Here is a 56833-nt window from a genome sequence, read left to right as displayed (position 1 = left end):
GATCACCGCTCAGTCCCACGCGGACGTGGCCCGTCACGGGATCCTCTTCCTCGCGGTGCATCGCGATCACCAGGCGGTAGGGCAGGCGCGAGCGGCAGACGACCTCGGCGGTCTCGTCGCCGAGGCGGCGCACGGAGCGCACGTCGGGCCACCACCGCGGGTACGCCTCGAGGTCCACGACGGCGTCGAAGACCCGGCGGGCCGGGGCGGCCGGGAGCCACCAGGTGCTGGAGAACCGGTACTCCGCGCCCGCCACCGCCTACACCCGCGCCGAGACCAGGTCCCGGCCGTCGAGGGTGACGATGCCGACCGAGGCGACGTCGGCCGGCGCGACGAGCGCCGAACCGTCGAGGCCGAAGCCCTGCGTGCTCCATTTCTCCGACACGAGCCAGCTGCCGGCGTCCCACTTCGCGCCGGTCTTGTCCGTGACCACGAGCTTGCACTTCTCACCCGCGGGGATGCCCTTCACGGCCACGTGGACCTTGACCCAGCCGGCCGCCGGGATCACCGACGCGGCGAGGCTCGCGCCCGTCGCCCCATTGGTGGCGGCCACGTCGCGGGTGCCGGGCACGGCCACCTGCTGAGCGGGTTCGGGCGCCGTCTGACGGCCGATGAAGACCCCGCCGCCGAGCGCCACCGCGGCGACGACCGCCGCGGCCGCGATCGCGAGGCCCCGGCGCGAGCCGGTGCGGCTCGGTGCCGCGGTGGATTCGGCGGGGCGGGCCTGCTCCTCCTCGGCCCGGATCCGGCGCAGCGTGCGCTGCAGCAACAGGTCGCCGCCCTCGGGCGGGCCGTCGAGGAACGCCTCGGGCGGCACCTCGTCGAGCGCCTCGCGCAGGGCGCCGAAGTCCTTGAGCTCGAAGCGGCACTGCGCGCACGTGGTCAGGTGGCGTTCGAACTCGACCGCCTCTGCCGGGTCCAGCGCGCCGAGGACGTAGGCGCCGAGCTGCGCGTGCTCCTGCTCGACCGCGCTCATCTCACTGCCTCCGTTCCGCCGCTCACCATCGCCGCGCGCAGGGCGCGCAGCGCGTAGTAGGACCGGGATTTCACGGTGCCGGGAGCGACCCCCAGCATCTCGGCTGCCTCCGCCACCGATCTCCCTCGATAGTAGATCTCCACGAGCACGTCGCGATGCTCTTGCGACAACGCTTCGAGGGCTCCCAGCACCGTCATCGAGTCGACCACCCCCTGGGCGTGGTCGCGTGCCACCGGCGCCGCGAGCGTCTCCGGGCCCTCGGCGACCTCCGGCGGCCGCGAAGCACGGGCCCGCGCCCGGTCCGTGACGAGGTTGCGCACCACGGTGAGCAGCCAGCCGCGCACGGAGCCCCGGCGGTCGCCGGTCAGGTCGTCGGCGTGCTTCCAGGCACGCACGAGCGTCTCCTGGACCACGTCCTCGGCGGCCGCGCGGTCGCCCGTGAGCCTGGTCGCGTAAGCCAGCAGGCTCCGGCCGTGTTCCGCGTGGAGCTGCTCCACGAGCCGCTCGGCGGCGGCCCGTTTCGGCCGCCCGCGTCCGATCGCCACCCTCGACCTCCCGACGGTGTTCTGGGTAGGCGAGGACAGTACTGCAAACCGCAGCGTGAACGCCGGTCGTCGCCGCACGCCCAGCACCGCCGCCGTGTCCACCGGGAGATCGCCCCCTTTCGAGTGCTCGCGTGTGCTCGACGCCGGGGTCAGAGCCCCCGACACCCCTCACACGGATGCCGGCGCGATGCGGTTCACCGCGAATTCAGAAAGTTCGCCGGAGGAATTCGTCACCGGCGGCCCGGTGGATGGGTCGTGCCGGTGATCGGGACGCGGCTTGTCGATCACCGGCGCGGGTTCCTAAGCTGACGCGGCACCGCCGCCGCCTGGACGTCCCGGAGGCTTCGCCGTGCTCGTGAAGACCCGCCTCGCGCTCGGGGCGCTGGCTGTCCTCTTCACCGCCGGCTGTTCCGCGGCCCCGGCCGCCGCGCCGGCGCCACCCGCCCACGGCCTCACGGCGACGCTCACGACCCCGACGGACATCGACCTGCGCTGGCCCGCGGGCGACCCCGCCGCGGCCGGGCACCTGCTCGAATACGCGAACTCCGCGGGCGGCCCGTGGACGGCATTGCAGTACTTCCCGCGCTCGCGGACTACGTACCGGCACCCGGACCTGATCCCGGAGACGCCGTTCTTCTACCGCGTACGAGACTTCTTCGGTCCCGTGTCGGCGGTCGTGCAGCCCGGCTCCGTTGTGCCGCCCGGACGCGCTACTCCCCCGGCCGCGGCCGTGCCGGCGCGGACGCCGGGGGACGCCGCCGCTCCGGGCGACGTGACCGTGGTCCCGGCCGAGGACTCGTCCGTGCACTTCACCTGGGCGGACCGCTCGATCGACGAGGCCGGGTTCCTGGTGGAGATCCGCAAGCCGGGGGTGGCGGGCTTCGTCCCGGTCGAGATCACCGGCCCGAACACCACGACCTGCGCACTGTCACTCCTGCCCGACGAGCAGGGCTCCACCTTCCGCGTGCGCGCGCTCTACTACGGACCGCTCTCACCGGTGGTCAACCGCACGACCGGCAAGGACTGACTCCCGCCGGTGCGGTGACCCCGGTTTCGGGTCACCGCACCAGGACGGGGTCAGGCCGGGTTGAGGACCTGGCCGAGGAACTCGCCCGTGTAGCTCTCCGGCACCGCCGCGATGTGCTCGGGTGTGCCTTCCGCGACGACCATGCCACCGCCGGAACCACCCTCCGGGCCCATGTCGATGACCCAGTCGGACGTCTTGATCACGTCGAGGTTGTGCTCGATCACGATCACCGTGTTGCCCTTGTCGACCAGCCCGTTGATCACGCCGATCAGCTTGCTGATGTCCTCGAAGTGCAGGCCCGTGGTCGGCTCGTCGAGGATGTAGACCGTCTTGCCCGTGGAGCGCTTCTGCAACTCGCTCGCGAGCTTCACGCGCTGCGCCTCACCACCCGAGAGGGTCGGCGCGGGCTGGCCGAGGCGCACGTAGCCGAGGCCGACGTCGACGAGCGTCTGCAGGTGCCGGTGGATCGCCTTGATCGGCTCGAAGAACTCGGCCGCCTCCTCGATCGGCATGTCCAGCACGTCGGACACCGTCTTGCCCTTGTAGTGCACCTCGAGCGTCTCGCGGTTGTAGCGGGCGCCCTTGCAGACCTCGCAGGGCACGTAGACGTCGGGCAGGAAGTTCATCTCGATCTTGATCGTGCCGTCACCGGCGCACGCCTCGCAGCGGCCGCCCTTGACGTTGAACGAGAACCGGCCCTGCTGGTAGCCGCGCACCTTGGCCTCGGCGGTGGCCGCGAACAGCTTGCGCACGTGGTCCCACACACCGGTGTAGGTCGCCGGGTTGGACCGCGGGGTGCGGCCGATCGGCGACTGGTCCACGCGCACCAGCTTGTCGACCGTGTTCAGCCCGTTGACCCGCGTGTGGCGGCCCGGCACCTGGCGCGCACCGTTGAGCTTGTTGGCGAGCACCTGGGCGAGGATGTCGTTGACGAGCGTCGACTTGCCCGAGCCGGACACCCCCGTGACGGACACGAGGCAGCCGAGCGGGAACGACACGTCGATGCCGCGCAGGTTGTGCTCGCGCGCGCCCACGACCGTGAGCTGCCGCTTCTTGTCGACCGGGCGCCGGATCGCCGGCACCTCGATCGAGCGACGGCCCGACAGGTAGGCGCCGGTGAGCGACTCCTTGCTCTTCAGCATCTTCTTGTACGGTCCACTGTGGACGATGTGCCCGCCGTGCTCGCCCGCACCCGGGCCGATGTCGACGACCCAGTCGCTCGCCCGGATCGTGTCCTCGTCGTGCTCCACCACGATCAGCGTGTTGCCGAGGTCACGCAGGCGAGTGAGAGTCTCGATCAGGCGGTGGTTGTCGCGCTGGTGCAGGCCGATCGACGGCTCGTCGAGCACGTAGAGCACACCCACCAGGCCCGAGCCGATCTGCGTAGCCAGCCGGATGCGCTGCGCCTCGCCGCCCGACAGGGTGCCCGACGCGCGGTCGAGCGAAAGGTAGGTGAGGCCGACGTCGAGCAGGAAGCGCAGGCGCGCCTGGATCTCCTTGAGCACCGCGCCGGCGATCATCGACTCGCGCTGCCCGAGCACCAGCTCGTCGAGGAACTTCGACGCCTCGTCGATCGACAGGGCGCAGACCTCGGCGATCGAACGCTCACCCTGCGTCGCGTGCTCCAGGGTGACCGCGAGGATCTCGGGCTTGAGCCGCGTGCCCTGGCAGGTGGGGCACGGCACCTCGCGCATGTAGCCCTCGTACCGCTCGCGCATGTACTCGGACTCGGTCTGCTCCTGGCGCCGCTCGAGGAACGGGATCACGCCCTCGAAGTTGGCGTAGTACGAGCGCTGCCGGCCGTAGCGGTTGCGGTAGCGCACGTGGACCTGCTCGTCGACGCCGTGCAGCACCGCCTTCTGGACCTTCGCCGGCAGCTGGCGCCACGGCGTGTCCATGCGGAACCCGATGGCCTCCGACAGCGACTCGAGCAGCCGGATGAAGTAGTCGGCGCTCTGCCCGCCCGCCCACGGCGCGATGGCGCCCTCGCCCAGCGACAGCTCGTCGTCCGGGACCACCAGCTCCGGGTCGACCTCCTTGCGGATGCCGATGCCGGTGCACACGGGGCACGCGCCGTAGGGCGAGTTGAACGAGAACGACCGCGGCTCGAGGTCCTCGATCGCGAGCGGGTGCCCATTGGGGCACGCCAGGTTCTCGGAGAACCCGCGCACGCGCTGCGGGTCGTTCTCCGGCAGGTCGACGAACTCCAGCTCGACCAGCCCGTCGGCCAGCCGCAGCGCCGTCTCGACCGAGTCGGTGAGCCGCTGGCGCGAGCTCGTCTTCACGCTCAGGCGGTCGATGACCACGCCGATCTGGTGCTTCTCCTGCTTCTTCAGCTTCGGCGGGTCGGTGAGCGGGTGCACCTTCCCGTCGACGACCACGCGCGCGTAGCCCTGCTGCTGCAGGTTCTGGAACAGGTCGAGGTACTCGCCCTTGCGCCCGCGCACGACCGGCGCGAGCACCTGGAAGCGCGTGCCCTCGTCCATGTCGAGCACCTGGTCCACGATCTGCTGCGGCGTCTGCTTGCTGATCAGCTCACCGCACTTGGGGCAGTGCGCCTTGCCCGCGCGGGCGTAGAGCAGCCGCAGGTAGTCGTAGACCTCGGTGATCGTGCCCACCGTGGAGCGCGGGTTGCGCGAGGTGGACTTCTGGTCGATCGACACCGCGGGCGAGAGGCCCTCGATGAAGTCGACGTCGGGCTTGTCCATCTGCCCGAGGAACTGCCGCGCGTAGGCCGAGAGCGACTCGACGTAACGGCGCTGCCCCTCGGCGAAGATGGTGTCGAAAGCGAGACTCGACTTGCCCGACCCGGACAGGCCCGTGAACACGATCAGGCTGTCGCGGGGCAGATCGAGGTCGACACCGCGGAGGTTGTGCTCGCGGGCCCCGCGAACAACGAGGCGATCAGCCACGCCCACGTCCCTTCAATTCAAATCTCGGCTCGGATGCCGGCCCGGTGGAAGTCCTGCACGGGCGGCCGCGTCCATGCTAGGACGCACCACCGACAGAAACGGGCTCCGACTCTTCGACCTGGACTTTTGCGGGTTCCTGGGCGGGTTTGCCCGCCCGCCGGGCGGTCAGGCGCCGGTGCAGCGGCCGTTCCACCCACGCGGTGAGCGCCCAGCCGGCCAGCACGGCGCCGGCCGCCACCGCGGGGAGCCGCAGCCGGCCGGGGACACCGATGTCCAGCAGAGCGCGCGCCAGGACGTAACCCATTTCCTGGTGCACCAGGTAGAGACCATACGAGATCCCGGCGAGCCAGGTGAGCGCCGGGGCGACCCGCGCGAGGCCCGGGAACCACCAGTCGGAGCCGCGTGCCGCGAGGCAGATCACCAGCAGCAGCACGGCGAAGCCGATCGTGGAGGGCCAGCGCGCGGGGTCCTGGGGCATCGCCCGGTGAAACGGGAAGACGTGCAGGTCCCGTACCACGATACAGGCCGCGACGAGCAGGCTTCGGGGCCGGGACTTCGGCCGGTTCCGGCACCGCGACCACGGCGCGGACAGGTACCTGCGCGGGCCCGGCCCGCGGAAGACGTTGAGGACCCGGATCGGCGTGCGGCGCGGGTCGAAAACCCCGCACCGGACCACCGCCGGTACGACCATCAACACCCACACGAGCCACATCATCACTCGTTCGGTGCGCCGGCTCCACGGGAGCAACTACGCCCGGACGGCACGCCGACGAGGAAATCGGTCACGCGAGTCGGCATCGGCAGGCCGCTGAAACTGACGGTTCGGAGTCTGCGTGTATGGGTGGGACAGACCCCACTCCCCCGGCTACCGTGGGTTCGTGAACATCGCCGACACTTACACCGGGCACGTCGAACCGGGCGGCGACGCCGCCCGCCGGACGCTCGACGCGCTGACCATCACCAAGCTCTCCGTGGGGCCGATGGACAACAACGCGTACCTGCTCGTCTGCCGCACCGAGAACGAGGCGCTGCTGATCGACGCCGCCAACGACCCCGAGCGCATCTCCGACCTCATCGGCCACGGCCCCGACCGGCCGGCGCTGCGCACCGTCGTGACCACCCACCAGCACCAGGACCACTGGCAGGCCCTGGGCGCCGTCGCGGGCGCGAACGGCTCGAACACCGCCGCGCACCCGCTGGACGCCTCGCCGCTGCCCGTGCCACCGGACTTCCTGGTCGAGCACGGGGACACGCTGAAGGTGGGTCAGGTCACCCTCGAGGTGATCCACCTGCGCGGCCACACGCCGGGCTCCATCGCCCTGCTGTACCGCGACCCGGCCGGGCACCCGCATCTGTTCACGGGTGACTCGCTGTTCCCTGGTGGGGTGGGGAAGACTTCGTCGCCGGAGGACTTCACGTCGCTGGTGGACGACGTCTCGGCGCGGATCTTCGACGAACTGCCGGATGACACGTGGTTCTATCCGGGGCATGGGGATGATTCGACGTTGGGGGCGGAGCGGCCGAAGCTCGCGGAGTGGCGTTCACGCGGTTGGTGAATCGAGGATCGACCTACCCGGACTGGGCTGCCTGGTTTTCAGGCAGCCCGGTTTGTTTCTCCGCAACAGACGAGCCTCGCCGAGATGCCGTTGTGACTCGTCGTAACGGGTGGGCAGCCCCGCACGACTACCGGGCACACCACGGCGAGGGGCCCTCGATGACCAAGCGCACCACGTTCTTCACCGCCGCGGCCGTCGGCGCGTTCGGGCTGTTGACGGCCTGTGGGGCCGGCGGCAACCTCGGCGTCGCGGTGCAGCGGGCCGCCGAAACTCCGGCCGCGCCGGCCACTTCCGCGCCGTCCTACCAGCCGCAGGGATCCTGTCCTCCGCTTCAGCAAGGGCAGTCCTGTGTGAACGGCGAACTCGTCGACACGCCGCCTCCCTCGATCGATCCCGCGAAGTTCACGATGTCGCTCAAGGTGCTGAGCAAGCACTGCTTCGGGTCGGCGGGGTGCAACGTCGAGGTGATCCCCGACGAATCCCTCAAGTACGACGGTCCGCAGAGCGACTTGGCGTACTACTCCGGCGGCTGCAGCCTCACCTACGAGATCGACGGGGACGAGTCCGGTGAAGTCGTCGAGACGGCGGAGTCGTCCGGGGCCGGGTCGTGGCAGGTGCATCCCACGTCGCTGTCCACGGCGTCGTCCAAGACGAAGATCTCGGCGAAGGTCACCGACGTCAGCTGTAACTCCTGAACTCGGGAGTCTCCGGTTCGGCGTGCAGCGGGACCGAAGGCGCACCGCCGAGGGCCCACGACCAGGGCAGCCACAGGGCCAGGATCAGGCTCGTCCGGTCGAACTTTTTCTGAAGCTCCCACTCCGCGGGCAGGAACCGGCCGAGTGACGGGAGCAGTTCGAGCGCGCCGAGCGTGCGGGCGGCGGCGTCGGCCGCGGTCACGTTCGCGCGGACGGTCACCATGGCCACCTGTCGCTACACCGGCCGGACCATCAGCCAGGCGCTGGACAGCCCGGCTTCTTCCGCGGCTTCCCTGATCAACGGCCAGGCCCTTCGTAGCGCCACCTCCTCGTCACGGGCCTGATAGGCCCAGCGTTCGAACCGGTTGACGTGGTGAGTGCTCGCGAGCGCGGTGAAGTCGTGTGCTCCGATCACGTGCCAGACATGGCGCGCCACGCCGTGGAAGAACGGGCGGTCCCAGAACTTCACGCCCGGCTCGAACTCCAGATCCTCGGCGGTGAACCACTCGTAGCCCAGAGCGTTCGACCACGTGTCGAACAAGTAGCGGCCACCGACCTGAGGGGCTCCGGCGACGGGGTCGAACCGCCACGGCAGGTACTTGTGCCGCATCCCGGGCCGGGCGTCCATCGCGGGCCGGTCGGCCTCCACCAGGTCCGCGATCTGCCGCACGCGAAGATCACCGGGGAGCGCGAAATCGGAAGTGAAGGCGGCTTCCGCTGCGATCGGCCCCGGCCCGTACCCGCAAATGTCCATCGACGCTCCCCTCGTCCGGCTTCGGTTCCGAACGTAGGAAGCGGGCGGGACCAAGGTCAACTTCGGCGGCCGCGCGCGGCCACGGTAGCCGAACGGGTCTTCCCGGCGAACCGAACGGCCACTTTTCGCTTACAGGACCGCGATGTCGCTGATCCTCCAGTGGCCGTTGTCCTCCGTGGCGGTGAGGCGGACCTGCGCGCCGCCGCTGGAGGTGTCGGGGATGCCGGCGCGGGAGGTCGTCTGGTCGGCGAAGACGAGGACGTGGGCGGTCGTGCCGGTGATGTCCTTGATGCCGATGGTGCGGACGCGGCTGGTGAGGGTGAGGTGGTTGGGGACGGCTTGTTGCTGGACGGCCGAGAGCAGCTGGCGGTATTGGGTGACGGCGTTGCCGGTGAGGTATTCGTCGGCGGCGCGTTGGGTTTTGGCGACGTCCTGGTAGTCGAGCGAGAAGACGGCTTCGAAGGCGGCGCTGAGCTGGCCGGTGACGGCGGAGGTGGTGGCGCTGTCGGAGAAAGCGGTGTTGGCGGCCAGGCCGGAGGTCGTGGACTGGTGGGCCTGGAAGCCGAACCAGCCGGCGGCGGCCAGAAGGACGACGGTCAGCGCCGACAAGCCGACGGTCAGCCGACCGCGGCGACGTTTGCCCGGCCCCGCAGTTGCTTCGGCGGGTTCGGCCGAAGCAACCGGCGCGGGAATCCCCGGCGAGCGGCTCGACGTCGGAGTCCCGCGAGACGGCGGGCGTGGCCGCGCCATCAGACTTTGCCTCGACTCCGGAGTCCGGCTCGGCCTCACCACGAACCTGGGTGCCCGGCCCGGCGAGTCCGGGCTCGGCCGTGCGGTCCGCTGAGGCATCAGCCGGCTCGATCACGTCGACGGCCGAAGCCGCGGAAGGCTGCGCGGCGCGGGGTTTCCCGGCGACCGCGGTGCGGCGCGGGCGAGGGGACGGCGGCCGGTGGCGGGTGAGGGCCATGACGGAAATCCGTTCGCAAGGAGTCTCAGAGGCTGACGGTGACCGGCTGGACGGCCGAGAGCTTCCAGCCGTCCGCGGTCCGCGTGACGGTCGCCTGGAAGCGGTTGCGCTTGACGGCCGCGGGGGTGGCGCCCTGGCTCGCGGTGACTTCCACGACGGCCATGAGCTGCGCGGTGCCGGCCTGCGGGTCGAGCTGGGACAGCGCGGCGTCGAGGACGCGGGCGGTGGTGGTGCTCTTGGCGGTCTGCAGGGCCGTGACGCCCTGGGCGTGGCCCGCGCGGATCTGGTCGAGCAGGGGGCCGGTGGTGACCGTCTCCCACTTGCGCAGGTCGGCGTCCGCGGTGGTGTAGTTCGCGGTCGTCAGGGTGGCGACGGCGGTTTCGCCCGCGGACTCGGCCGCCTCACGGTCGGCGGCGATCGAGACCGGGTCGCTGTGGGCCGCCGAGGCCCACCACCAGCCGGTGCCGGCCGCGGCCAAGGCGGCGATCACCGCGGCCGTCGCGGCCGGCCGTTGGGCGGAGAAGCGCATGGGAATCCTCATTTCACGCGAGGCAAGCTGGGCGAGCCGGCCGAGGCCGCGGCCCGGGCATGGCCACAGGGCCGAGCAGGAATGGAGTGCCGAGCAGGAATGGAGTGCCGAGCGGGAATGGACCGGAGGCGGAAGTCGAGGCAGGGCGCATGGGAATCCTCATTTCGCACCGGAAAGGCCGAGCAAACCGGCCAACGACGTAGGACCGGAAAGCGCCGGAACGCCCAGCAGGCCCGGCAAAGGCAGGCCACCCACCGGAGCGCCGCCGGAAGACGCAACCGCGGGAGGCGGCACCGCCGGCGGCTTCCCGCCGTAAGGAGCGTTCTGCGAACCCCGCACCGAAGTCGGGCTCCCCGGCGGTAGAGCGCAGTACGCCGTGGTGTTCGCCGGTGTCTGGGAGACCTGGTCGGCCGGCCTTCGAACTGTGTTCTCGTAGCCGCGGGTGCAGACGTACGGGTCGAAGAAGTTGAGCACCAGGCCCAAGTGCGCGGTGCCGTCGCCGGGGACGACGGTGTTGGCGAGGGTCATCAGTTGCGGGTACGAGACGAGGATGTCCTCGATGCCGTCGCGGCGGGGGGCGATGACGTCGGCCGTGGTCAGCAGGTTCGCGAGCAGCACGCTGAGCTGCGGGCCGGTCTCGGTGACGGCGTTGATCTGCTGCGCCGCCTGCGGGGCGGCCGTGATGAGGTGCCGGAGGTCGCCGTCGGAGGACTTCAGCTGGGCGGCCAGCACGCGCAGGTTCGCGGAGAAGTCCTTGATCTGCGCGGACTGCGCGTTCTGGGTGTCGAGCACGACGCGCGCGCTCGACAGCAGCTGCGAAGTTTCGTGGACGTGGTCGAGCGCGGCCGAGGTGAAGGTGTCCGTCGAGTCCAGCAGCTGCCGCAGGTCGGGTGCGGCCGAGCCGGACAGCGTGTTGTCGAGCTCGTCGACGACCGTGCGCAGCTGATCGGTCGGCACACTGCCGGCAAGCGCCTCGTGGTCGCCGTTCGCGCCGCACCAGACGTCGTCGAGCTTCGGGCCGAAGTCGGCGAGCTGTTTCGTCAGGCACGGGTACTCGGGGGCGCGTAGCGCTCCAGCAGGTCCAGCGTCGGGCGCGAATCGCTCGTGACGCGGATCAGGTTGTCCTTGTTGGCGGCGGGGAAGTCGCGCAGGTTCAGCCCCGTGGTGGTGAGGTCGGAGTACAGCGAGCGCAACGAGTCCTGTTGCTGCGCAATCGTTTTCGTCGTCGTGGTGAGGTCGCTCAACGCCTGCAGCAGGTCTGGCGCGGCGTGGGCGTAGGTGTCCGCGACGCCTGGCAGTGCGGCGAGGTCGGCCGTCAGGTCGGGCACCGACGGGTTGATCCGCCGCACGTAGTCGCCGAGCCGAGTGAGCGTCTGTCCGAGCTGCTCGCCACGGCCGTCGAGCGCGTCGGACACCGCGTTGAGCGTGGTCGAGAGCTTCTGCGGCTGCACGGCCTGCAGTACCGGCATCAGCTTGTCGAGGATCCGAGCCGCAGCACGTCCAGGCCGAGGGCGAACATCCGCTCGGTGTGGCCGAACGCGCGCGAGCCGGGAAACGTCCACGCGGTGCTCACGAGACCTCCTCGACGCGGTGGCGGCCGTGGTCCACGCGATCCAGGCGGTCCACGCCGTAGCGGCGGCGTTCCTCCGGCGTGAGCGACGCGAGGATCCCGTCCTGCGCCGCTTCCGGCAGTGTCGGCAGGAGCCGCAGCACGCGGTCCCTGCGCAGCGCCTCGCCCGGCCGCGTCGGCAGCCCGGGCGCGAGCTGCATCTGCGGCGGGATCCCGGCGACTTCTTCGACGCCACCGTCGCGGTGCCCGGCGGCGAACTTCGCGCGTTCCGCGGCCATGGTCGCCGAGTCCTTCTCCTCGCTCATGCCGATCGGGCCGTCCATGCGGCCGTTGAGGAACTGGCGCACCACCGGCTCCTCACTGCTCAGCAGCACCTCGCGCGGGCCGAACAGCACCAGCTCGCGGCGGAAGAGCATGCCGAGGTTGTCGGGCACGGTCCGGGCGAGGTTGATGTTGTGCGTGACGATGAGGAACGTCGCGTCGCTCTGGGCGTTGACGTCGAGGAACAGCTGCGAGATGTAGGTGGTGCGCACCGGGTCCAGGCCGGAGTCGGGCTCGTCGACGAGCAGGATCTCGGGGTCGAGCACGAGCGCCCGGGCCAGGCCGGCGCGTTTGCGCATGCCGCCGGAGATCTCACCGGGCAGCTTGCGGTCGGCGCCGGCCACGCCCGTGAGCTCCAGCTTCTCGCGCACGATCCGCCGGATCTCCGTCTCCGACTTGCGGGTGTGCTCGCGCAGCGGGAACGCGATGTTGTCGAACAAGGTCATGGAGCCGAACAGCGCGCCGTCCTGGAACAGCACCCGAACAGCTTGCGCACCTCGTAGAGCCGGTGCTCCGAGCACGTGACCACGTCGACGCCGTCGACCACGCAGCGGCCGCGGTCGGGCTTGAGCAGCCCGATCAGCGACTTGAGGAACAACGACTTCCCGGTTCCAGAGGGACCCAGCAGGACGGACACCTCACCCGGGGGCAGGGTGAGGGTCACGTCCCGCCGGATCGTCTGGCGCCCGAACGACTTCGTCAGGCCCTCGACGACGACTTCCGCACCCACCGTTGTGCTCGCCCTTCCCGGCTCAGCCGACGATCAGGTCCTCGCGCCCGTCGGCGCGCAGATTTTCCACGTACACGGGAAAGAGTTTCTTCGACAGCGGGGCGAGCTTGATCAGCTTCGACACGGGACCGTCCACTTTGACCTTGCCGCGGGCCATGGCGAACGTGAGGTTCACTTTGCCCTGCCAGTAGCCGTTGGCGACCTCGCTGTCCATCGTCATGGTCGCGTCGGCCGGGGCGTCGAACGCGTCGCCGGTCACGCGGCGGTTCTGCGTGTCGATCAGCAGCGCGGACTCGGGGTTGGTGCACACCATCTTCAGCACCAGTCCGGTGCCGGCGAGCTTGGCGGCGAGGTCGGCGTCGGCGAACGCGGTTTCGAAGATGCCGCCGATGTACTGGTAGATCTCTTCGGGCTTGCTGAACGCGGGCATGCTGGCCTCCGGTCTGTTCGGGAACGTGGTCTCAGAAGAAGCAGGGCATGGCGCGCACGGCGTGCACGAAGTTGCCGGCCAGGTAGTCGGGCTCGCCGGCGGTAATGGCCGGCAGGGTGCGCAGCAGCTCGCCGAACAGGGCGCGCAGCTGGGCCTTGGCGACCTGGTTGCCGAGGCAGAAGTGCGCGCCGCCCCCGCCGAAGCTCACGTGTGGGTTGGGGCTGCGGCTCAGATCGAAGTGGCCCGGCTCGTCGAACACCTCGGGGTCGAAGTTGCCGGACGCGTAGAACATCACCACCTTCTCGCCGGTGCTGATCTGCTGCCCGCCCAGCTCGAAGTCCGCGACAGCCGTGCGGCGGAAGGTCATCACCGGGGAGGCCCAGCGGACGAACTCGTCGAGCGCGCTGCCGATGCGGCCGTCGAAGTCGGCCATCAGCCACTCGCGCTGCTCCGGGAAGTCGGTGAGCGCGCGCAGCGTGTGACTGGTGGTCTGGCGCGTGGTGTCGTTGCCCGCCACCGACAGCAGCACGAAGAACGCCGCGATCTCCTCGTCGGTGAGGCGCTCACCGTCCACTTCGGCCTGCACGAGGTTGGTCATCAGGTCCTCGGCCGGGTGGGCGCGGCGGTGCTCGGCCATCTCGAACGCCACGCCGTGCAGCGTCATCTGGGCCTCGAAGATCATGTCGATCGGGTCGCGCCCGGCGAGGTAGACCGGGTCGGCCCAGGACACCGACGCGTCGGCGGCGTGGGCCACGCTCTCGCGGTGGGCCTGGGGGATGCCGACCATGTCCGACAACGTGCGGATCGGCAGCTGCCCGGAGCACTGGCGCACGAAGTCGGCGCCGCTGCCCGCCTCGGCCAGCTCGCGCACGATGTCGCGGGCGTTGGCCTTGATCTGCTCGTCGATGCGGCGCACCTGCTTCGGGGTGAACGCGGCACTGACGAGCTTGCGGATCTTCGTGTGCCGCGGCGGGTCCATCGCCAGGAACGACTGCGACGCCTCGAGCATCTCCTCGGGGATGTTCTCGAACATCACGCCCTGGCCGGACACGAACACGTCGTTGCGGCGGCTCACCTCGACGATGTCGGCGTGGCGGACCACGGCCCAGTAGCCGGGGTCCTCGGGGTCCTCCATCAGCGCGTCCTCGACCGGCCGGTGCCAGGACACCGGACGCTCCTGGCGCAGCGCGGCGAAACTGCGCTCGCGGTCGGCGGCGCGGGTCGACCAGAAGGCCCGCGACGAAAGGTCGATCTCGTCGTACTCGCGCTGCTGCGGGGTCACGATGGCGGTCATGCGGAAATCTCCTGTCCCAAGTAGACGGACTTGAGCTGCTGGTAGGCGGCGAGGCCCTCGGGCCCGAGCTCGCGACCGACGCCGCTGGCCTTCACGCCGCCGAACGGGGCGCCCAGGTCGAGGTCGTAGAAGTTCACGCCGACGCTGCCGGTCTCCACGCGGCGCGCCACATCCAGGCCCTTCTCCACGTCGGAGGTCCAGATGGTGCCGCCGAGTCCGTAGTCGGAGTCGTTGGCGATCGAGACCGCCTCGTCGACATCGCCGTACGGGATCACCGTGAGCACCGGGCCGAAGATCTCCTCCCGCGCGATCCGGCTGCCGTTGTCGACGCCGCCGAACACGGTGGGCTGCACGTACCAGCCGCGGTCGCGGCCGGGACGCCCGCCGCCGGCCGCCAGCGTCGCGCCGGACTCGCGACCCACCGCCACGTACTCCTCGACCTTGCGTCGCTGCTTGTCGCTGACCAGCGGGCCGATGTGCGTGCCCGGGTCGAGCGGGTCGCCGACGGTCAGCGCGGACGCCAGCCCGGACAGCGCGGCGACGACCTCGTCGTGGCGCGAGCGCGGGGCGAGGATGCGCGTGGAGAGGTAGCAGGTCTGGCCGTTGTTCAGCAGGCTCGCGGTGGCCAGGCCCTGCACGGTGGCCGCCAGGTCGGCGTCGTCGAGCACGATCGCCGCCGACTTCCCGCCCAGTTCCAGCGTGACGGGACGCAGCAGGCGGCCGCACGCCTCGCCGATCTTCCGGCCGACGGGCGTGGACCCGGTGAACGCGACCTTCCGCACGCCCGGGTGCGTCACGAGGTACTCGCCGATGTCCGCGCCGCCGGAGATCACGTTCAGCACGCCCGCGGGCAAGCCCGCGCGTTCGGCGGTGGCCGCCAGCTCCAGCGCGTCCAAAGTGGTCTCGGGCGACGGCTTGAGCACCACGGCGCAGCCCGCGGCCAGGGCCGGCGCGAGCTTGAACATCGTGAGCACCTGCGGGAAGTTCCACGGCACCACGAGCGCGACCACGCCGACCGGCTCCTTGCGCACCACGGTGACGCCCTGGCCGTCCAGGCGCGGCCGGCGCTCCTCGGCGGGCGCGGCCCCGAGCGCGGCGTAGTACTGCAGGATCCCGACCGGGCCGGCCCCCTCGGCCGCGGTGGCGACGGTGATCGGCATGCCGTTCTGGATCGTGGTGAGCTCGGCGCGCTGGGCCACGTTCTTGCCCAGCTCCTCGGCGAACGCCATCAGCAGCCCGGACCGCGCCTCCGGCGTGAGCCCGCCCCACTCCGCGGACCGCAGCGCGCGACCGGCGGCGGCGACGGCGGCGTCCACTTCGGACTCCCCGGCGAGCGGCACCGTGCCGATGCGTTCCTCGGTGTCCGGCGAGACCACGGCGAGCGTCGCACCGCCCACCGGGCGCACCCACGCGCCGTCGATGTACAGGGCTTCGTGTTCGTGCATCAGCGCACTCCTTCGGACACGGGTTCCCGCCGCCGGGCGGCGAAGTCGAGCGCGCCGGACCAGTCGGTGCGGCGTGCGATGAGGGCCCGGAACTTCATGATCTCCCGTTGTTTGTTCACCGCGAGCACGCCGGCGAGGCGCTCGCCTGAGCGGTACAGCGCGACGAACCGGCCCTCGTCCGGATCGCCGAGCACCACCTGGATCTCGTCGGCGTCGGGCACGCCGGCGAACTGGATGCGGGTGTCGTACCAGTCGGACCAGAAGTAGGGCACGGTCTCGTACGGCTTGGCCGCCCCCGGCACCGCCGCACCGACGCCCGCCGCGGCCCCCTGCTCCGCGGCGCTGCTCCAGTGCTCCAGGCGCATGGCCCGGCCGAACACCGGGTTGGCCCACCGGGCGACATCCCCGCCGCGTACACGCCGGGCAGCCCGGTGGCCAGCGTCTCGTCGCACACCACGCCGTCCTCCAGCGTCAGGCCGCTGCCCGCCAGCCAGTCCGTGGCCGGGACCGCGCCGGCGCCGACCACGACCAGGTCCGCGTCCAGCGTGGTGCCGTCGGCCAGCCGCACGCGTTCGACGCGGCCGTGGCCTTCGACACCGGTCACGGCGACTCCGCAGCGCAGGTCCGTGCCGTTCGCGCGGTGCAGCGCCGAGCACGGCTCCCCCATGGCGCCGATCGCCCGCATCAACGGCGTCGGCGCGGCCTCCACCACGGTCACCGGCAGGCCGCGTTTGCGCGCCGCCGAGGCGATTTCCGAGCCGATGAACCCGGCGCCGATCACCACCGTGCGCGCGCCGGTGTCAAGGGCCGCGCGCACGGCGAGCGCGTCGTCGAGGGTGCGCAGCGTGTGCACACCGGCCAGGTGGCTGGTGCCGGGCAGGGTCCGGGCGGTCGCGCCGGTGGCGATCACGAGGCCGTCGTACGGGATCTCCTTCCCGCCCGCGTGCACCACGCGCTCGGCCGGGTCCAGCGCGTGCGCCCGGGTGCCGAGCACGAGCTCGACGCCGAGCTCGTCACGCAGCACCTGCTCCTCGCGGAACACCGGCGCGGCGACCGGCCCGTCGAGGAACGCCTTCGACAGCGGCGGCCGGTCGTAGGGCAGGTGCTCCTCCGCGCCGACGAGCGTCACGGTCCCGGTGAACCCGGCCTTGCGCGCGCCCTCCACGGCCCGCAACCCGGCCAAGGAAGCACCGACGACGACGAGACGGGTCACTGCTCAAGCCTCAGGGCCTCGGTCGGGCAGCCCGTCACCGCTTGCTCCACTTCGGACTCCAGCCCGTCGGGCACGGTCTCGGACGACAGGACCAGGTCACCGTTGTCGTCCACCTCGAACACCTCGGGCGCGAACGACTCGCAGATGCCCAGCCCGGTGCAGCGGGCGCGGTCCACGACGATCTTCACGTGCTCACTCCTTCCGCGCGGAGGGAACCAGGACGGGCTTCACGACCTCGCCCTTCAGGCTTGCCTGCTCGGCTTCGTTGATCTCCTCGAACGGGAACGTCTCCACCAGCCGGTCGAACGGGAACCGGCCCTGGCGCCACAGCTCGATCAGCCGCGGGATCATCACCTGCGGCACGGCGTCGCCTTCGAGGATTCCCATCACGTTGCGGCCCACGGCGAGCGCCGTCGGGTCGAGCACCAGGTCGCCCTGCTGCACGCCGACGAGCCCGCAGGTTCCGGTAGGGCGCAGCACCGCGATCGCCGTGGTGATCACCGAGGGCACGCCGGTGGTGTCCAAGGTGTACTGAGCGCCGCCCGTGGCCGCCAGCAGCTGCTCGACCAGGTCGGCCGCGGCGCCGTCGACGGTGTGCGTGGCACCGAGCTCCTTCGCCAGCTCCAGCCGGCGCGGGTTGAGGTCCACGGCGACGATCCGCGCAGCACCGGCCACCCGCGCCGCCATCACCGCGGACAGGCCCACGCCGCCCGCGCCGAACACGACGAAACTCGTGCCGGGCTCCACGCCGAGCGCGCTGAACACCGACGCCGCGCCGGTCTGGATGCCGCAGCCGAGCGGGCCGAGCAGCTCCAGCGGCAGCTCCGGATCGACCTTTACTGCGTTGCGCGCCGCGACGACCGAGTGCGAGGCGAACGACGACTGCCCGAACCACCGGGCCGCCACGGCTTCACCGGCGGCGTCGAGCACCGGCTGCTCGCCGTCCGGGTCGTGGCCGGTGAGGTTGCGCGGGAAGAACGTCTCGCAGTACGACGGGTGCCCGGCGACGCAGTTGGCGCAGTGGCCGCAGAAGTCGAACGACAGCACCACGTGGTCACCCGGCGCCAGGCTCGTGACGTCGGCGCCCACGGCCTCGACGACACCCGAACCCTCGTGTCCGGTGATGATCGGCGGCGCGGCCAGGAACCCGGGCGCGCGCGGCAGCAGGTCCGTGTGGCACAGCCCGGCGCCGGCGATGCGCACCAGCACCTGGCCCGCGCCCGGCGCGGGCAGCTCGACGTCCTCGATCCGGTAGGGCCCGTCGGCGGCGCGCAGCACCGCGGCCTTGATCTGCATGATCTTCTCGCTCCTGGTGGGTCCGAAGTGGTCGGTCAGCGGGTGAGCTCGCCCTTGACGAGCTTCCCGGTGGGAGTGCGGGGCAGCCGGTCCACGAAGGTGAACGCCCGGGGGACCTTGTAGTGCGCGATGCGCTCGCGCAGGTATTCGCGCAGCTCGTCGCCGAGGCCGGGCCCCGCCTCGCCCGCGGGTTCGACGAACGCCTGCACCGCCTCGCCCATCTCCGGGTCGGGCACGCCGACCACGGCGACGTCGAGCACTTTCGGGTGCAGCGTCAGCGCGTTCTCGATCTCCTGCGGGTAGATGTTCACCCCGCCGGAGATGATCATGAAGGCCTTGCGGTCGGTGAGGAACAGGAAACCGTCCTCGTCGACGTACCCGACGTCGCCGGTGGTGGTCCACGTCGGGTGCGCCGGGTGCTGCGCCTTGGCGGTCTTGCCCGGGTCGTTGTGGTAGGCGAACGGCAGCGCGTCGCGTTCGAAGTAGACGGTGCCGATGCCGCCCGCCGGCAGCTCTTCGCCGTCCTCGCCGCAGATGCGGATCACGCCGACGCCGGCGGGCCCGACCGAGCCGGGCTTGCGCAGCCACTGCTCGCTGTCGATGAACGTGATGCCGCTGCCCTCGGTGGACGAGTAGTACTCGTGCAGGACCGGGCCCCACCAGTCGATCATGGCCCGCTTGACGTCGACCGGGCACGGCGCCGCGGCGTGGACGGCCACGCGCTGGCTCGACAGGTCGTACCTCGCGCGCGTGGCCTCGGGGAGCTTGAGCATGCGGACGAACATCGTCGGTACCCACTGGCTGTGCGTCACGTGGTGGGTCTCGATCGCAGAAAGCGCTTGCTCCGCGTCGAACTTCTCCATCAGCACCACCGTGCCGCCCAGCGCCTGCACCACACCGCCGAAGCGCAGCGGCGCCGCGTGGTAGACCGGCGCGGGCGAGAGGTAGACCGTGTCGGGGCCGAACCCGTACAGGGTCCCGAAAACCGCGGTGTAGACGTCGCCCGGCTCGTCGACCCGGCGCTCGGGCAGCGGCGGCTTGATCCCCTTCGGCCGGCCGGTGGTGCCGGAAGAGTAGAGCATGTCCATACCGCGCGGCTGCTCCGGCAGCGGCTCGGCCGACGTGCCCGCCAGCGCGTCCTCATAGGACTCGTGGCCGGGCACGCTTCCCCGGTACGCCAGGCGGATGCGCACCTTCGGCGTGTCCCCGACCACGGCCTCGGCCACGGCGGCGAGCCCGGCGGACACGATCAGCGCCTCCGCACCGCAGTCGTCGACGATGTAGGCGACCTCGGCCGGCGAAAGGTGCCGGTTCACGGCCGTGATGTAGAGACCCGAGCGCAGCGCGGCCCAGTAGACCTCGAACACTTTCGGGTCATTTCCCGAAAGGAGCGCGATGTGGTCGCCGCGGCGCAGCCCCGCGTCGTGCAGGTAGCGCGCCAGCCGCGCCGAACGCTCCTCCAGCTGCCCGTACGTGAGCACCTCGCCGCCCGCCACGACGACGGCGGGCTTGTCGGGGAACTGCTCGGCGTGAACACCGGGGTACATGGGCGCTCCTGGCAGGGGAACCGGACGGGGAGCCGACCGGTGCGCCGCGGGCGCCCGAACGGTCGGCTGTGACCTCGGGAGAGCTATCTAGCGTTCGTTAAGTTGAGCGTATGGTCCAGCTCACATGTTGTCAAGACAGTATGTCTAGATTCTCTGTCCAGTCAATTCGAGCGCCGAGCCGGTAGGGTGACTGCGAGGACAAGGAGGCTGGATGCCGTCGGTGACCCGCAAGCCCCAGACTGCTCGCAAGCAGCAGCGCCGGGAGACGCTCAGCCGCCAGTTGCTGGAGGCGACCGAGCGCCTCATGGGCGAGGGACTCACGTTCACCGAGCTGAGCGTCGACCGCCTGGCGTCCGAAGGCGGCATCTCGCGCGCCACCTTCTACGTCTACTTCGAGGACAAGGGCCAGCTGCTGCGGCTGTTCGCGCAGCACGTGTTCGCCGACCTCACCGAAGCCGCGCAACGCTGGTGGAACAGCGCCGACGCGCGCGACCCGGAGGACCTGCGGGCGTCGGTCACGGAGATCATCGCTCGCTACCGCAACCACCGTTCGGTGCTCTACGCGGTGATCGAGATGGCGGCCTACGACTCCGAGGTCGACGAGCTCTACCGCGGCATCATGGAGGGCCTCGTCGACGCCATCGCGGCGATCATCGAACGGGGTCAGGCCGCGGGCACGATCACCCCGATGCCGGTGCGCGCCACGGCTTCCGCGCTCACGTGGATGGTCGAGCGCACGTGCCACCAGACGCTGCGCTTCACCCCGGAGTCCGAGGACGACGCGCTGGCCGACTCCATGACCGAGGTCATCTGGCGCACCCTGTACCTGGAGCCGGCGCCGCGTCCGTGACGCGCCTCAGCGCTTGCGCTTCACCGGCCGCGCGCCGACCGTGCGCAGCACGAGGTCCACGTACCGCTCGGCGAGCGCTTCGGGCTTCAGCGGGCCACCGGGCTGGTACCAGCGCGCGATCGACTGGCACATGCCCAGCACGGCCCGCACGGTCTCCTCGGGGTGGGCCACGGTGAACACCCCCTCGCGCGCGCCGTCCTCGATGATCCCGGTCAGGACGGTCTCGATCTCCTTGCGGCGCGCGGCGTAGCGCTTGCGCGAGTCCGGGGAGAGGTGCCGCAGCTCGAGGTCCAGCGCCGCCAGCCGCGTGCGGTGCGTCATGTGCAGCACCACGGCCTCGACGACGTTGACCAGCTGCTCACGCGGGCCGGCCGCGTCGGCCGCCGCCGCGTTGACGCGGCTGACGGCTTCGCCGGTGCCCAGGTCGAGCAACGCGGCGAAGGCGCCTTCCTTGCTGTCGTGGTGGTAGTACAGCGAGGGCACGGTCTGCCCGACCCGGCGGACGATGTCGCGCACCGAGGTGCCGTGGAAACCGTGCTCGTAGAACGCGTCGAGCGCGGCGGCGAGCAGGGGCGTCAGCTCCAGCTCGTCGTAGTGCCGCCAGTCGGACCCCGGCTCGAGCTCGATCGAGACCGAGGCAGAGGCCGCCGGAGTAGAGGCCACCGCCTCCCGCGCACGCACCATGTTCCACCCATCGAGTCCGGAAGCTTCCCCGCCGAGTCTAGGCTCAGCGCGGGGCCATGCGGATGGCGCCGTCGAGCCGGATGGTCTCGCCGTTGAGCATCGGGTTCTCCACGATGTGACAGGCCAACGCCGCGTACTCCGCCGGATCACCCAGCCGGGACGGGTGCGGCACCTGCGCACCGAGCGAATCGATGGCCTCGTCGGGCAATGTGGCGAACAGCGGCGTGCGGAACAGCCCCGGCGCGATGGTCATCACGCGGATCTTGAGGCTCGCCAGGTCGCGGGCGATCGGCAGGGTCATGCCGACGATGCCGCCCTTCGACGCCGAGTACGCGGCCTGCCCGACCTGACCGTCGAACGCCGCGACGGACGCGGTGTTCACGATGACACCGCGTTCCTCGTCCACCGGCTCGGTCTGCGCCACCCGTTCGGCGGCCAGCCGGAGCACGTTGAACGTGCCGATCAGGTTGACCGACACCACCTTCGTGAACGCGTCCAGCGGGAACGCGCCCTTCTTCCCGACGGTCTTCACCGCGTTGCCGATGCCCGCGCAGTTCACGACCACCCGCAGGTCGCCCAGCGACGCGGCGGCGTCGACGGCGGCCCGCACGTCGGCCTCGCTCGTCACGTCGGCCGGGGCGAACACGCCGGCCAGCTCCGCGGCGACCGCGGCACCGTCCGAAGTGGGCAGATCGACCACGACGACCTTCGCGCCGCGCTTGTGCAGCTCCTTCGCGGTGGCCAGGCCCAGCCCCGACGCCCCGCCGGTCACGAGCGCGACCGTGTTCGCGATGTCCATCCGTGTCCTCCTCAGGCCAGCACGCCGGCCAGGCGGCCGGCGATGATCTCGTGTGCCTCGGCGACGATGCGGGAGACCAGCTCCGCCACCGTCGGCACGTCGTGGACGAGTCCCTGCACCACACCCGCGGACCAGATGCCGAGGTCGACGTCGCCGGTCTCGTACACCTTGCGGCCGCGGCTGCCCGCCACCAGGTCGCGCACGTCGTCGAAGCCACCTCCACCGGCGAGGATGCCGACCACCTCGCGGCTCGCGGCGTTGGACGCCACCCGGGCGGTGTTGCGCAGCGACCGGAAGATCAGCTCCGTGTCCCGCTCGCTCGCCTCGACGAGGCGCTGCTTCACGTTGTCGTGCACCGGCGCCTCGGCCGTGGCGAGGAAGCGGGTGCCCATGTTGACGCCGTCGGCGCCGAGCGCGAGGGCGGCGACGAGGCCACGACCGTCGGCGAACCCGCCGGAGGCGATCATCGGGATCGTCACCTGCTCGGCCGCGGCCGGGATCAGCACCAGGCCCGGGACGTCGTCCTCGCCGGGGTGCCCGGCGCACTCGAAGCCGTCGATGGAAACCCCGTCCACGCCGAGGGCCTGCGCCTTCACCGCGTGGCGGACGCTGGTGCACTTGTGCAGCACCTTCACCCCGGCCGCGCGGAACGCGGGCAGGTGCTCGGCGGGGTTGAACCCGGCCGTCTCGACGACCGGCACGCCGGAGCCGGTGATCACGTCACGGTATTCGGCGTACGGCGGCGGGTTGATCGACGGCAGGATCGTGAGGTTCACCCCGAAGGGTTTGTCCGTGAGCTCCCGGCAGCGGACGATCTCCTTCGCCAGGTCCTCCGGCGTCGGCTGCGTGAGCGCGGTGAGGAACCCGAGCGCACCCGCGTTCGCGACCGCGGCCACGAGCTCCGCGCGGCCCACCCACTGCATGCCGCCTTGGACGATGGGGTGCGCCACCCCGAAAACCTCGCAGAAGCGCGTGCGCAGCATCGGGACTCCCTCGTTCGGTTCGGCACTGGCGTTCCGGCTCCGAAGGTAACTTAGCGATCGTTAGATATACAGTGACCCTGGTCTCTTGACAGCGACGGGCGTGTTTAACGATCGTTAGATAACTTCCGACGACGCAGGGGGCACCGTGCAACGCCAGCTCTTCACCGCCGACCACGAGGCCTACCGCGAACTGGTCCGGGAGTTCACCGCGCGCGAGGTCGTGCCGAACCTCGAGCGCTGGGACGCCGACCGGCTGATCGACCGCGAGGTCTGGCGCGCCGCCGGCAAGCAGGGCGTGATCGGGCTGGCCGTGCCGGAGGAGCACGGCGGCGCCGGGCAGCCGGACTACCGCTACCGCGTGGTCGTGGCCGAGGAGCTGGCGCGGGTCGGGGCGGCGTCGCTGCACTCGAGTTTCGGGCTGCAGGACGACATCATCATCCCGTACGTGCAGGACCTGGGCACCGACGAGCAGCGCCGGAAGTGGCTGCCGGGCATGGCCTCGGGCGAGCTGATCGGTGCCATCGCGATGACCGAGCCGGGCGCGGGCAGCGATCTTCAGGGCGTGTGCACCACGGCCGTGCGCGACGGTGGCGAATGGGTCCTCAATGGACAGAAGACGTTCATCACCAGCGGCATCAACGCCGACTTCGTGATCGTGGTGGCCCGCACCGACCCGGCGGCGGGTTCGCGCGGGTTCAGCCTGATCGTGGTCGAGGACGGCACCCCGGGTTTCACACGCGGGCGCAAGCTCGACAAGGTCGGCCTGCAGGCGCAGGACACCGCGGAGCTGTTCTTCTCCGACGTGCGCGTGCCGGTGGCGAACCTGCTCGGCACCGAGGGCCGCGGGTTCGCTCACCTGATGGAACGGCTGCCGCGCGAGCGCATGTCGATCGCCGTCGGCAGCCTCGCGAGCGTCGACGCGGTGTTCGCCGAAACACGCGAATACTGCTTCAGCCGCAAGGCGTTCGGCAGGCCGATCGGCGATTTCCAGAACACCCGCTTCGTGCTCGCGGAGATCGCCACCGAACGCGACGTGACGGCCGCGTACCTCGACGCGTGCGTGCACGAGCTCAACGCCGGCACGCTCACCGCGGTCGACGCGGCGAAGGCCAAGTGGTGGGCCAGCGAGCTGCAGAAGCGCGTGGTCGACCGCTGTGTGCAGCTGCACGGCGGCTACGGCTACATGCTGGAGTACCCCGTCGCCCGGGCCTTTGTGGACTCCCGCATCCAGACGATCTACGGCGGTACCACCGAGATCATGAAGGAGATCATCGGCCGGGATCTCGCCACGGGCAACTGACCACCCCACCGACACAGAAGGCTGGCGACACATGGGTTTGCGCACGGCGAAGGAGTACCGGGGCGGGCTGCGCGACGGCCGTCGCGTGTTCTACCGAGGGCAGCGGGTGGACAGCGTGGGAGACCACCCGGAGCTGACACTCGCGGTGGACCACTCCGCGCACTGCTTCGACATCGCGCAGTCGCACCCCGAGCTGGCCGTCGCCGACGGGTACTCGGCGTTCTACCGCGTGCCGCGTTCGGCCGAACAGCTGCGGGCACGCGGTGAGCTGATCGAAACCGTCTCCCGGCTGGGCGGCGGGATCATCGTGCTCAAGGAGGTGGGCAGCGACGCGATGTTCGCGCTGCTGCGCACGCTCGGAGGTGAGGAGCTGGAGCGCGCGAAGGCGTTCCACGAGCGCGTGTGCCGCGACGACCTGGCGCTGGCCGTGGCGCAGACGGACGTGAAGGGCGATCGTTCGCTCGCGCCGCACCAGCAGGCCGACCCGGACCTGTACCTGCGGATCGTCGACGAGGACGCCGACTCGATCACCGTGCGCGGCGCGAAGTGCCACACGTCGTACTCGGCCAACGCCGACGAGCTGATCGTGCTGCCGACGCGCGCGATGGGTCCCGACGACGCGGACTACGCCGTGTCGTTCGCCATCCCCATCGACACACCCGGCCTGAACATCTACGTCTCGCCCTACCTCGCCGGTGAACGCAACGAGTTCGAGTTCCCGTTGTCGTCGAAGCACAAGATGCTCGAAAGCCTCACGGTGTTCGACGACGTGCGGGTGCCGAAGGATCGGGTGTTCCTGAACCGGCGCCCGGAGCTGGCGGGACCGCTGGCGATCGCGTTCGTGGACTACCACCGGTTCACCGCGATCAACTACAAGCTGCCGCTGCTCGACCTGCTGGTGGGTTCGGCGTCGCTGATCGCCGAGTACAACGGCATCGCACGCGCCGGGCACGTGAAGGACAAGATCACGCAGCTCATCGCGTACGCCGAGACCGTGCGCGGGCTCGCGGAGCTGGCCGCGCTGCGGTCGCGGCCCGGGCAGGACGGCATCCAGCAGCCCGACCCCGTCGCGGTGAACACGGCCAAGTACACCTTCGCGCACGGCTTTCACGACGCGGCGGCGAAGCTCATGGACCTCGCCGGCGGTCTGCTCGCCACCGGCCCCGGTGGTGAGGACTGGGGAACCCGGAGATCCGCGCGGTGCTGGAGAAGTACTACGCGGCCGCGGTGCCGGCCGAGCCACGGCTGCGGCTGCTCAACCTCATCGCCGACCTCACCGCTCGCGACTACGGTGGCTACCAGGCCGTGCTCGCCACGCACGCGGAAGGTTCGCTGGAGGCGGAGAAGCTGCAGATCGCCCGCACCTACGATCCGACGCGCGCCCGAGCGTACGTCAGCCACCACGCCGGACTCGCCTGAAAGGGGCCTTCCTTGACCGCGCCAGTTGATGTGCCAGTGAAGATCGAGCAGGACGGTGCCGCGCTGCGCATCGAGTTCGACCGGCCCGACCGGCTCAACGCCGTGACCACCGCGATGCTCGTGCGCGCGGGCGACGCCGTGGAAGAGGCGCTGGCGGACGCGAGCGTGCGGGTGGTCGTGCTGACGGGTGCCGGGCGCGCCTTCTGCGCCGGCGCCGACCTCGCCGGCAGCGACATCGAGGCCGACCCGGACACCGGCACGATCGACGCCGCCAACCGGCTCACCCGTCTGTTCCGCGACATCCCGAAGCCGGTGGTGGCCGCGGTGAACGGCCCGGCCGTGGGCGTGGGCTGCTCGTTCGCGCTGGCCGCGGACCTGTGCGTGGCGCGGGAGTCGGCGTACTTCCTGCTGGCGTTCGCCAACGTCGGCCTGATGCCCGACGGCGGTTCCACCGCCCTGGTGCCCGCCGCCATCGGCCGCGCACGGGCGGCGCGGATGGCGATGCTGGCCGAGCGGATTCCGGCTCCGCAGGCCCTGGAGTGGGGCATGATCTCCCACGTCGTCGCGGACGGCGACTTCGACGCGGAGGTCGCGCGCCTCACCAAGCAGCTCGCCGAGGGCCCCACGGCTTCGTTCGCGCAGACGAAGCGGGCGTTGGCCGCTTCGTCGCTGGCCCAGCTCGACGGCGCGTTCGAGCTGGAGCGGGCCGGACAGTCTTCGTTGTTCGCCACCAAGGACTTCGCCGAAGGCCTGGCCGCCTTCCGCGCCAAGCGCCGTCCCGAGTTCCGCGGCGAGTGAGGTCTACTGCCGCTCGTAGGGCAGCTTCTCCCCCGCCTCCACGGCGAACGGGAGCCGGTTGCCCTCGGGCGGCAGCGGGCAGGTCGCGAAGTCGGTGAACGCGCAGGGCAGGTTGCGGGCCCTCGTGAAGTCCAGCGTGACGCGGCCCTGCTCGTCCGGCTTGTCCACGGCGAGCGACCGGTTGGCGGCGTAGGTGGTGACGCCGCTGGTCGCGTCGGTGAAGAGGATCGTGAAGCCGCCTTCGCGCCCGTTGAAGGCGGTGAGGGTGTACTCGGCGCCTTCGTGGGTGAACCGGACCTTGCCGGGCGCGGTGTACACGTGCGACAGCCCTTCGACCACCGCCCCCACCGTGACCGGCCGCGGCTCTTCGAACGCCTCGAACCGCCCTGCGATGGCCCATTTCTCATCCGGTTCATACGCCGGCACACCCCGGAACCCGTTGAGCACCGGTGCCTCGGGATCGTGCACGCGGATGAGGTACCCCGACCGCCTGGCGATCTCCACCTCGACGGCCCCGGCTGTCACCCGCGTCCCGGCGCCGCTGTTCACCAGCTCGATCCGCTTGACGCCGGTGATCTTCTCGCCCTCGTGCTCGAGGTCGGCACCTTCGGGGTCGACGTACGCGGCTTCCGCGTCCTGCCACCACTTCCCGGGCAGGTTCTCGTAGCCGCGCGGCTCGTCCTCCAGCCAGTCGAGGGACACGAGTGCCAGCCAGCCGTAGGGGTCGGCCAGCTCCTTCTCGCGCTGCAGCTTCCAGTCCAACCAGGCATGGGTGAAGTCCCTGGTGCTCGCCGTCATGCTTGCCCCTTCCGTCGACCCGTGCCGGTGATAACGCCGCGCCGCGGGCGTTGTTCCGCGTCCCATCATGCGGGCGCCGATATCTTCGGGCGAGTGGCGACGACGACAGAAGCACAGGGCATGGCGAACGACACGGGAAGCGGGGCCCCGTTGGGGACGCGCTACGCGGTCCCCGGCGGAGCGATGCTGCTGCACCGATCCGGCACCGGTGGGCCGCCCGTGGTGTTCCTGGCCGGTGGCGGCATGTTCGGCCTGTACTACTGGAACGTCCACAACCTCGTCGCGGAGTTCACGACGAGCGTGCTCTACGACCGGCTCGGCACCGGCTGGAGCGACTCGGCAGTTCTCCCCCGCAGCGGCACGCAGGTCACCGACGACCTGCGCGAGCTGTTGCGCAGCGCGGCCGTCCCCGGCCCGTACGTGCTCGTCGGGCATTCACTCGGCGGCCTGTACGCGCGGCTCTACGCAAAGCGGTTCCCCGGCGAGGTCGCGGGCCTGGTCCTGCTCGACCCGACACACGAGAACATCGTCGGCTACCTGCCGGCGGAGAAGGCGCGGCTGCTGCGGAACTCCAGTACCGAGGACCTGTTCTCACCCGAGCAGCTGGACACGATGCGGACCGCCTACCGGGCCACGTTCGGCCGGGCACTCGCCGGCTGGCCCGCCGAGATCCGCGAACCACTGCTGGACCAGGGGTTCAGCCGTGCGCGGTATCGGCAGTCGCTGCGGGAACCGATGAACCTGCCGCGGCTGTTCGGCGAGGTCCGCGCCGCGGGGCCCGACCCCGACGTGTCGCTGATCTTCTTGTCCGCCATGGGGGTCGACCGGTTCGCCGAGGAGCTGGTACCGCCCGAGGCGCGTGCCTCGCTGGTCGAGTCCAACCAGGCCAAGCACCGGCTGTACACCGACCTGGCCACCGCGCTCCCCCGGGCCGAAGTCCGCCGCCTGGACGATGCCGGGCACTCGGGCCTCGCCTGGCTCCGGCCGGACGCCGTGGTCCAGGCGATCCGTGACGTGTCGCCGCGCTGACCCGCTCCCGGCACGTCTCGGGTCGGAAACGTCGGCCCTGTCGATCTCGCGGCAGCGTTACGATCCGCCCTGCCGGGTGAGGGGAAGCCATGGGGGAAACCGCTTCGGAGACAGCCGCCAGGACCAGGGCGCCGTTCGCGGCGGGCGGGGTCGGGATCGTGGTGCTGGTGCAGACCGCGGTGCTCACGGTGCTGTCGGGCGGGTATGGCTTCCACCGCGACGAGTTCTACTACGTCGCCGCCGGGAACAGGCTGGCGTGGGGGTACGTGGACCAGCCGCCGTTGACGCCGGCGTTGGCGAGGCTCGCGACGAGTCTCTTCGGGGACACCGCGCCCGGGCTGCGGGTGGTCGCGACACTGGCCGGGGTGGCGACCGCGCTCGTCCTGGCCTTGCTCGCGCGGGAGTTCGGGGCCGGGTACGCGGGCCAGGTGATCACCGCCGTGGTCACGGCGCTGTCGGGGTACGTCCTCGTCGTCTCGCACATGCTGTCGACCACGACGATCGACATGCTCGTCTGGTCGGTGCTGGGGCTGTTCACCGCCAGGCTGCTCAAGACCGGTGACGGCCGCTGGTGGCTCGCCATCGGCGCGGCGACCGGCGTCGGGCTGCTCAACAAGTGGCTCGTGCCCCTGCTGCTCCTCGCGCTGGCCGTCGCCGTGTGCATCACGGGGCCCCGCAAGGTGTTCCGGACGTGGTGGCTGGCGGCCGGCGCCGCCATCGCCCTCGCGGCGGTCGCGCCCGTGCTCGTCTGGGAAGCCCGGAACGGCTGGCCCATGGTCACCTTCGCCGGCGGCATCAGCGAGAACGACGGCGCCGAGAACCGCCTGATGTTCGTCCCGCTGCAGATCGCCTACCTGTCCCCCGCGCTGGTGCCCGTGTGGATCGCCGGGATCGTGCGGCTGTGGAAGACGCCGCGGCTGCGCTCGTTCTCCCTCGCGTACCCGATCCTCTGCGTCGTCCTGCTCGCGCTCGGCGGCAAGCCGTACTACTCGCTGCCGCTGCTGATGCTGCTCACCGCGGCCGGCGTGCAGCCCGCGCTGGAGTGGTTCGCGCGCCACCGGGCGAGGCGGTGGTGGCTGGTCGCCGCCGGGCTCGGGGCGGCGGTCTCCCTCGCCATCGGGCTGCCGATCGTGCCGGCGCAAGCACTCGGCCCGGTGCTCGCGCTCAACAAGGAACAGGGCGAGCAGATCGGCTGGCCGGGGTTCGTCACGACCGTCTCCGACGCGTGGCGGCAGGTTCCCGAGAAGGCCAACGCCGTGGTCTTCACCAGCAACTACGGCGAAGCGAGCGCGATCGAGCACTACGGCGCGGCCCACGACTTGCCCGCGCCCTATTCCGGCCACATGTCGTATGCCGACTGGGGCCCGCCGCCCGACCGGATGGACGGGACGGTGGTGCTCGTCGGCGCGTTCGACCGCCCGGCCCGCGCGTTCACCGGCTGCCGCGAGGTCGCCGTGCAGGACACCGGGATCGACAACGACGAGAGGGCACCCCCGTCGCCCTGTGCACCGGGACCACGGCCGCTTGGTCGGCACTCTGGCCGAGCCTCCGCCACTTCTCCTGACGCGCTCGGTAGGGTCGCTGCGTGAGCGAAGAGGCCGTGGAGATCTACACCGACGGAGCATGCAGCGGCAACCCCGGCCCTGGCGGCTGGGGCGCCTTCCTGCGCTACGGCCGCCACGAGCGTGAGCTCTACGGCGGCGCGGACACGGTGACCACCAACAACCGCATGGAGCTCATGGCGCCGATCCAGGCGCTGGAGAGTCTCACGCGGCCGTCGGTCGTGCGGATCTACACCGACAGCACCTACGTCCGCAACGGCGTGACGCAGTGGATGCCGCGGTGGAAGAAGAACGGCTGGCAGACCGCGGCGAAGCAGCCCGTGAAGAACGCCGACCTGTGGCAGCGCCTCGACTCCGCGGGCGAGCGCCACGAGGTCGAGTGGCTGTGGGTCAAGGGCCACGCCGGCCTGCCCGAGAACGAGCGCGCCGACCGGCTGGCCGTGAAGGGCGCACAGGAATCCGCCCAGGCCGGGGTCAAGCGTGCCGGCAGCTGACCCACGCTGTCCCTGCGGCCTGCCCCAGCTCTACGCCGAGTGCTGCGGCCGCTTCCACGACAGCCGCCAGACCGCGCCCACCGCCGAGCTGCTGATGCGCTCGCGCTACAGCGCGTTCGCCGTCGCCGATCCCGCGTACCTGCTGGCGACCTGGCACCCGGACACCCGCCCGAAGCGGCTGCGCCTCGACGACGGCCAGGAGTGGACCGGCCTCGACATCCTCGGCGGTACCGGCGGCGGGCTGCTGCAGAACGAGGGCACCGTCGAGTTCCGCGCGCACTACCGCTTCCGCGGCCACGACGACACGTTGCACGAGAACAGCCGCTTCGTCCGCGAAGCGGGCCAGTGGTTCTACGTCAGTGCCGGCTGAACCTGCGCTCTGACCCGGTTTCAGAGGGCATCCCACAGCCGGCGTTGCCCGGCGTCCGGATCGGACACGGTCGTGCTCACGTCGTCGAACAGCCGCGTGATCCGCGCGCCGGGCTCGTACGGTGCCCAGCCCGGGTCGCCCGTCGCGACGAAGCGGACCCACACGTCGAACATCTGGGTCGCCATCGCCTGCAACCGAGCCGGATCCGGTTTCGCCAGCGCGAACAGGAAGCGCCAGTTCTTGTTGCCGATGTCGTCGAACATCAGCGGCAGGTCGAGCCCGTGCACGGCGCCGAGCCCCTTGCCGCGCGGCGCGATCCGCCAGTCGAGCCGGTACATCCACGCGGTGCCGTCCGCGGCGTGCTGCGCCTCGGCCAGCCGGATGGCGGGCCGCCACCAGTCGCCGGCCGTCCGCACGCGGTTACGCAGCTGGTCCTCGGGCCAGCCGGGCAGCAGCTCGCGGTAGGCGGCGACGCCCTTGGCGATCGTCTCGTCGTCGAGCATCGTCGAGCCGGTGCCCAGCAGCTTCGCGCGGCCGGTCTGCAGCCAGGAGAACAGGTCCTGCTCGTCGGCCGTCGTGCCGGTGAGCACCCGCACGTGTCGGGCGGCGCCGTCGGCCACGGCTTCACCCGGATACCGGGGCAGCAGGTCGCCGTCCACGATCACGCGGTAGGTCACGAGTTTTCCCGACGCGGCCGCGACCCGTTGCTGTGCCTCGAGGATCCGTGTCACCGGCAACGTGGCGAGTTCACCCGCGGACACGCCGAGGTCGGCCAGCAGCGCCGCCGCCACGGCCTCACCCTCGGCCGGCGTGTGCACGACCGAGCCGACGCCCGTGCCGCTCTGCACGATCGCCTGGTGGAAGAGCCCCCGCGTCCGCGGCACGGCCAGCAGCGTGCCGACCGTGCGCCCGCCGTTCGACTGCCCGGCGAGCGTCACCCGCTCCGGATCGCCGCCGAACGCCGCCACGTTGTCGCGCACCCACTCCAGCGCGAGCACCTGGTCGTGCAGCGAAAGATTCCCCTCGGACACGCCGGGCAGCCGCAGCATGCCCAGCACCCCGAGGCGATAGCCGACGGTCACCACGACCACGCCGCGGCGCGCGTAGGCCGACGCGTCGAACTGGTGCGGTGAGCCCAAGACCCCGCCACCGCCGTGGATCCACACCAGCACCGGGTACGGCCCGGGCGAGGCCGGCGCGTAGACGTTGACGTGGAGGCAGTCCTCCTCGCCGGTGAACCCGCGCCCGGTCACCTCCGGCTGTGGGGCCCGCGCGGCGAACCGCGTCGCGTCGCGGACGCCGGTCCAGCTGCCGACCGGTCGCGGCGGCCGGAACCGCAGCGGACCCACGGGCGGCTCGGCGTAGGGCACGCCCAGGAAATACCCGACCCCGTCGCGCACTTCGCCACGCACCGCACCGGCTCGCGTCTCCACCGTCGTCACGCGGGCCAGCCTAGTGACCACGCCAGCGGCGAGTTCCGTGTCCCGCGAGCGCCCGAGGCCGGGCGCGAGTCATGATTACCCCGTGCACATCGCGGCGGAATTGGTGGCGCTGGTCGTGACGGTTCTCGTCGTCACGGTCATCGCGCGGCGCCTGGACTGGTCGGCGCCCCTGTGTCTGGTCGCGGTGGGGGTCGCGGCGTCGTTCGTCCCCAGCGTGCCCGACTACCAGCTCGACCCCGAGGTCGTGCTGATCGGGCTGCTGCCTCCACTGCTGTACTCGGCGTCGATCCAGACGTCGCTGGTCGCGTTCAACAAGCTGCGCGGGCCGATCCTGACCCTGTCGATCGGCCTGGTCGTATTCACCGCGTTCGGGGTCGGGGTGGTCGCCTGGGCCGTGGTGCCGGGCCTGCCGCTGGCCGCGGGCATCGCGCTCGGCGCCGTGGTCGCGCCGCCCGACGCGGTGGCGGCGAGCGTGGTCGCGCGCCGGGTCGGCATGCCGCGCAAGCTCGTGCGGCTACTGGAGGGCGAGAGCCTCTTCAACGACGCGGCCGCGCTGGTCACGCTGCGCACCGCGATCGCGGCCATCGCCGGGTCGATCAGCCTGTGGCAAGTCGGGCTCGACTTCCTGCTCGCCGCGGTCGGCGGGGTCGTGGTCGGCCTGCTGATCGGCGTGATCGCGACGCAGCTGCGCAAACGGCTGGAAGAACCGGTCACGGACACGGCGCTGTCGTTCGCCGTGCCGTTCGTCGCCTACCTCGTGGCCGAGGTCGTGCACGGCTCGGGTGTGCTCGCCGTGGTGGTCTGCGGCCTCATGCTGGGCCACGAGTCACCCCGCATCCTGTCCGGCTCCACGCGGCTGGCGTCGCGGCTCAACTGGCAGACGGTGCAGTTCCTCCTGGAGAACATGGTCTTCCTGCTGATCGGCCTGCAGTTGCGGCGGATCCTCATCGAGGTGTCCAAGACCGGGCTGTCGGTGTGGGAGCTCGTCGGGATCTGCGCCGCGGTGCTGGGCACGGTGGTCGTGACGCGCGTGGTGTGGCTGATCGGCATCGGCGTGTACAAGCGCATCACCGCGCGGTTCACCACGAAGGCGAAGATCTGGCCCTGGCGCTACTCGACGGTGATCGCGTGGGCCGGCATGCGCGGCGTGGTCACGCTCGCGGCGGCCTTCGTGCTGCCGGCCGACACTCCGCAGCGCGCGGTGCTGGTACTGGCGGCGTTCGTCGTCGTGGCCGGCACCCTCGTGGTACAGGGCATGACGCTGCCGCCGTTGATCCGGCGCCTGCGCCTGCCCCGGCCCGACCCGGCCGAGGACGCGCTGCAGGAAGCCGCCGTGGTCAACGACATGACCCGGGCCGCGCTCGCGAAGCTCGACGAGATCACCACCCCGGATGACCCGCCGGAGATCCTCGAACGGCTGCGCGACCGCCTCACCTATCGCGCCAACTCGGCGTGGGAGCAGCTCGGCCGCCAGAGCGCGCTCGCCGAGACCCCCAGCGACGCCTACCGGCGGCTGCGCCTGCAGCTGATGGAGGTCGATCGCGAGCAGTTCCTGCTGGCGCGCGACAACGGCACGGCCGACGACACCGTGCTGCGCCGCGTGCTGGCCCGGCTCGACATCGAGGAGTCGATGCTCGACCGGGTCGAGGAGTCGGCGCTGGAGGTCGAGCGGGAGCTGAGCACGCCGGCGATCACGGCGCGTTCGTGCAAGCACCTGGCGCACCCGTGGCGCGACGTCCAACCGAGCGCGGTGGACGTGTGCCCGGCCTGCATCGAGGAAGGGACGACCTGGGTGCACCTGCGCATGTGTGTCAAATGCGGCAACGTCGCGTGCTGCGACTCCTCGCCGCGCAAGCACGCGACGCTGCACTTCCATGACAGCCGCCACCCGGTGATGCGCAGCTTCGAACCAGGTGAGACGTGGCGCTGGTGTTTCGTGGACAAACAGCTGGGCTGAGGACCCCGGCCGGCAACCCGGCCCGGATAGGGTCGGGGCCATGAGCACGCCCGAGCAGGAAGTCGAATACCGCCAGCACCGGTTCAGCCCCCCGCCGGGAGCGACCGAGATCTTCCTGGTGCGCCACGGAGAATCCGCGCCCGCGCGGATCAGCGCACCGTTCGACCTCGTCGACGGCCAGGCCGATCCCGACCTCGCACCCGAAGGCCGCGACCACGCCCTCCGCATCGGCGAGCGGCTCGTGGGCGAGCGCATCGACGCGCTCTACGTCACGACGCTGCGGCGCACGGTGCAGACCGCCGCGCCGCTCGCCGAGAAGCTCGGCCTCACACCCGAAGTCGTGCCCGAACTGCGCGAAATCCACCTGGGTGACTGGGAGAACGGGCTTTTCCGCCAGTACACGACCGAAGGCCACCCGATCGTCGACCGGCTCTGGACCGAGCAGCGCTGGGAAGTGATCCCGGGCGCGGAGTCCGACGAGGCGTTCGGCCTGCGCATCCGCCGGGCACTGACGCGGATCGCCGAGGCCAACCCCGACCGCCGCGTCGCGGTGTTCACCCACGGCGGCGTGATCGGCGAGGTGTTCGCGCAGGCGAGCCGGGCGGTCGACCGCTTCGCGTTCCTGGGCGCGGACAACGGCTCCATCTCCCACCTCGTGGTGCAGGGCGACCGGTGGCTGGTGCGGCGCTTCAACGACACCGCTCACCTGGCGGCCCCGCTCGGCTGACGCCGCGGCGCCCACGCGAAGGTCCACCGACGGTGCAGCTCGTCGCGGCGGATGAACCCCGCCGCGACGAGCTGCACCGTCGTCAGCACGGCCACGGACTCCGCGGCCAGCAGCCCGATCAGCACCAGCGCCTGCGCGATTCCGGCCTGGATCGGGCCCGCGCCGCCCAGCAGCAGGCCGACGTACGCGCCCGGCAGCGTCACCAGCCCGACTGTGCGCGTCTGGTCGAGCGCCGGGATCAGGGCCTGCCCGGCCGACGGACGGCAGATCTCCAGCGCGGCCAGCCGGGGCAGGAAACCCAGCGCCAGCGCGGCTTCGTACTCGCCGTGGCGCTGGGCGAGCTCGTCGAGCGCGCGGCGCGCCGACTGCGACGTGGCGGTCATCGTCCCGCCGATCACGATGCCGGCGATCGGCACGACCGTGATCGGTTGCGGCGGCACGACTCCCGAAGCGAGCACCAGTGCCAGTACGGGAGCGACGCCCGAGGCCAGCGCCAGCGCGACCCAGCCGATCCGGCGCGGCACACCGATGCGAGAGGCCGACGTGACGACGGCGATCGCGAACATCAGCAGCACGAACAGTCCGGTGAGCCAGCCCGACCGCAGGATCACCGTGATCACCAGGGACACGAGCGCGAGCTGCGCGACCGCGCGGACCGCCGCCACCAGCACCGCCCGGCCTTGACCCAGCCCACCGAAGCGCACCACCCCGGCCCCCGCCAGCGTGAGCACAACCAGGACGACAACCAGGGCGGGCCCGAACCCGATCGCACCGTTCACGCCCGTGATCCTGCCCCAGGCAGGGCTCACCCAGAACTCATGCGGTGCAGCTGAGCTGCGCGCCCTCCGCCGACACGGACTTCTCGGCGACGACGGTGCCGTCCACGGTGATGCGACAGGTCAGCCCGCCCGGCCCGGCGCTCTGCGCGGCAAGGCTCGCGAACTCGGCTTCACCGGCCGGCGCGGTGCGCGTGACGGTGACCGACCACGGCGTGGTGACCTCGGTCTGCTGCTCGAGGCCCGCGTCGGCGGAGACGTAAGTCAGGTTGCGGGCGCCGCCTTCGCCCGCGAGCGCGTAGACGATCGTGCGGGTGACGTTCTGGACGGCCACGGGCTCGGCCTGCGCGACCTCGGTCGGGGACACCTGGCCGGGTTCACCGGCCGTCGGCGCCGCTCTGGGCGTGACGTACGAGGCCACGGCGATAGCGACGGCGATGACGCCGACCACGACGACCACGCTGCCGAGCGGCTTGAGCCGGCCCGGACCACCCGCACCCGGCGGCGATGCCGGAGGGGTCACGGCAGGAACACTCATGGAGAGGTCTTCTCTCGTTCGAGCGGACTTCTGACGAGTACGACGTCTGCTTCTCGCCCGAACGTCACTCGGCGTTAGCCAACCACGCAAAGTTGGTGAAACTTCACCCTTTCGGGTGTCCCCTGTGGACCGATCACCGGTGTGGTCACCACGGACGATGCCAATAACAGCGTCGTGATACCCGGTCACGGAGAGTCAGTCCACCACACCCTGCTCGGCCAGCATCCGCAGCACGCGCTGCCCGGCGGGCGGACACGCCGCGGCGTCGGCGGAACGCAGCCACGCCGCCTCGGCGATCTCGGCCGACGGCACCGGCTCGCTCGTGTGTTCGGCGGTGTAGCAGGTCATGCGCACGCGGCGGCCGTCGGCAAACCCGTCGGCCTGCTCGTCGAGCACCGCGAAGAAGCGGAAGGTCAGCGGGTCGAGCTCGACGCCCAGCTCTTCGCGGATCTCGCGGCACAGCCCGGCGACGTCGCCCTCGCCCGGCTCGCGTTTGCCGCCGGGCAGGTAGAACTTCTCCTTGCCGCGCGTACGCACCGACAGCAGCCGCCGGTCGCGGACGTGGACCCAGGCCAGCGCGTCGATCGGGGTCATGGGTCGCATTCTGTCGTACCCGGAGGGGATGATCGGGGGGTGTACTCGGAGACGCTCGCGCCCGAGCCGGTGCGCGCCGCGGTCCGCTGCCTGTGGCGGTCGGCCCCCGCGGGCCCGAAACGGATCGTGCCCGACGGCTGCGTCGACCTCGTCGCCGGCGACGGCGAGATCTTCGTCGCGGGCCCGGACACGGGGGCGTGGTCGTCGATCACCTCACCCGGCGCCACGCTGCACGGCCTGCGCTTCCACCCCGGCGCGGCACCCGCCGTGCTCGGCGTCGCGGCCGACGAGCTGCGCGACCGCCGGCTCCCGCTGGCCGAGGTCTGGGGCCGCCGCGGGGAGCTGCTGACCGACGCGGTGCTCAGCGGCGCGCGCAGCCTCACCGACGTCGTGGCCGGCCGCGAAGCCGACCTCGATCCGGCCGTGGCCGAGCTGCTGGCGCACCTCCACACCGCGCCCGCCCGGGTGGGCACCCCGGCGGCAGCCGTGGGCGAACGGCAGCTGCGGCGCCGCTTCACCGTGGCCGTCGGCTACGGACCGGCGACCTACCTGCGGGTGCTGCGGTTGCAACGCGCCATCGCGCTCGCGCCGCGCGCACCCGGGCTGGCCGGCCTCGCCGCCGGTGCCGGGTACGCCGACCAGGCCCACCTGTCGCGCGAGTGCCGGGCGCTGACCGGGCTCACGCCGAGCGCTTACTTCTCGCGAGTCTGAGCCGCCGCGCGTTCCTGGTGCGCGGCAAGGAAATGCGCGATGTCCGCCGTCGCGGGGTACAGCGCGCGGTAGCGGGCGTAGAACTCGTCGTACACGTCGGCTCGCACGGGATCAGGCCGCACGACGATGGCGACCGGGTTCCACGCGTCGATGTCGGGTTCGAGCCCTACCGCGAAGGCGGCCAGCAGCGCGTTGCCGAAGGCCGCGCCGATCGTTTCGGTGGGCACGTGCTGCTCCGCGCGCGTCGCGTCGCTCACGATCTGCGTCCACACGCGACCCTGCGTGCCGCCGCCGACCGCGACGAGACGGCGGCCCTCGGCGGATCCCATCGTCTCCAGGTTGTGCCGCACGCCGTAGGCCGTGCCCTCCAGCGCGGCGCGGTAGAGGTCGGCTTTGGTGTGCGACAGCGTCAACCCGGCGAGGACGCCGCGCGCGCCCGCGTCCGGCACCGGGGTGCGTTCGCCGGCGAAGTACGGCAGCATCAGCAGCCCGCGGCTGCCGGCGGGCACCTCGCCCGCCTCGGCGACCAGGTCGGCGAACTCACCGCCGACGAGGTCGCGCAGCCAGTCGGTGATCGCGCCGGACGTCGCCATCCCGGCGGCCAGCGAGTACGTGCCCGCGAACACGCCGCGCGTGGCCCACAGGCCCGGCACCGGCCGCGGCTCGGCGGCGGTCTGCACGAGGAACATCGTGGTGCCGTACATGAGCATCGTGTCGCCGGGCGCCCGCACGCCGGCGCTCGCCGCCTCGGCCCACGCGTCGACCGTGCCGCACGTGACGGGCAGGCCCGCGGGCAGCCCCGTCGCGGCGGCCGCCGAGGCGGAAACCGTGCCGGCCACTTCCGTCGGCCACGCCAGCCGCGGCAGGCGCACGCCGGGCGCGACCAGCCGGGCCCAGTCCTCGGCCCACGCACCGGCGCGCAGGTCGTACATCGGGTCGCACTGGCTCGCCGAGTGGTGGTCGAGCACGTACTCGCCGGTCAGCCTCAGCACGAGGTACGAGCTCGCCATGAGGAACAGCTCGGCGCGCTCGGCCACCTCGGGCTCGTGCCGGAACAGCCAGCGCCACTTGGGTCCCACGGCCTGGCTGGACAGCGCGCTGCCGCCCCGCTCCACAATGGACTTCTCCCCCAGCTCCGCCGTGAGCTCGGCGATCTCCGCGCCCGCGCGCGTGTCGACGCCGTAGAGGATCGCCGGGCGCAGGGGCCGGCCGTCGGCGTCGGCGGGCAGCAGCACCGGCCCGATGCCGCTCACGGCCAGCCCGGCGAGCGGCCGGTCACCCGCCGCCGCGGTGAGCTCGCGCACGAGCGCGGTGAAGTCGGCCCACCACACCGTTTCCGCGTCGTGCTCGAACCAGCCGGGCCGCGGGCGGGAGGTGGTGTGCGCGCGGCCGGCGCGCGCCAGTATCGTCCCGTCGGCACCGACGAGGACGCCCTTCGAGCTGGACGTGCCGATGTCGATGCCGAGCAGCAGGCCCGGAATCACCGCGACTCCCCGAATGCGGACGGTAAACGATTACCCGGGACGCTATTCTTCGGGGGACGAAGGTGTCAAGGACGGCCGGAGGAGGTCACGGTGGCCACGATCAGCGACGTCGCCGCGCGCGCCGGCGTCTCCACCGCCACGGTGTCCCGGGCCCTCAACGGCAAGTCCACAGTGGACCCGGAGCTCGCCGCGCGGGTGCTCGTCGCGGCCGAGGAGCTCGGCTACCACCCCAACGGCCTGGCCCGGAACCTGCGCCGCCAGGAGACGGCCGTGCTGGCGCTGATCATCTCCGACGTCGAGAATCCGTTCTTCACGGCGATCGCCCGCGGCGTCGAGGACCTCGCGCAGGTATCGGGCTACTCCGTGGTGCTGTGCAACTCCGACGAGAACGAGGACAAGGAGCGCCGCTACATCGACGTGGCGCTTCAGGAACGCGTCGCCGGCGTCGTGCTCTCCCCCACGGGCCGCTCCACCAACGTCGACCGCCTGCGCCGCCAGGGCACGCCCGTGGTCGCGGTCGACCGGCCGCTCACCGGCCCGGACGGCGACCAGGTCCTCGTGGACACCCGCCGCGCCGCGCGCGACGCGACCCGCCACCTCGTGGCCGGCGGCTACCGCCGCATCGCGTGCCTGACCGGCCCCGCCGGCGTCCGCACAGCCGACGACCGCCTCGCCGGCTACCTCGACGCCGTCGGCGAGGAGAACGCGCTCTTCCGCCGCGCCGAGTACCGCGCAGAGGGCGCGCGCGTGGCCGCCACCGAGCTGCTCGAACTGCCCGATCCCCCGGACGCCCTGCTGGTGGCCAACAGCACGATGACGATCGGCGTTCTGGAGACGCTCGCGAGTCGCGGCGTGCGCCCCGGCCGCGACGTCGGCATCGTCTCCTTCGACGACGCGCCCTGGACGACCCTGATCGACCCGCCGCTGACGGTCGTCGCGCAGCCCGCCTACGAAGTCGGCCGGGTCGCCGCGCAGCTCCTGCTCGCCCGTATCACCGACGGCACCCGCCGCCCCACCACGACGACGCTGGAAGCGCGGCTCATCGAACGGCAGAGCTCGCGGCGCTGACGCGCGCGGGATTCACGGCACGCAATTCGCTCCAGCGCTGCGGAATTTGCGGCCACGCCCGCGCGAAACGGCGCGGAAAACCCCGGAACGACGACGTGCCTGGTGGACCGGCCAGTACCGGTCCGCCAGGCACGTCCCACCCCCGTCCCCCCAGCACCGGCGGCCGAGGCCACCGGAGCCCGCAACAGCACGAGGCGGGAAATCGATTACCAACCGAACGTAAAGGGGCCACGGCGGGGTGTCAAGGGCACGAAAGCCTGGACAGCACCACCACCGGCCGGGCACACTGACGCGAAATCGCCTACGCCGCGTGTTGAGTTCTGCGCACTGCGTGTCGATCTCTGGTGAATTCACCCACAGATTCAGTGACGAACCGCACGAACCCGCACATGCGAGCTAGTCTGAGCGCATGTCAGTCGCGCTCGAGAACGTCCTCGCCAAGGCGGGGCTCAAGGCCGACGCCACGGAGTTCCTCACGCTCGTCGAGGACGCGGCGCGCAGGCTGTCACCGCCCAACCCGGACCCGTCGCACTACTTCTCGCCCGACCAGCAGGCCGCGCTGGCGGACGTGGGGCTCGACCTCACGGCCCACGGCGAAGACGAGCCCGACTTCCGCGCGCGCACCGTGGCCGCTCACGCCGTGCTCGCCGACTCGGCGCTCACCGTCACCCAGGCCGCGAAGGCGCTGAAGATCGACGACAGCCGCATCCGCCACCGCCTCAAGGAGGGCCGGCTCACGGGCTGGAAGGACCAAGGCTGGCGGCTGCCGTCGTGGCAGTTCAACGGCTCCGGCGTGCTGCCCGGTCTCGAGGTGGTGCTGCGCGCGACCCCCGAGGACCAGCCCGCGCTCGTCGTCGCCGCGTTCATGAACACCCCGCAGGACGATCTGGTGATCAGCGACCGCCCGGCCACGCCGCGCCAGTGGCTCCTCTCGGGTGGCGATCCCGAGCAGGTCGCGCGCCTCGTCGCCACGCTCGGCTCGCCGTTCTAGGCTGAGCCGACGACCAAGATCACCGACACAGGACGGACGACCCCCGACGTATGGCCCGGCTCCCCCTGCCGCCCGCGCGATCCGTGCTGGTCAAGGAGCTCGACCGCGCCCACGACGTGGTGGCGGTGCAGCCCGAGACCAGACTGGTCCGCATCTTCACCGCGCACGGCAACCACCCGCAGCAGTGGAACACGTTCCGCTACACCGGCCCGCTCCCGCACGGCCGGTTCGACCAGCAGCCGCCCGGCCGCGGCGGCCAGCCCGTGACCGATCCGGGCAACGGCGTGCTGTACTTCGGCCTGACCGTGCGCACGAGTGTCGCCGAGGTGTTCCAGACGAGCTCGACGGTCGACCGCAAGACGCGCGGGCCGCGGCTCGTGGTCGTGCGCCCCACGCGCCCGTTGCGGTTGCTCGACCTCACCGGCCTGTGGCCGACGCGCGTGGGCGCGTCGCAGGAGATCTCCAGCGGGCCGAAGAAGATCACCCAGGCCTGGGCGCGCGCGATCCGCAGCGCGCTGCCCGACCTCGACGGTCTCTGGTACCGCTCGTCGATGGACTCCGGCGACCCGGCCGTGTGCCTGTGGGACCCGCCGGCGGGCGCCGCGCTGCCGATCGCCCCGGATGTCCTGCTGCCGCTGGACCACCCGGGGCTCGACGTCCCGCTCGGCCGGGTCTGCGAAGAGCTGAACTACACGCTCCTCAACTGAGCACTCAGCCCAGGTGGCGCGACCACCACTCCAGCACCGCGTCGAAGCGCTGCACGCGGTGGCGCGGGCGCCCCGCGCGCGACAGCTCGTGGCCCTCGCCGGGGAACAGCAGGAACTCCGCGTCGGCACCCGCCCGGCGCAGCGCCACGAACATGCGCTGCGCCTGCTCCAGCGGGCAGCGCCAGTCCTGTTCGGAGTGGACGACCGCGAACGGGATGCTGATGTCGGCCGCGTAGGTCAGCGGGCTGCGGTCGCGCAGCACCTCCGGATCGGTGCCGATGTAGGAGTCGACGAAGAAGTAGCCGATGTCGGAGCTGCCGACCATCGAGTCCCACGCGTTCACCGCGCGCTCGCTCCAGGCCGCCTTGAACCGCTCCGGGTAGTGCGAGGCGACCCAGCTGGTCATGAACCCGCCGTAGGAACCGCCCATGATGCCGACGCGCGAGGAGTCGAGGTCGGGTCGTTCGAGCGCCTTGTCCAGCAGTGCGAGCACGTCGTCGACGTCGACCGTGCCGAAGCCGAAAGTGATCGCGCGGCCGTGGCTCTGCCCGTAGCCCGCCGAACCGCGCGGATTGCCGAGCACCACGGCGTAGCCGGCCGCGGCGTAGACCTGGGCCTCGTCGAACACGGCCCAGTCCTGCTGCGCGAACGGCCCGCCGTGCACGACCCGCAGCACCGGGTGCGGTCCCTCGCCCTCGGGCACCACGAGCCAGCCGTGCACGGGGTAGCCGTCGGGCGAGGTCGTGGTGAGCTCCTCAACGGGCCGCAACCCCTTGTCCCGCAACGGCTTCGAGTAGTCGGTGAGCACACGCGGGCCGCCGGCGTCGAGCACCACGACGTCGCCCGAGGTCTCCGGTGTCGCGACCACCGCGACGATCGTGTCGCCGTCGGCCGCGAAGCCACGCACCACCACGTGGCCGTCGTGCAGCACGCGCAGGTCGGCCAGCACAGCCGCCTCCGCGGAAGCCGGGACCGCGCGCAGCTCTACAGCGCCGCGGTTGCGCACGGCCACGAGGACTTCGCCGTTCACGGGGATCGCGGGGCCGGAGCCGCTCTCCACGTCGACCGTCTCGAGGTCGGTCAGCCGGCGCGCCTTCACGGGGCCACCGGTACCGATCGTGGCGGCGTACAGGCCGGTGTTGCAGGCCTCGCGGTGACCGTCCTCGTAGGACGAACCGTAGAAGAACAGGGTGCCGTCGGGACCGAACACGGGCTGCTCCGCGTAACCGTGGCACGCCACGAGCAGCTCGGGCTCCCCGCCGCCGGCCGGGAACGCGACCAGGTCGCGGTAGTCGGTCTCCACCCGGTCCCAGTCCTGCGGCGCCGCGACGACCACGCGCTCGCCGTCGGGCGTCCACGCGGGATCGTCGACGTCGTAGGTGACCGGCGAGATCGGCTCGAGCTCGGGCAGTTCGGCGGCGTCCAGCGCGGCGACGGCGTCGAGCACGAACAGCCGTTTCATCCGGTCGCGCAGGAACCCGACGTCGTCGATGCGGTAGTCGAAGCGCGTGATCCGGCGCGGCGCCTCGGCCGGCGGCTCCGGCTTCTCGCCATCGGTGTCCTCGGTGCCGTAGCGGCCCGCCTCCGGCACGCGCGCGGTGAACGCGAGCCGCTGCGAGTCCGGCGCCCACACCGGCGCGTCGGCGCCCAGGTGCAGCGACGTCAGCCGCTTCGCCTCGCCGCCGTCGGCCGGCATCACGTGCACCTGCGCACTGCCGTCGGCGCCTTCACCGTCCCCGGCTCGCAGGAACGCGACCCAGCGCCCGTCGGGCGAGATCGCCGGGGCCGCGTCGTGCGGGCCCTGCGTCCAAGCGGTATCCCCTCCCCCGAGTCCGACCCGGCGCAACGCGCTGTGGATGGCATTGGACTCGAGGTCGGGGTGCTTGACCGCGGTCAGGAGCAGGTCACCCCGGAGTGCGGGGCGGCCGGGAACGACGAGGGCTTCGATATCGGCTGGTCGCATGCCGACGACCGTACCGGATCATTAGCAAAGCGAAAGACTTATTCGGCCGGGACGCGCGCCCGTTCGTCCTTTTTCGCCTTGGCGAGGCTCGCCACGGTGGTGACCGCCAGCACGACCACGATCACGCCGAGGGACATCCAGTTGTTGATGTCCAGCCAGCCGGGCGCCACGTGGTACTCGTGCAGTGCGTGCACCACGAGCTTCGCGCCGATGAACGCGAGGATCACCGCGAGGCCGTAGGACAGGTACACCAGCTTCTCGACGAGCCCGCCGAGCAGGAAGTACAGCTGGCGCAGGCCCATCAGCGCGAACGCGTTGGCGGTGAACACCAGGAAGGCCTCCTGGGTGATCCCGAAGATGGCCGGGATCGAGTCCACCGCGAACAGCAGGTCGGCCGAGCCGATGGCGACGATCACCACGAGCATCGGCGTGATCATCCGCTTGCCGTCGACCTTGACCGTGTACTTGTGGCCGTGGAAGTCGTCGGTCACCGGGGCGATCTTGCGGACCCACCGGGTCACCGCGTTCTCGTGGTACTCCTCTTCCTCGTCCTTCTTGCGCAGCATGCTGATCGCGGTCCAGATCAGCACCGCGCCGAAGAGGAAGAACACCCACACGAACTGCGCGATCAGCGCCGCGCCCACCGCGATGAACACACTGCGCATCGCGAGCGCGAGCAGGATGCCCACGAGCAGCACGCGGTGCTGGTGGATCGCCGGCACCTTGAACGACGCCATGATGATCATGAAGATGAACAGGTTGTCGACGCTCAGCGAGTACTCGGTGATGTACCCGGTGAAGAACTCGACGCCCGGGTCGTGCCCGGCGAAGACCCATACACCGATCCCGAACACGACGGCGCAGGCGACGTAGAAGATCACCCACCGCGCGGCCTCGGCCGGCTTGATGGCATGGGGTTTGTGGTCGACGATCACCAGGTCGAGCGCGATCAGGGCCAGCAGGCCACCGACCGTGGCGATCCATAACCAGAGAGGAACGGTCATCACAGGATTTACCTCCGGATAGCGCGTAGCAGCAACTAACCGGAGGTCTCTTCCGCCGGTTCCTTTCTACCGGCCGACGGTGCCGGGGGCCACGCCACCGTGCTGACGACACCGCCGCGAAGGAATACTCCCCTCACAGCGCGTCCAGTTTGCCGGTTACGGCGCGCGAACGCCAGCGGAGGTTGCCCTCGTCACCACACCGGCCGTGTTACCTCCGTCACCGGGACCGAAGATCGCCTGTGTTCGCGTGAAAAAGATGTCTGATCCGTGTGAGCCCCGCGCGCGGCTCTCAGCAAAGCTCAAATAACGTCAGCACGTGCCCCGAATCCCGTTACCGCGCACGCGCGGTGCCCGGCTGACCGCGCTGGCCGCGGTCGTGGTGGTCGTCGCCGCCGTCGTGGCCGTCTGGACCACGAGTGGCTCGCAGCCCTCGCCCGTCCGGACCCAGGACGCTTTCCTGCAGATGCCGGCCGCACCCGGCTCGGCCGAGCAGGTCCGCATCGACACCACCACCTACTACCCCGAGAAGACCCCCGCCCCCGCCGTGCTGCTGGCCCACGGTTTCGGCGGCGACAAATCCAGCGTGGATCCCCAGGCCCGCGAGCTGGCCGAGCGCGGGTTCGTGGTGCTGACCTGGTCGGCGCGCGGTTTCGGCCGCAGCACCGGCAAGATCGGCCTCAACGACCCCGACGCGGAGGTCGCCGACGCGAGCCGGCTCATCGACCACCTCGTCGCGAGCCACGACGTCGCCACCCGCGCGGGCGGTGCCCCCGAGATCGCCGTCACCGGCGCGTCCTACGGCGGCGCGCTGTCACTGCTGCTCGCCGGCACCGACAAACGCGTGGCCGCCGTCGCCCCGGTGATCACCTACAACGACCTGGCCCAGGGCCTGGTCCCCAACGCCGGCGCGTCCGCGCCGCCCGCGGCGAAGACCCCGGCGGCGGGTGAGTTCGCGCCCGACGGCGTCTTCAAGAAGAGCTGGGCGGGCATCTTCTTCTCCTCCGGTTCGGGTGCGCCGAGCGCGGGTGCGTCTTCGTCGGCCGAAGCGCCCGAGGCCGGGCAGGAGACCGACGACAACAGCGGCTCGGTCGGCGGCACCGGAGGCACCGGCGGCGGCACTGATCCGCAGGCCGCCACCGCCCCGCTCCCCGGGCAGGCCCAGCCGGGCCAGGCACAGGCCGCGGACCCGTGCGGCCGCTTCACCGCCCAGGTCTGCCAGGCGTACACGGAGCTGGCGACCACCGGGAAGGTGAGCGCGCAGACCGTCGCGCTGCTGCACCGCGTCTCGCCCGCGTCGGTCACGGACAAGATCACCGTGCCGACGCTGCTCGTGCAGGGTGAGAGCGACACGCTGTTCGGGCTGGACCAGTCCGACGCCACCGCGCGCCAGATCGCCGCGGCCGGCGGCAAGGTGCGCACCATCTGGTACACCGGCGGCCACGACGGCGGCGTCCCCGGCCCGCAGCTGCGGACGAAGATCGGCGACTTCCTGTGGTCGGCGCTGACCGGCGACGGCGACCCTGGCACCGGCTTCAGCTACGACGTGCAGGGCACCCTGCGGGCCAACGGCGCGCCGTCCGTGCGGACGGTCAGCACCGACACGTACCCGGGCCTTGCGGGCGCGGGCGCCGAACGCCGGCAGGTCGCGCTCGCCGGACCGCCCCAGCCGGCCGTGCGGCCCGCGGGCGCCAACCCCGCGGCCGTGAGCGGCATCCCCGGTCTCAACGGGCTGGCGGCGGGTTCGTCGCGGCTGGCACCGCTGTTCAGCACCGACCCGCCGGGCCAGGCCGCGCAGTTCCGCAGCGCGCCGTTCGACAGCCAGGTCCTGATCGCCGGTTCCAGCACCGTGCGGCTGCAAGTCGCGACCGACCCGGCGCACCCGCTGCCGGAGGCCGTGCTGTTCGCCAAGCTCTACGACGTCGGTCCTGACGGCACGCGTGTGCTGCCGGCCAACGCCGTGGCGCCGTTCCGCGTGGCGAACCTGCCCGCGAACGGCACCCCGGCGGACGTGACGGTGACGCTGCCCGGCATCGTGCGCCCGATCGAGGCCGGGCACTCGCTGCGGCTCGTGGTCGGCACCACCGACCAGTCGTTCTCGACGCCGACCGCGCCGGGCGTGTTCCGCATCGCGCTGGCTTCGGGTTCGGCTCTCGCCGTGCCGGTCGTGCCCGGGACGTCGGTGGGCACGCCGGCGCCGAAGGGCCAGCTGATCGGCATCGGCGTGACGCTGCTCGTGGGCATCGTCGCGCTGGTGTTCGCCGCGATCCGCCGCCGGCGCGCGCACGACGTCGACCCGGACCTGGCGGACACGCCGCTCGTGATCAAGGGGCTGCGCAAGCAGTACGCGGGCGGGTTCGTGGCCGTGAAGGACCTGTCCTTCCGCGTGGAGCCGGGCCAGGTGCTCGGCCTGCTCGGCCCGAACGGCGCCGGCAAGACGACGACGCTGCGCATGCTGATGGGCCTGATCACGCCGACCGCGGGCGAGATCCGCGTGTTCGGCCACAAGATCGCGCCCGGCGCGCCCGTGCTGTCGCGCATCGGGTCCTTTGTGGAGGGTTCCGGGTTCCTGCCGCACCTGTCGGGCAAGGCGAACCTCGAGCTGTACTGGGCGGCGACCGGTCGGCCGGCCGAGAAGGCGCACTTCTCGGAAGCGCTCGAGATCGCGGGGCTGGGCGACGCGGTGAACCGCCGTGTGAAGAACTACAGCCAGGGCATGCGCCAGCGCCTCGCGATCGCGCAGGCGATGCTCGGCCTGCCGGAGCTCATGGTGCTCGACGAACCCACCAACGGGCTCGACCCGCCCCAGATCCACCAGATGCGCGAGGTCCTGCAGCGCTACGCCGCCACCGGGCGCACGGTCGTCGTCTCGAGCCACCTGCTGGCCGAGGTCGAGCAGACCTGTTCGCACGTGGTCGTGATGCACCGCGGGATGCTCGTGGCCTCGGGTGAGGTCGGCGAGCTGGCGGCCGCGAGCGGCGAGGCGACGTTCCGCGTCGGTGACCCGGCGGCGGCCGCGGCGGCGCTCAAGGGCTTCGGCGGCGTCACCGACATCGACGTCGAGGGTGACCTCGTGCACGCGAACCTCGACGGCATGGCGCGCGCCGACGCGGTGGCGGCACTCGTGCGCGCGGGTGTCGCGGTGGAGCAGGCCGGGCCTCGGCGCCGGCTGGAAGACGCGTTCCTGCAGCTGGTCGGAGACAACTCATGAGCAACACCAACGGTTCGGGCGGGGTCCACACCGACCCCGCCGCCCTGCGGGAGCTGAGCGAGCTGGCGACGGCCGAGCAGGCCGAGGTCGGCCCGGACGGCGCCGTCGCGGGCTACCGCGCCGAGCGCACGCTGCGCCTCGGCGTGGAGCTGAAGCGGCAGTTCAAGCGGCGGCGCACCCAGCTGGTCCTGGGGTTCGTGGCGATTCTGCCGTTCATCCTCGTGGTGGCGTTCGAGGTCGGACAGTCGAACCCGAACCGCCGCTCGGGCGGGTTCGTGGACCTCGCCACCGCGAGCGCGCCGAACTTCGTGGTGCTCGCGCTGTTCGTGTCCGGCACGTTCCTGCTGCCGATGATCGTGGCGTTGTTCTTCGGCGACACGATCGCGAGCGAGTCGTCGTGGTCGAGCCTGAAGTACCTGCTGGCGATCCCGGTGCCGCGGCACCGGCTGCTGCGGCAGAAGGCGATCGTGTCGGGCCTGCTGTCCGCCGCGGCGCTGGTACTGCTGCCGCTGGTGTCGCTGCTGGTGGGCGTGATCTGGTACGGCGCGGGCGACGCGATCAGCCCCACGGGCGACGCGGTCACCTTCGGCGACAGCATGATCGCGCTCCTGCTGTCCACTGTGTACATCATCATCCAGCTGGCGTGGGTGGCCGGGCTGGCGCTGCTGCTCAGCGTCTCGACCGACGCCCCGCTGGGCGCGGTGGGCGGCACGGTGCTGGTGGCGATCCTGTCGCAGATCCTCGACCAGATCACCGCGCTCGAGGGGCTGCGCAACTACCTGCCCACGCACTACTCGTTCGCCTGGATCGACCTGATCTCCACCGACATCGACTGGTCGAACATGGCGAGCGGGGCGCTCTCGTCGCTCATCTACACCACGGTGTTCCTGCTGCTGGCCGGACGCCGGTTCGCGACGCGCGACATCACGAGCTGACGCACCGGCGTCCGGCCGTCCCGCACGGGCGGCCGGACGCCGGTAACGTCTCCTCGCGTGACCATCCACCTCGCAGTCGACGACAGCGTCGCCGTGCTCACGCTGGAGCACGGCCGCGGCAACACCCTCGACACCGCCACCTGCCGGGAGCTCGTGCTCAAGCTCGAGGAGGCGGCCGACGGCGCGAAGGCCGCGGTGCTGACCGGATCGGGCGACATGTTCTCCGCGGGCGTCGACCTGCTCAGCATCGACGCGGGCGGCGCGGCCTACGTCCGCGAGTTCCTGCCCGCGCTCTCCGACGCGCTGCTGGCGGTCTTCGGCTTCCCGCACCCGCTCGTGGCCGCGGTCAACGGCCACGCGATCGCGGGCGGGATGGTGCTGGCCGCGGGGTGCGACCACCGCGTGGCCGCCGCCGGCCCCGGACGCGTCGGCGTGACCGAGCTGCTCGTGGGTGTGCCGTTCCCGCTGGCCGCGACGGAGATCCTGCGGTGCGCGTACGGCACGAATCCGCTCGCCGCGCTCATGTACAGCGGCGCGACGCTGACCATCGACGACGCCCTCGCCCGCGGCCTGGTCGACGAGGTGGCGGCGCCGGAAGAGGTGCTCGGCCGGGCCCGTGAGCTCGCCGCCCGCCTCGGCGAGCTGCCGGCCGAGGCGTTCGCCCACACCAAGGCGCAGCTGCGCCAGCCCTACCACGAGCGGATCGCGGAGAACCGCGCCTCCGACGACGTGCACGTGGACCGGATGTGGCGTTCGGCGGAGTCGCTGGCGAACGTCAAGTCCTATGTAGACCGTGTGCTGAAGCGCTAGCCGGAGACCCTACGGAAGTCGGCGCCCGACCGGATGGTGCGCCTTGCCGGGCGCGGCCGGGTCTGTGAGGATCCGGAAGTTGATCTCGGGGCTGTCGAGGGGGAACCACGTGCGCAGGCTGCTCACCGTCTTGTCCACCGCCGTGCTGGCGGCCGTGGGGCTCACGCCGGTCGCGAGCGCGGCCGGCGACGGGGACATCGCGGCCGCGCTGGCCACCGTCCCCGGCCTCACGGTGGTGAAAGAGGACCCGGCGCCGGCGGGCTACCGGTTCTTCGAGCTGACGTTCACGCAGCCGGCCGACCACCGCCACCCCGGCGGGCCGAAGTTCGAGCAGCGGTACACGCTGCTGCACCGCGATTTCTCCGCGCCGACAGTCGCGTTCACCAGCGGGTACAACGTGTCCCTGTCGCCGAACCGCTCCGAGCCGACGCGGATCGTGGACGGCAACCAGCTTTCGATGGAGTACCGCTACTTCACGCCTTCGCGGCCGCAGCCGGCGGACTGGTCGCATGACCTCACGATCTGGCAGGCCGCGGCCGACGAGCACGCCGCCGTGCAGGCGTTCAAGAAGATCTACCCGGGCAAGTGGCTCGCGACGGGCGGCAGCAAGGGCGGGATGACCGCCACGTACTTCCGGCGGTTCTTCCCCGACGACGTCAACGGCACGATCCCCTACGTCGCGCCCAACGACGTGATCGACCCGCTCGACAAGTACAACCGCTTCCTCGCGAACGTCGGCGACCCCGCGTGCCGCGCTTCGCTCAAGGCTCTTCAGCGTGACGCGCTCAAGCGGCGTGACGAGCTGGGCGCGCTGGCCGCGGACGACGCCGCCCGCAAGGGCTACACGTTCACCACGGTGGGCTCGATCGACGAGTCCCTGGAGATCTCGGTGATCGACTCGTACTTCGCGTTCTGGCAGTACCAGCCGGCGTCGGCGTGCGCGTCGATCCCTCGCGCGGGTGCGCCGGCGGCCGACGTGTGGGCGTGGTTCGAGCAGGTGGAGAGCCTCAACACGTACTCCGATCAGGAGCTCGAGCCGTTCGTGCCGTACTACTACCAGGCCGCGGTGCAGCTCGGCTCGCCCGAGGCGTATGACAGCTACCTGCGCGACCTGCTGCGCTACCCGGGCACCGACGTGCCTTCGACGTTCGTGCCCGCGTCGGTGAAGTTGCCGCGCTTCGACTTCCTGGCGATGCCGGACGTCGACTTCTGGGTGAAGGCGCACGGCCGGCAGCTGCTGTTCGTCTACGGCTCGAACGACCCGTGGGGCGCCGAGCCGTTCGAGCTCGGGTACGGCTCGCGCGATTCCTACCGCTACTTCGTGCCGGGCGGCAACCACGGTTCGACGATCGCGCAGCTGCCGGCCGCGCAGGCCGCGGAGGCGACCGCGACGATCCGCCGCTGGGCCGGCCTGCCGGCCGCTTCTTCGCGATCGCTGGCGTCGGCGGCGGCTCCCGCGGCTTTCCCGGACTTCGACGCGAACCAGGTTTTGGCGGACCGCCCGCGTCTGTGAGTCCTTTGTGGATCTTGGCGGTGTCGTTCATCGGGTGGCGGCGGGCGGGGGCGCGTAGTCTCGGGCGCGCCCTGTCGGCCCGGTCTGAGGAGGCAGCCATGGCCCGGCCCGTCCACTTCGAAATCCACGCCGGCGACCCGCAGCGCGCGGTCGCCTTCTACACCGCCGTGTTCGGCTGGCAGATCGAACAGTGGGGCGAGGTCCCGTACTGGGTCGTCTCCACCGGCGACGGCGAAGGCATCGACGGCGGCCTCCTCCCCCGGCGCGGCCCCGCCCCCGCCGAGGACGCCCCGGTCTCCGGCTTCGTCAACACGATCGAGGTCACCGACGTCGACGCCACCATCGACGCCGTCGCCAAAGCGGGCGGCACCATGGCGCTGGCGAAGGACCCGGTGCCGGGCGTCGGCTGGCTCGCGTACTGCAAGGACACCGAGGGCAACGTCTTCGGCGTGCTCCAGCCCGACGAGAACGCTCCCGCTCCTGACCGACCCTGACCGCTCTGCGTGACCACTCCGCCGTGACTGCGCAGTCCTGGACCGCTCAGCCTCGACCGCGCCGTCATGACCGCTCAGGGCCGGCGCGCCTTGGGCAACTTCGCCCGCACGGCCGTGTAGGAGGCGTCGAGCAGCTCCCTCAGCTCCTCGCCGGGCACCGCAGCGGTTCGGCTCGCGCCCAGGTCCACCCGGTTCCAGCCGTACCGCCCGAGGTAGTCGAGCACGGCCACCGACTCCGGGTAACGCTCCCGCAGCTCGGCCGCCTCCTCGCGGTTCGCGCCGCACTTGAGTCCCACGGACCCGGGCCGCTCCAGCCCGATGAACGCGAACGCCTTGCCGGCGACCTTCACCACGAGCACGTGCTCCCCGAACGGATAGGTCTCCACGGCACCGGGCTTGCCCAGGCAGTGCTCGATCACCTCGTCGAGCCGCACCTTCGCTCACCTCCGTCCACCGATCGCACCAGCGGCGAGCACGCGACCGTGCTCTGCGCCGCCTACCTCGGCCCTTCGGTCAACGCTGCCCGCCACGGCCGGCCGAGCGCCGAGCCGACCGCCGTCCGGGCCTGCCAGGGCCGCGCTGCGCAGCGGGGCCGCGCCGGATCGCCTCCCCGCCGGCCGTGGCCCGCGAGCACACAACCCGACCCTGCGCGTCACACCCGCCGCGGCCGACCGAGCACGAAGCGACAGTCGGACCCGCCGGCTGTCGCCGCCGAGCCCGACTCGGTGGCCCTGACCAAAACCCGAGGCGGGGATCGCTCTTCCCGCCCGGCCCTCACCCGCGCGATGGACTCCGCCCCGGCGCATCCGTTCCGGCCCACTTCTCGGCCTTGCCCCGGTTCTCCCCCACCATCCCTGGCCCGCACACCCGTCCGGGCCGGACACGGGAGAGGGTCAGTGGATGCCGGCCGCGTCCATGCCGCGCAGTTCCTTCTTCAGGTCCGACACCTCGTCGCGCAGGCGGGCGGCGAGCTCGAACTGCAGGTCGCGGGCGGCTTGCATCATCTGGTCGGTCATCTGCTGGATGAGGTCGGCCAGCTCGGCGCGCGGCATGCCCGACACGTCCTTGTCCACGAGCATGCCGGAGCTGCGCACGCGGTCGCCCTGTTCGGGTTTCTTGCCGCGCGAGGTGTTGCGGCCCGAGCCGCCGACGGCGACCGCCTGGTCGGAGTCGTCGGCTTCGCTGTAGACGCGGTCGAGGATGTCGGCGATCTTCTTGCGCAGCGGCTGCGGGTCGACGCCGCGTTCCTCGTTGTAGGCGACCTGCTTCGCGCGGCGGCGGTCGGTCTCGTCGATGGCGTGCTGCATCGAGTCGGTGATCTTGTCCGCGTACATGTGGACCTCACCGGACACGTTTCGCGCCGCGCGGCCGATCGTCTGGATCAGCGACGTGCCGCTGCGCAGGAAGCCTTCCTTGTCCGCGTCGAGGATCGCGACGAGCGACACCTCCGGCAGGTCGAGGCCCTCGCGCAGCAGGTTGATGCCGACCAGCACGTCGAAGTCGCCCGCGCGCAGCTGGCGCAGCAGCTCGACGCGGCGCAGCGTGTCGACCTCCGAGTGCAGGTAGCGCACGCGGATGCCGAGCTCCAGCAGGTAGTCGGTGAGGTCCTCGGACATCTTCTTCGTGAGCGTGGTGACCAGCACCCGCTCGTCCTTCTCGGCGCGCTCGCGGATCTCGTGCACCAGGTCGTCGATCTGGCCCTCGGTGGGCTTCACGACCACCTTCGGGTCGACCAGACCGGTCGGGCGGATGACCTGCTCGACGAACTCGCCGCCCGTCTGGCCCATCTCGTACGGGCCCGGCGTGGCCGACAGGTACACCGTCTGCCCGATGCGGTCGGAGAACTCCTCCCACGTCAGCGGCCGGTTGTCGACCGCGCTCGGCAGCCGGAACCCGTAGTCGACGAGGTTGCGCTTGCGCGACATGTCGCCCTCGAACATGCCGCCGATCTGCGGCACGGTCTGGTGCGACTCGTCGATCACGAGCAGGAAGTCGTCCGGGAAGTAGTCGATCAGCGTCGCGGGTGCGGAGCCGGCCTCGCGGCCGTCGATGTGGCGCGAATAGTTCTCGATGCCGGAGCAGAACCCGACCTGGCGCATCATCTCGATGTCGTAGGCCGTGCGCATGCGCAGCCGCTGCGCCTCCAGCAGCTTGCCCTGCTTCTCCAGCTCGGCGAGGCGCTGCTCCAGCTCCTGTTCGATGCCCTTGATCGCCTTCTCCATGCGCTCCGGCCCCGCGACGTAGTGCGTGGCCGGGAAGATCCGCACCTCGTCGACCTCGCGCACGATGTCGCCGGTCAGCGGGTGCAGGTAGTAGAGCTTCTCGATCTCGTCGCCGAAGAACTCGACGCGGATCGCCAGCTCCTCGTACGCCGGGATGATCTCCACCGTGTCACCCCGCGCGCGGAAGGTGCCGCGCGCGAACGCGATGTCGTTGCGCGTGTACTGCACGTCGACCAGCGCGCGCAGCAGCACGTCGCGGTCCACCTGCGCGCCGACCGCGAGCTTGGTCGAGCGGTCGAGGTAGGACTGCGGGGTGCCGAGACCGTAGATGCAGGACACGCTGGCCACCACGATCACGTCGCGGCGCGAGAGCAGGTTCATCGTGGCCGAGTGGCGCAGCCGCTCGACGTCGTCGTTGATCGACGAGTCCTTCTCGATGTAGGTGTCCGTCTGCGCGATGTACGCCTCGGGCTGGTAGTAGTCGTAGTAGCTGACGAAATACTCGACCGCGTTGTTCGGGAAGAGTTCCCGCAGCTCGTTGGCCAGCTGCGCGGCCAGGGTCTTGTTCGGCGCCATGACCAGCGTGGGCCGCTGCACGCGCTCGATCAGCCACGCGGTGGTGGCCGACTTGCCGGTGCCCGTGGCGCCCAGCAGCACGACGTCCTTCTCGCCCGCCCTGACCCGGCGTTCGAGCTCGTCGATGGCCGCCGGCTGGTCGCCGGCGGGTGTGTACTCGCTGATCACTTCGAACCGGCCGCCGGAACGGGGGACGTCGGAAACCGGCCGGAAGTCGGACTGCGCGAGGACGGGGTGTTCGGTTGCGAAAGCCACGTCCACCAGAGTAGGCCGACCCACCGACAGTTTTCAGCCGAGGCGCCACCACGGGCCCGCTGACCTGCGCCGGGATCCGGTCAGCAGCCGTCACAGCAGGCGCCGAGCAGCACACACGGGCCGCAATCGCAGTGGTTCTGCCGAGCCTTCCCGCTCCACGGCCCCGGGAACGGGTCGCGGCAGGAGAACTGGCAGCTGCAGCACAGGTAGGTCGCGACCGCGCAACCCTCGAAGAACCCGCGCGGCCGGGGCGACACGGAGAACCTCGGCACCCAGCAGCCACTACCACCCTCCTCGGGCTTGCGCTTCTTCTTCGGTGGCTTCGGCGGAGGTGGAGGCGGCGACCGAGGCGCCGACGGGACCTGCCCCCACCCGGGTTGACCGCCCGGCCGGGAACCCCCCGGAGCAGGCGGCACGCCGGGCGGCACCGGTCCCGGCCCGAGCCAGCCGGGCGGCGGTTCCTGCCGGTGCCCGAACGCCGGGTCACGGCCTGGCGCAACTCTTGCACCAGCAGGGCGCGGACCAGCGCCGGCTGCGCGAACGACGCCCCCCGCACCGCGAACTCGACCCCGAGCACCGCGTCCACGGCGAGCCGCTGCGCCTCGGCGAGCCCGGTTCCGGTGATCGTCAGCGGGTTTCAGCTCCCCGCCGCATCGTCCGCGGGCTGGTCCTCCACCGCGTCGAGCAGGTGCGCGACCCGCCCGCACAGCCGCCCGGCTTCGGCGAGCGGCGCCACGTTGCCGGGCCGCCCCGCCAGCACGGCCGTCTGCGCGAACGCCGCCGACGCGGCCACCTCCGCCGGCTCGGTCACCAGCAGCAGCGAGTCCCCCGCGGTCACCTCGTGCTCCAGCCGCGCGCCGACGCGCGCGCCCTGCGCGGCACACCGGACCACGAGCCTCTTCGCCGGTGTTCGCGACGCCGCCCGGCCGAACGCACCATCGCCGTCGGCGACGTGGTCACCGACCTTGGCCGACGTGAGCACCAGCGACACCGCCGCGGCCAGCTGCGCCCCTTCGCCTCGCGCGACGGACGCCGAACGCATCCCGCGCAACGCGCACGGTCCCGCGGTCCGGCGCCGTCCCGCGGCAGGTGCCTCCACGAGAGCGGAGATCACCAGCGGGTCGTAGTTCGTCACGACCCGCGCGAGGTGCTCGTGCTCGTCGCGCAACGCGAGGCAGAGCCCGCACAGGTGCGCGAGCCAGTCGGCGTGCAGGCGTGCGGACAGGCGGTGCCGGCCCGGCCGGACGATTCCGAACACGATCCCTCCCCAGGTCCGGGTCACCGTAATCGGCGAACAGGACTTCCGGTGCGGAAGTGGCCGAGCCGCGACCACCCCGGCAACCGGGTGGATTTCGCGGACACCCGGGCGCGAGGACCGCTCCGGACACCCCGCGCCCGGCAGGATGGGCGGATGACCGACGTGCACCCGCCGAAACTGGAGAGCTTCGACCCGGCCGCCGGCGTCAACGTGGACCCCAAGGGCATCGAACGGGAAGTGGAGGAGTTCCGGACCGAGCCGTTCGGGCTGTACCTCGCGCGCCCGACGCCGGGGCGTGAGCAGTTCCACTACCTCGAGTCGTGGCTGCTGCCGGGCCTCGGCCTGCGCATCACCGACTTCTGGTTCAACCCCGGCCACGAACGCGACCAGACCTTCTACCTCGACGTGGTGCGCGTGCGCCGCGAAGGCACCCGGTGGTTCTCCACGGACCTCTACCTCGACCTCGTGCTCAAGGACAAGGTCTCCGTGCGGGTGATCGACTCCGACGAGCTGCTCGCCGCCGTCTCCGCCGGCCTGCTGCCCCAGGCCGAAGGCGAGTACGCGCTCGAAACCGCCTACACCACCGTCGAAGGGCTCGCCGCGCACGGCTACGACCTCGCGGCTTGGCTGTCCACAAAGGACATCTCCGCGACCTGGCGCCGGCACCCCTAGGGGTCCGCGGGTCCACCGATCGGTGGATGCCCGCC

At 71.4% G+C, this 56833-nt stretch carries 53 protein-coding genes and 3 pseudogenes (1 of these 56 cut by a window edge); 23 read left to right on the top strand and 33 right to left on the bottom strand.

From position 1 onward, the window contains the following. The 3 genes in view from QRX50_RS27345 to QRX50_RS27335 are tightly spaced (at most 3 nt apart) and all read right to left on the bottom strand, a layout consistent with a single transcriptional unit that may run on beyond the window. On the bottom strand, positions 1 to 256 hold the 5' portion of the coding sequence (locus tag QRX50_RS27345; RefSeq protein WP_285966025.1) for an SRPBCC family protein. Its footprint begins 188 nt before the window's first position; only the first 256 of its 444 coding nucleotides appear in the window; it begins with the start codon at positions 254 to 256; its stop codon lies beyond the left edge, outside the window. Positions 257 to 259: 3 nt separating this feature from the next. Further along, positions 260 to 976 (bottom strand): anti-sigma factor family protein, encoded by a 717-nt coding sequence (locus QRX50_RS27340; RefSeq protein WP_285966024.1) that lies wholly within the window; start codon positions 974 to 976, stop codon positions 260 to 262. Then, on the bottom strand, positions 973 to 1521 hold the full coding sequence (locus tag QRX50_RS27335; RefSeq protein WP_285966023.1) for a sigma-70 family RNA polymerase sigma factor: 549 nt from the start codon (positions 1519 to 1521) through the stop codon (positions 973 to 975). Before QRX50_RS27335 ends, QRX50_RS27340 begins: the two co-directional genes overlap by 4 nt. Before the next feature lie 349 nt (positions 1522 to 1870). Here QRX50_RS27335 and QRX50_RS27330 point away from each other — a divergent pair, with 349 nt between their 5' ends. Next, the gene (locus QRX50_RS27330) at positions 1871 to 2548 is read left to right on the top strand and encodes a fibronectin type III domain-containing protein (RefSeq protein WP_434533143.1); all 678 of its coding nucleotides are present in this window, start codon (positions 1871 to 1873) and stop codon (positions 2546 to 2548) included. Positions 2549 to 2598: 50 nt separating this feature from the next. Here the strand turns inward: QRX50_RS27330 and uvrA are convergent, their stop codons facing one another. After that, complete coding sequence (gene uvrA / locus QRX50_RS27325; RefSeq protein WP_285966022.1) at positions 2599 to 5460, bottom strand: excinuclease ABC subunit UvrA; 2862 nt, start codon at positions 5458 to 5460, stop codon at positions 2599 to 2601. Positions 5461 to 5536: 76 nt separating this feature from the next. Then, complete coding sequence (locus QRX50_RS27320) at positions 5537 to 6175, bottom strand: acyltransferase family protein (protein ID WP_285966021.1); 639 nt, start codon at positions 6173 to 6175, stop codon at positions 5537 to 5539. Between the two features lie 163 nt (positions 6176 to 6338). Here QRX50_RS27320 and QRX50_RS27315 point away from each other — a divergent pair, with 163 nt between their 5' ends. Together QRX50_RS27315 and QRX50_RS27310 are read left to right on the top strand one after the other, a co-directional pair. Next, complete coding sequence (locus tag QRX50_RS27315) at positions 6339 to 7016, top strand: MBL fold metallo-hydrolase (RefSeq protein ID WP_285966020.1); 678 nt, start codon at positions 6339 to 6341, stop codon at positions 7014 to 7016. A gap of 158 nt (positions 7017 to 7174) precedes the next feature. Beyond that, entirely contained in the window at positions 7175 to 7711 is a 537-nt protein-coding gene (locus QRX50_RS27310) for a hypothetical protein (RefSeq protein ID WP_285966019.1), read from the top strand. On the opposite strand, the gene QRX50_RS27305 is transcribed toward QRX50_RS27310, so the two are convergent. The 14 genes and pseudogenes from QRX50_RS27305 to QRX50_RS27240 form a co-directional block, all read right to left on the bottom strand. After that, positions 7695 to 7934, bottom strand: coding sequence for a hypothetical protein (locus QRX50_RS27305; protein WP_285966018.1), 240 nt, complete (start codon positions 7932 to 7934; stop codon positions 7695 to 7697). The genes QRX50_RS27310 and QRX50_RS27305 overlap by 17 nt on opposite strands. A 12-nt stretch (positions 7935 to 7946) precedes the next feature. Continuing rightward, positions 7947 to 8465, bottom strand: a complete 519-nt coding sequence (locus QRX50_RS27300) for a hypothetical protein (RefSeq protein WP_285966017.1) — start codon at positions 8463 to 8465, stop codon at positions 7947 to 7949. A gap of 129 nt (positions 8466 to 8594) precedes the next feature. Beyond that, positions 8595 to 9074, bottom strand: coding sequence for a hypothetical protein (locus tag QRX50_RS27295; protein ID WP_285966016.1), 480 nt, complete (start codon positions 9072 to 9074; stop codon positions 8595 to 8597). A gap of 383 nt (positions 9075 to 9457) precedes the next feature. Then, entirely contained in the window at positions 9458 to 9961 is a 504-nt protein-coding gene (locus QRX50_RS27290; RefSeq protein ID WP_285966015.1) for a hypothetical protein, read from the bottom strand. Positions 9962 to 10120: 159 nt separating this feature from the next. Next, complete coding sequence (locus QRX50_RS27285) at positions 10121 to 10918, bottom strand: Mce/MlaD family protein (RefSeq protein WP_285966014.1); 798 nt, start codon at positions 10916 to 10918, stop codon at positions 10121 to 10123. A gap of 83 nt (positions 10919 to 11001) precedes the next feature. Beyond that, a complete protein-coding gene (locus QRX50_RS27280) occupies positions 11002 to 11430 on the bottom strand; it encodes an MCE family protein (protein WP_285966013.1) in 429 nt (142 codons plus the stop codon). A gap of 100 nt (positions 11431 to 11530) precedes the next feature. Further along, a pseudogene (locus QRX50_RS27275) lies at positions 11531 to 12582 on the bottom strand (ABC transporter ATP-binding protein). 22 nt (positions 12583 to 12604) lie between these two features. Further along, a complete protein-coding gene (locus QRX50_RS27270) occupies positions 12605 to 13012 on the bottom strand; it encodes an SCP2 sterol-binding domain-containing protein (protein WP_285966012.1) in 408 nt (135 codons plus the stop codon). Positions 13013 to 13043: 31 nt separating this feature from the next. Next, the gene (locus QRX50_RS27265) at positions 13044 to 14306 is read right to left on the bottom strand and encodes a cytochrome P450 (RefSeq protein ID WP_285966011.1); all 1263 of its coding nucleotides are present in this window, start codon (positions 14304 to 14306) and stop codon (positions 13044 to 13046) included. Then, entirely contained in the window at positions 14303 to 15751 is a 1449-nt protein-coding gene (locus QRX50_RS27260; protein ID WP_285966010.1) for an aldehyde dehydrogenase, read from the bottom strand. Before QRX50_RS27260 ends, QRX50_RS27265 begins: the two co-directional genes overlap by 4 nt. Beyond that, positions 15751 to 16964: pseudogene (locus QRX50_RS27255) on the bottom strand (NAD(P)/FAD-dependent oxidoreductase). Before QRX50_RS27255 ends, QRX50_RS27260 begins: the two are co-directional and overlap by 1 nt. Continuing rightward, a complete protein-coding gene (locus QRX50_RS27250) occupies positions 16961 to 17152 on the bottom strand; it encodes a ferredoxin (protein WP_285966009.1) in 192 nt (63 codons plus the stop codon). The pseudogene QRX50_RS27255 and the gene QRX50_RS27250 overlap by 4 nt, the downstream one beginning before the upstream one ends. Before the next feature lie 4 nt (positions 17153 to 17156). Continuing rightward, a complete protein-coding gene (locus QRX50_RS27245; protein WP_285966008.1) occupies positions 17157 to 18260 on the bottom strand; it encodes an NAD(P)-dependent alcohol dehydrogenase in 1104 nt (367 codons plus the stop codon). Between the two features lie 35 nt (positions 18261 to 18295). Beyond that, positions 18296 to 19807: an acyl-CoA synthetase gene (locus QRX50_RS27240; RefSeq protein ID WP_285966007.1), complete on the bottom strand. Its 1512-nt coding sequence runs from the start codon at positions 19805 to 19807 to the stop codon at positions 18296 to 18298. 211 nt (positions 19808 to 20018) lie between these two features. Between QRX50_RS27240 and QRX50_RS27235 the strand changes: the two genes are divergently transcribed. Continuing rightward, on the top strand, positions 20019 to 20657 hold the full coding sequence (locus QRX50_RS27235; RefSeq protein WP_285966006.1) for a TetR/AcrR family transcriptional regulator: 639 nt from the start codon (positions 20019 to 20021) through the stop codon (positions 20655 to 20657). A gap of 6 nt (positions 20658 to 20663) precedes the next feature. Here QRX50_RS27235 and QRX50_RS27230 read toward each other — a convergent pair whose 3' ends face one another. From QRX50_RS27230 to QRX50_RS27220, 3 genes are read right to left on the bottom strand one after another with little or no spacing between them, the layout of a single operon-like run. Beyond that, positions 20664 to 21341 (bottom strand): TetR/AcrR family transcriptional regulator, encoded by a 678-nt coding sequence (locus QRX50_RS27230; protein WP_285966005.1) that lies wholly within the window; start codon positions 21339 to 21341, stop codon positions 20664 to 20666. Positions 21342 to 21384: 43 nt separating this feature from the next. After that, positions 21385 to 22140, bottom strand: coding sequence for a 3-hydroxyacyl-CoA dehydrogenase (locus QRX50_RS27225; RefSeq protein ID WP_285966004.1), 756 nt, complete (start codon positions 22138 to 22140; stop codon positions 21385 to 21387). Positions 22141 to 22151: 11 nt separating this feature from the next. After that, the gene (locus QRX50_RS27220; RefSeq protein ID WP_285966003.1) at positions 22152 to 23123 is read right to left on the bottom strand and encodes an NAD(P)H-dependent flavin oxidoreductase; all 972 of its coding nucleotides are present in this window, start codon (positions 23121 to 23123) and stop codon (positions 22152 to 22154) included. Between the two features lie 145 nt (positions 23124 to 23268). Here QRX50_RS27220 and QRX50_RS27215 point away from each other — a divergent pair, with 145 nt between their 5' ends. Genes QRX50_RS27215 through QRX50_RS27205 form a run of 3 tightly spaced genes read left to right on the top strand, consistent with a single transcriptional unit; the run spans position 23269 to position 26640 of the window. After that, entirely contained in the window at positions 23269 to 24423 is a 1155-nt protein-coding gene (locus tag QRX50_RS27215; RefSeq protein ID WP_285966002.1) for an acyl-CoA dehydrogenase family protein, read from the top strand. Between the two features lie 31 nt (positions 24424 to 24454). Further along, positions 24455 to 25858, top strand: a complete 1404-nt coding sequence (locus QRX50_RS27210; RefSeq protein ID WP_285966001.1) for a 4-hydroxyphenylacetate 3-hydroxylase N-terminal domain-containing protein — start codon at positions 24455 to 24457, stop codon at positions 25856 to 25858. Between the two features lie 20 nt (positions 25859 to 25878). Further along, positions 25879 to 26640, top strand: a complete 762-nt coding sequence (locus QRX50_RS27205) for an enoyl-CoA hydratase-related protein (protein WP_285966000.1) — start codon at positions 25879 to 25881, stop codon at positions 26638 to 26640. 3 nt (positions 26641 to 26643) lie between these two features. Here the strand turns inward: QRX50_RS27205 and QRX50_RS27200 are convergent, their stop codons facing one another. Then, entirely contained in the window at positions 26644 to 27438 is a 795-nt protein-coding gene (locus QRX50_RS27200) for a DUF1684 domain-containing protein (protein ID WP_285965999.1), read from the bottom strand. Between the two features lie 93 nt (positions 27439 to 27531). Here QRX50_RS27200 and QRX50_RS27195 point away from each other — a divergent pair, with 93 nt between their 5' ends. From QRX50_RS27195 to QRX50_RS27180, 4 genes are all read left to right on the top strand, one after another. Next, the gene (locus QRX50_RS27195) at positions 27532 to 28467 is read left to right on the top strand and encodes an alpha/beta fold hydrolase (RefSeq protein ID WP_285965998.1); all 936 of its coding nucleotides are present in this window, start codon (positions 27532 to 27534) and stop codon (positions 28465 to 28467) included. A gap of 89 nt (positions 28468 to 28556) precedes the next feature. Beyond that, the gene (locus QRX50_RS27190) at positions 28557 to 30056 is read left to right on the top strand and encodes a glycosyltransferase family 39 protein (RefSeq protein WP_285965997.1); all 1500 of its coding nucleotides are present in this window, start codon (positions 28557 to 28559) and stop codon (positions 30054 to 30056) included. Then, the gene (gene rnhA / locus QRX50_RS27185; protein WP_285965996.1) at positions 30053 to 30523 is read left to right on the top strand and encodes a ribonuclease HI; all 471 of its coding nucleotides are present in this window, start codon (positions 30053 to 30055) and stop codon (positions 30521 to 30523) included. Before QRX50_RS27190 ends, rnhA begins: the two co-directional genes overlap by 4 nt. Further along, on the top strand, positions 30510 to 30893 hold the full coding sequence (locus QRX50_RS27180; protein ID WP_285965995.1) for a YchJ family protein: 384 nt from the start codon (positions 30510 to 30512) through the stop codon (positions 30891 to 30893). Before rnhA ends, QRX50_RS27180 begins: the two co-directional genes overlap by 14 nt. 20 nt (positions 30894 to 30913) lie before the next feature. Here the strand turns inward: QRX50_RS27180 and QRX50_RS27175 are convergent, their stop codons facing one another. After that, positions 30914 to 32335, bottom strand: coding sequence for a carboxylesterase/lipase family protein (locus tag QRX50_RS27175; protein WP_285965994.1), 1422 nt, complete (start codon positions 32333 to 32335; stop codon positions 30914 to 30916). Between the two features lie 82 nt (positions 32336 to 32417). Here QRX50_RS27175 and QRX50_RS27170 point away from each other — a divergent pair, with 82 nt between their 5' ends. Together QRX50_RS27170 and QRX50_RS27165 are read left to right on the top strand one after the other, a co-directional pair. Next, positions 32418 to 34292, top strand: coding sequence for a Na+/H+ antiporter (locus tag QRX50_RS27170; RefSeq protein ID WP_285965993.1), 1875 nt, complete (start codon positions 32418 to 32420; stop codon positions 34290 to 34292). Between the two features lie 40 nt (positions 34293 to 34332). Next, on the top strand, positions 34333 to 35019 hold the full coding sequence (locus QRX50_RS27165; RefSeq protein WP_285965992.1) for a histidine phosphatase family protein: 687 nt from the start codon (positions 34333 to 34335) through the stop codon (positions 35017 to 35019). On the opposite strand, the gene QRX50_RS27160 is transcribed toward QRX50_RS27165, so the two are convergent. The 3 genes from QRX50_RS27160 to QRX50_RS27150 all read right to left on the bottom strand — a co-directional run bounded on the left by QRX50_RS27160 (position 34995) and on the right by QRX50_RS27150 (position 36927). After that, positions 34995 to 35798 (bottom strand): ABC transporter permease, encoded by an 804-nt coding sequence (locus tag QRX50_RS27160; RefSeq protein ID WP_285965991.1) that lies wholly within the window; start codon positions 35796 to 35798, stop codon positions 34995 to 34997. The genes QRX50_RS27165 and QRX50_RS27160 overlap by 25 nt on opposite strands. 37 nt (positions 35799 to 35835) lie before the next feature. Further along, positions 35836 to 36318 carry an MmpS family transport accessory protein gene (locus tag QRX50_RS27155; protein WP_285965990.1) on the bottom strand — a complete coding sequence of 161 codons (483 nt, stop codon included), beginning with the start codon at positions 36316 to 36318 and terminating at the stop codon, positions 35836 to 35838. Positions 36319 to 36528: 210 nt separating this feature from the next. Next, the gene (locus QRX50_RS27150; protein WP_285965989.1) at positions 36529 to 36927 is read right to left on the bottom strand and encodes an NUDIX hydrolase; all 399 of its coding nucleotides are present in this window, start codon (positions 36925 to 36927) and stop codon (positions 36529 to 36531) included. A gap of 39 nt (positions 36928 to 36966) precedes the next feature. Between QRX50_RS27150 and QRX50_RS27145 the strand changes: the two genes are divergently transcribed. Further along, positions 36967 to 37638 carry a helix-turn-helix domain-containing protein gene (locus QRX50_RS27145; protein WP_285965988.1) on the top strand — a complete coding sequence of 224 codons (672 nt, stop codon included), beginning with the start codon at positions 36967 to 36969 and terminating at the stop codon, positions 37636 to 37638. On the opposite strand, the gene QRX50_RS27140 is transcribed toward QRX50_RS27145, so the two are convergent. Beyond that, a complete protein-coding gene (locus tag QRX50_RS27140) occupies positions 37620 to 39119 on the bottom strand; it encodes an FGGY-family carbohydrate kinase (protein WP_434533364.1) in 1500 nt (499 codons plus the stop codon). The genes QRX50_RS27145 and QRX50_RS27140 overlap by 19 nt on opposite strands. Positions 39120 to 39212: 93 nt before the next feature. On the opposite strand from QRX50_RS27140, the gene QRX50_RS27135 reads away from it, so the two are divergent. From QRX50_RS27135 to QRX50_RS27125, 3 genes are all read left to right on the top strand, one after another. Further along, the gene (locus tag QRX50_RS27135) at positions 39213 to 40190 is read left to right on the top strand and encodes a LacI family DNA-binding transcriptional regulator (RefSeq protein WP_285965986.1); all 978 of its coding nucleotides are present in this window, start codon (positions 39213 to 39215) and stop codon (positions 40188 to 40190) included. A 409-nt stretch (positions 40191 to 40599) separates the two neighbouring features. Continuing rightward, positions 40600 to 41181, top strand: coding sequence for a DNA-binding protein (locus QRX50_RS27130; RefSeq protein ID WP_285965985.1), 582 nt, complete (start codon positions 40600 to 40602; stop codon positions 41179 to 41181). Between the two features lie 50 nt (positions 41182 to 41231). Further along, positions 41232 to 41888, top strand: coding sequence for an RES family NAD+ phosphorylase (locus QRX50_RS27125; RefSeq protein WP_285965984.1), 657 nt, complete (start codon positions 41232 to 41234; stop codon positions 41886 to 41888). Positions 41889 to 41892: 4 nt separating this feature from the next. Here QRX50_RS27125 and QRX50_RS27120 read toward each other — a convergent pair whose 3' ends face one another. Next, on the bottom strand, positions 41893 to 43851 hold the full coding sequence (locus QRX50_RS27120) for a S9 family peptidase (protein WP_285965983.1): 1959 nt from the start codon (positions 43849 to 43851) through the stop codon (positions 41893 to 41895). Between the two features lie 38 nt (positions 43852 to 43889). Continuing rightward, positions 43890 to 44855 carry a TerC family protein gene (locus QRX50_RS27115; RefSeq protein WP_285965982.1) on the bottom strand — a complete coding sequence of 322 codons (966 nt, stop codon included), beginning with the start codon at positions 44853 to 44855 and terminating at the stop codon, positions 43890 to 43892. 316 nt (positions 44856 to 45171) lie between these two features. On the opposite strand from QRX50_RS27115, the gene QRX50_RS27110 reads away from it, so the two are divergent. The 5 genes from QRX50_RS27110 (at position 45172) to QRX50_RS27090 (ending at position 51815) form a co-directional block, all read left to right on the top strand. Continuing rightward, complete coding sequence (locus QRX50_RS27110; protein WP_285965981.1) at positions 45172 to 48063, top strand: alpha/beta fold hydrolase; 2892 nt, start codon at positions 45172 to 45174, stop codon at positions 48061 to 48063. Beyond that, positions 48060 to 48998: an ABC transporter permease gene (locus tag QRX50_RS27105; protein ID WP_285965980.1), complete on the top strand. Its 939-nt coding sequence runs from the start codon at positions 48060 to 48062 to the stop codon at positions 48996 to 48998. The genes QRX50_RS27110 and QRX50_RS27105 overlap by 4 nt, the downstream gene beginning before the upstream one ends. A 57-nt stretch (positions 48999 to 49055) precedes the next feature. After that, on the top strand, positions 49056 to 49808 hold the full coding sequence (locus QRX50_RS27100) for an enoyl-CoA hydratase/isomerase family protein (protein ID WP_285965979.1): 753 nt from the start codon (positions 49056 to 49058) through the stop codon (positions 49806 to 49808). Positions 49809 to 49917: 109 nt separating this feature from the next. Next, positions 49918 to 51321, top strand: a complete 1404-nt coding sequence (locus QRX50_RS27095) for a S28 family serine protease (RefSeq protein WP_285965978.1) — start codon at positions 49918 to 49920, stop codon at positions 51319 to 51321. A gap of 98 nt (positions 51322 to 51419) precedes the next feature. Beyond that, positions 51420 to 51815 carry a VOC family protein gene (locus QRX50_RS27090; protein ID WP_285965977.1) on the top strand — a complete coding sequence of 132 codons (396 nt, stop codon included), beginning with the start codon at positions 51420 to 51422 and terminating at the stop codon, positions 51813 to 51815. Between the two features lie 74 nt (positions 51816 to 51889). On the opposite strand, the gene QRX50_RS27085 is transcribed toward QRX50_RS27090, so the two are convergent. The 3 genes and pseudogenes from QRX50_RS27085 to QRX50_RS27075 form a co-directional block, all read right to left on the bottom strand. Next, positions 51890 to 52249 carry an MmcQ/YjbR family DNA-binding protein gene (locus QRX50_RS27085; protein ID WP_285965976.1) on the bottom strand — a complete coding sequence of 120 codons (360 nt, stop codon included), beginning with the start codon at positions 52247 to 52249 and terminating at the stop codon, positions 51890 to 51892. 459 nt (positions 52250 to 52708) lie between these two features. Next, entirely contained in the window at positions 52709 to 54868 is a 2160-nt protein-coding gene (gene uvrB, locus QRX50_RS27080; protein WP_285965975.1) for an excinuclease ABC subunit UvrB, read from the bottom strand. Positions 54869 to 54948: 80 nt separating this feature from the next. Continuing rightward, positions 54949 to 56126: pseudogene (locus QRX50_RS27075) on the bottom strand (DUF5685 family protein). A gap of 153 nt (positions 56127 to 56279) precedes the next feature. Between QRX50_RS27075 and QRX50_RS27070 the strand changes: the two are divergent. Further along, entirely contained in the window at positions 56280 to 56798 is a 519-nt protein-coding gene (locus QRX50_RS27070; RefSeq protein ID WP_285965974.1) for a ribonuclease FAU-1 family protein, read from the top strand. Positions 56799 to 56833: the final 35 nt, after the last annotated feature.

The sequence above is a fragment of the Amycolatopsis sp. 2-15 genome (genome assembly GCF_030285625.1).
GTDB lineage: Bacteria > Actinomycetota > Actinomycetes > Mycobacteriales > Pseudonocardiaceae > Amycolatopsis > Amycolatopsis carbonis.
The sequence above is the reverse complement of the archived record's forward strand: the minus strand, read 5'-3'. Positions and strand labels throughout refer to the sequence as shown.

What these genes read in the sequence shown, in the direction of transcription:
- QRX50_RS27230 (WP_285966005.1), bottom strand. Translation starts at nt 21,341, where the DNA reads ATGGTGCGTGCGCGGGAGGCGGTGGCCTCTACTCCGGCGGCCTCTGCC.
- QRX50_RS27300 (WP_285966017.1), bottom strand. Translation starts at nt 8,465, where the DNA reads ATGGACATTTGCGGGTACGGGCCGGGGCCGATCGCAGCGGAAGCCGCC.
- QRX50_RS27260 (WP_285966010.1), bottom strand. Translation starts at nt 15,751, where the DNA reads ATGCACGAACACGAAGCCCTGTACATCGACGGCGCGTGGGTGCGCCCG.
- QRX50_RS27265 (WP_285966011.1), bottom strand. Translation starts at nt 14,306, where the DNA reads ATGACCGCCATCGTGACCCCGCAGCAGCGCGAGTACGACGAGATCGAC.
- QRX50_RS27120 (WP_285965983.1), bottom strand. Translation starts at nt 43,851, where the DNA reads ATGCGACCAGCCGATATCGAAGCCCTCGTCGTTCCCGGCCGCCCCGCA.
- QRX50_RS27240 (WP_285966007.1), bottom strand. Translation starts at nt 19,807, where the DNA reads ATGTACCCCGGTGTTCACGCCGAGCAGTTCCCCGACAAGCCCGCCGTC.
- QRX50_RS27165 (WP_285965992.1), top strand. Translation starts at nt 34,333, where the DNA reads ATGAGCACGCCCGAGCAGGAAGTCGAATACCGCCAGCACCGGTTCAGC.
- QRX50_RS27280 (WP_285966013.1), bottom strand. Translation starts at nt 11,430, where the DNA reads ATGCCGGTACTGCAGGCCGTGCAGCCGCAGAAGCTCTCGACCACGCTC.
- QRX50_RS27200 (WP_285965999.1), bottom strand. Translation starts at nt 27,438, where the DNA reads ATGACGGCGAGCACCAGGGACTTCACCCATGCCTGGTTGGACTGGAAG.
- QRX50_RS27305 (WP_285966018.1), bottom strand. Translation starts at nt 7,934, where the DNA reads ATGGTGACCGTCCGCGCGAACGTGACCGCGGCCGACGCCGCCGCCCGC.
- QRX50_RS27270 (WP_285966012.1), bottom strand. Translation starts at nt 13,012, where the DNA reads ATGCCCGCGTTCAGCAAGCCCGAAGAGATCTACCAGTACATCGGCGGC.
- QRX50_RS27310 (WP_285966019.1), top strand. Translation starts at nt 7,175, where the DNA reads ATGACCAAGCGCACCACGTTCTTCACCGCCGCGGCCGTCGGCGCGTTC.
- QRX50_RS27340 (WP_285966024.1), bottom strand. Translation starts at nt 976, where the DNA reads ATGAGCGCGGTCGAGCAGGAGCACGCGCAGCTCGGCGCCTACGTCCTC.
- QRX50_RS27105 (WP_285965980.1), top strand. Translation starts at nt 48,060, where the DNA reads ATGAGCAACACCAACGGTTCGGGCGGGGTCCACACCGACCCCGCCGCC.
- QRX50_RS27190 (WP_285965997.1), top strand. Translation starts at nt 28,557, where the DNA reads ATGGGGGAAACCGCTTCGGAGACAGCCGCCAGGACCAGGGCGCCGTTC.
- QRX50_RS27290 (WP_285966015.1), bottom strand. Translation starts at nt 9,961, where the DNA reads ATGCGCTTCTCCGCCCAACGGCCGGCCGCGACGGCCGCGGTGATCGCC.
- QRX50_RS27115 (WP_285965982.1), bottom strand. Translation starts at nt 44,855, where the DNA reads ATGACCGTTCCTCTCTGGTTATGGATCGCCACGGTCGGTGGCCTGCTG.
- QRX50_RS27130 (WP_285965985.1), top strand. Translation starts at nt 40,600, where the DNA reads ATGTCAGTCGCGCTCGAGAACGTCCTCGCCAAGGCGGGGCTCAAGGCC.
- QRX50_RS27070 (WP_285965974.1), top strand. Translation starts at nt 56,280, where the DNA reads ATGACCGACGTGCACCCGCCGAAACTGGAGAGCTTCGACCCGGCCGCC.
- QRX50_RS27320 (WP_285966021.1), bottom strand. Translation starts at nt 6,175, where the DNA reads ATGATGTGGCTCGTGTGGGTGTTGATGGTCGTACCGGCGGTGGTCCGG.
- QRX50_RS27225 (WP_285966004.1), bottom strand. Translation starts at nt 22,140, where the DNA reads ATGGACATCGCGAACACGGTCGCGCTCGTGACCGGCGGGGCGTCGGGG.
- QRX50_RS27090 (WP_285965977.1), top strand. Translation starts at nt 51,420, where the DNA reads ATGGCCCGGCCCGTCCACTTCGAAATCCACGCCGGCGACCCGCAGCGC.
- QRX50_RS27245 (WP_285966008.1), bottom strand. Translation starts at nt 18,260, where the DNA reads ATGCAGATCAAGGCCGCGGTGCTGCGCGCCGCCGACGGGCCCTACCGG.
- QRX50_RS27235 (WP_285966006.1), top strand. Translation starts at nt 20,019, where the DNA reads ATGCCGTCGGTGACCCGCAAGCCCCAGACTGCTCGCAAGCAGCAGCGC.
- QRX50_RS27220 (WP_285966003.1), bottom strand. Translation starts at nt 23,123, where the DNA reads ATGCTGCGCACGCGCTTCTGCGAGGTTTTCGGGGTGGCGCACCCCATC.
- QRX50_RS27125 (WP_285965984.1), top strand. Translation starts at nt 41,232, where the DNA reads ATGGCCCGGCTCCCCCTGCCGCCCGCGCGATCCGTGCTGGTCAAGGAG.
- QRX50_RS27210 (WP_285966001.1), top strand. Translation starts at nt 24,455, where the DNA reads ATGGGTTTGCGCACGGCGAAGGAGTACCGGGGCGGGCTGCGCGACGGC.
- QRX50_RS27150 (WP_285965989.1), bottom strand. Translation starts at nt 36,927, where the DNA reads ATGACCCCGATCGACGCGCTGGCCTGGGTCCACGTCCGCGACCGGCGG.